This window comes from Pseudomonas sp. MWU12-3103b, from assembly GCF_023100615.1.
Classification (GTDB): domain Bacteria; phylum Pseudomonadota; class Gammaproteobacteria; order Pseudomonadales; family Pseudomonadaceae; genus Aquipseudomonas; species Aquipseudomonas putida_A.
This window is the reverse complement of record NZ_JALMEY010000013.1, coordinates 115344-168006: the sequence shown is the minus strand read 5'-3', so window position 1 is coordinate 168006 and position 52663 is coordinate 115344. Positions and strand designations below refer to the sequence as shown.

Annotated in this window: 67 protein-coding genes and 2 tRNA genes (1 of these 69 running past the window's edge); 43 read left to right on the top strand and 26 right to left on the bottom strand. The window is 58.9% G+C overall.

Features of this window, described 5'->3' with window-relative positions; genetic code table 11:
- Positions 1-39: 39 nt before the first annotated feature.
- From M0808_RS20325 to M0808_RS20270, 12 genes are all read right to left on the bottom strand, one after another.
- A tRNA-Asn gene (locus M0808_RS20325) sits at positions 40-115 on the bottom strand.
- 3 nt (positions 116-118) lie between these two features.
- Positions 119-194, bottom strand: a tRNA-Thr gene (locus M0808_RS20320).
- Between the two features lie 121 nt (positions 195-315).
- Positions 316-1011: a hypothetical protein gene (locus M0808_RS20315; RefSeq protein WP_247842253.1), complete on the bottom strand. Its 696-nt coding sequence runs from the start codon at positions 1009-1011 to the stop codon at positions 316-318.
- Positions 1008-1616, bottom strand: a complete 609-nt coding sequence (locus M0808_RS20310; RefSeq protein WP_247842252.1) for a recombination protein NinG — start codon at positions 1614-1616, stop codon at positions 1008-1010. Before M0808_RS20310 ends, M0808_RS20315 begins: the two co-directional genes overlap by 4 nt.
- The gene (locus M0808_RS20305) at positions 1616-2011 is read right to left on the bottom strand and encodes a hypothetical protein (protein ID WP_247842251.1); all 396 of its coding nucleotides are present in this window, start codon (positions 2009-2011) and stop codon (positions 1616-1618) included. Before M0808_RS20305 ends, M0808_RS20310 begins: the two co-directional genes overlap by 1 nt.
- On the bottom strand, positions 2008-2478 hold the full coding sequence (locus M0808_RS20300; RefSeq protein ID WP_247842250.1) for a hypothetical protein: 471 nt from the start codon (positions 2476-2478) through the stop codon (positions 2008-2010). The genes M0808_RS20305 and M0808_RS20300 overlap by 4 nt, the downstream gene beginning before the upstream one ends.
- On the bottom strand, positions 2471-2698 hold the full coding sequence (locus M0808_RS20295; RefSeq protein WP_247842249.1) for a hypothetical protein: 228 nt from the start codon (positions 2696-2698) through the stop codon (positions 2471-2473). Before M0808_RS20295 ends, M0808_RS20300 begins: the two co-directional genes overlap by 8 nt.
- Entirely contained in the window at positions 2695-3408 is a 714-nt protein-coding gene (locus M0808_RS20290) for a replication protein P (protein ID WP_247842248.1), read from the bottom strand. The genes M0808_RS20295 and M0808_RS20290 overlap by 4 nt, the downstream gene beginning before the upstream one ends.
- Complete coding sequence (locus M0808_RS20285; protein WP_247842247.1) at positions 3405-4139, bottom strand: DnaT-like ssDNA-binding domain-containing protein; 735 nt, start codon at positions 4137-4139, stop codon at positions 3405-3407. Before M0808_RS20285 ends, M0808_RS20290 begins: the two co-directional genes overlap by 4 nt.
- A complete protein-coding gene (locus M0808_RS20280) occupies positions 4139-4900 on the bottom strand; it encodes a phage antirepressor KilAC domain-containing protein (RefSeq protein ID WP_247842246.1) in 762 nt (253 codons plus the stop codon). The genes M0808_RS20285 and M0808_RS20280 overlap by 1 nt, the downstream gene beginning before the upstream one ends.
- 314 nt (positions 4901-5214) lie before the next feature.
- Positions 5215-5409, bottom strand: coding sequence for a hypothetical protein (locus M0808_RS20275; RefSeq protein ID WP_237143817.1), 195 nt, complete (start codon positions 5407-5409; stop codon positions 5215-5217).
- Positions 5410-5471: 62 nt separating this feature from the next.
- The gene (locus M0808_RS20270; RefSeq protein WP_009048019.1) at positions 5472-5648 is read right to left on the bottom strand and encodes a Cro/CI family transcriptional regulator; all 177 of its coding nucleotides are present in this window, start codon (positions 5646-5648) and stop codon (positions 5472-5474) included.
- 88 nt (positions 5649-5736) lie between these two features.
- On the opposite strand from M0808_RS20270, the gene M0808_RS20265 reads away from it, so the two are divergent.
- The 3 genes from M0808_RS20265 (at position 5737) to M0808_RS20255 (ending at position 7952) form a co-directional block, all read left to right on the top strand.
- A complete protein-coding gene (locus M0808_RS20265) occupies positions 5737-6591 on the top strand; it encodes a S24 family peptidase (protein ID WP_247842245.1) in 855 nt (284 codons plus the stop codon).
- Positions 6592-6669: 78 nt separating this feature from the next.
- Positions 6670-7512: a hypothetical protein gene (locus tag M0808_RS20260; protein WP_247842244.1), complete on the top strand. Its 843-nt coding sequence runs from the start codon at positions 6670-6672 to the stop codon at positions 7510-7512.
- Positions 7509-7952, top strand: a complete 444-nt coding sequence (locus M0808_RS20255; RefSeq protein WP_247842243.1) for a hypothetical protein — start codon at positions 7509-7511, stop codon at positions 7950-7952. The genes M0808_RS20260 and M0808_RS20255 overlap by 4 nt, the downstream gene beginning before the upstream one ends.
- 63 nt (positions 7953-8015) lie before the next feature.
- On the opposite strand, the gene M0808_RS20250 is transcribed toward M0808_RS20255, so the two are convergent.
- The gene (locus M0808_RS20250) at positions 8016-8339 is read right to left on the bottom strand and encodes a DUF1654 domain-containing protein (RefSeq protein ID WP_247842242.1); all 324 of its coding nucleotides are present in this window, start codon (positions 8337-8339) and stop codon (positions 8016-8018) included.
- A 406-nt stretch (positions 8340-8745) separates the two neighbouring features.
- Between M0808_RS20250 and M0808_RS20245 the strand changes: the two genes are divergently transcribed.
- The 12 genes from M0808_RS20245 to M0808_RS20195 all read left to right on the top strand — a co-directional run bounded on the left by M0808_RS20245 (position 8746) and on the right by M0808_RS20195 (position 14717).
- Positions 8746-8922 carry a hypothetical protein gene (locus tag M0808_RS20245; protein WP_247842241.1) on the top strand — a complete coding sequence of 59 codons (177 nt, stop codon included), beginning with the start codon at positions 8746-8748 and terminating at the stop codon, positions 8920-8922.
- A gap of 555 nt (positions 8923-9477) precedes the next feature.
- A complete protein-coding gene (locus M0808_RS20240) occupies positions 9478-9669 on the top strand; it encodes a hypothetical protein (RefSeq protein ID WP_247842240.1) in 192 nt (63 codons plus the stop codon).
- A 21-nt stretch (positions 9670-9690) separates the two neighbouring features.
- Positions 9691-9969 carry a hypothetical protein gene (locus M0808_RS20235; protein ID WP_247842239.1) on the top strand — a complete coding sequence of 93 codons (279 nt, stop codon included), beginning with the start codon at positions 9691-9693 and terminating at the stop codon, positions 9967-9969.
- Positions 9966-10403, top strand: a complete 438-nt coding sequence (locus M0808_RS20230; RefSeq protein ID WP_247842238.1) for a hypothetical protein — start codon at positions 9966-9968, stop codon at positions 10401-10403. The genes M0808_RS20235 and M0808_RS20230 overlap by 4 nt, the downstream gene beginning before the upstream one ends.
- Positions 10400-10594 carry a hypothetical protein gene (locus tag M0808_RS20225; protein WP_204895521.1) on the top strand — a complete coding sequence of 65 codons (195 nt, stop codon included), beginning with the start codon at positions 10400-10402 and terminating at the stop codon, positions 10592-10594. Before M0808_RS20230 ends, M0808_RS20225 begins: the two co-directional genes overlap by 4 nt.
- Positions 10591-10785 (top strand): hypothetical protein, encoded by a 195-nt coding sequence (locus tag M0808_RS20220; protein WP_103486728.1) that lies wholly within the window; start codon positions 10591-10593, stop codon positions 10783-10785. Before M0808_RS20225 ends, M0808_RS20220 begins: the two co-directional genes overlap by 4 nt.
- Complete coding sequence (locus M0808_RS28495) at positions 10782-10907, top strand: hypothetical protein (RefSeq protein WP_268989791.1); 126 nt, start codon at positions 10782-10784, stop codon at positions 10905-10907. The genes M0808_RS20220 and M0808_RS28495 overlap by 4 nt, the downstream gene beginning before the upstream one ends.
- Positions 10908-11063: 156 nt before the next feature.
- Positions 11064-11951: a recombinase RecT gene (recT, locus tag M0808_RS20215; RefSeq protein WP_247842237.1), complete on the top strand. Its 888-nt coding sequence runs from the start codon at positions 11064-11066 to the stop codon at positions 11949-11951.
- Positions 11948-13576, top strand: a complete 1629-nt coding sequence (locus tag M0808_RS20210) for a YqaJ viral recombinase family protein (protein WP_247842236.1) — start codon at positions 11948-11950, stop codon at positions 13574-13576. The genes recT and M0808_RS20210 overlap by 4 nt, the downstream gene beginning before the upstream one ends.
- Complete coding sequence (locus tag M0808_RS20205) at positions 13573-13815, top strand: hypothetical protein (RefSeq protein ID WP_247842235.1); 243 nt, start codon at positions 13573-13575, stop codon at positions 13813-13815. The genes M0808_RS20210 and M0808_RS20205 overlap by 4 nt, the downstream gene beginning before the upstream one ends.
- Positions 13812-14273, top strand: a complete 462-nt coding sequence (locus tag M0808_RS20200) for a hypothetical protein (protein WP_123587648.1) — start codon at positions 13812-13814, stop codon at positions 14271-14273. The genes M0808_RS20205 and M0808_RS20200 overlap by 4 nt, the downstream gene beginning before the upstream one ends.
- A 114-nt stretch (positions 14274-14387) precedes the next feature.
- Complete coding sequence (locus M0808_RS20195) at positions 14388-14717, top strand: hypothetical protein (protein ID WP_247842296.1); 330 nt, start codon at positions 14388-14390, stop codon at positions 14715-14717.
- A 5-nt stretch (positions 14718-14722) separates the two neighbouring features.
- Here the strand turns inward: M0808_RS20195 and M0808_RS20190 are convergent, their stop codons facing one another.
- On the bottom strand, positions 14723-14920 hold the full coding sequence (locus tag M0808_RS20190; RefSeq protein WP_247842234.1) for a hypothetical protein: 198 nt from the start codon (positions 14918-14920) through the stop codon (positions 14723-14725).
- Positions 14921-15004: 84 nt separating this feature from the next.
- Here M0808_RS20190 and M0808_RS20185 point away from each other — a divergent pair, with 84 nt between their 5' ends.
- The 3 genes from M0808_RS20185 to M0808_RS20175 are packed head-to-tail and all read left to right on the top strand — an operon-like array spanning position 15005 to position 18185.
- Entirely contained in the window at positions 15005-17050 is a 2046-nt protein-coding gene (locus M0808_RS20185; RefSeq protein ID WP_247842233.1) for a DNA cytosine methyltransferase, read from the top strand.
- A gap of 45 nt (positions 17051-17095) precedes the next feature.
- A complete protein-coding gene (locus tag M0808_RS20180; protein ID WP_247842232.1) occupies positions 17096-17680 on the top strand; it encodes a hypothetical protein in 585 nt (194 codons plus the stop codon).
- Between the two features lie 10 nt (positions 17681-17690).
- Positions 17691-18185, top strand: a complete 495-nt coding sequence (locus tag M0808_RS20175) for a hypothetical protein (protein WP_247842231.1) — start codon at positions 17691-17693, stop codon at positions 18183-18185.
- A gap of 49 nt (positions 18186-18234) precedes the next feature.
- Here M0808_RS20175 and M0808_RS20170 read toward each other — a convergent pair whose 3' ends face one another.
- The gene (locus M0808_RS20170; protein WP_247842230.1) at positions 18235-18510 is read right to left on the bottom strand and encodes a hypothetical protein; all 276 of its coding nucleotides are present in this window, start codon (positions 18508-18510) and stop codon (positions 18235-18237) included.
- 104 nt (positions 18511-18614) lie between these two features.
- Here M0808_RS20170 and M0808_RS20165 point away from each other — a divergent pair, with 104 nt between their 5' ends.
- The 7 genes from M0808_RS20165 to M0808_RS20135 all read left to right on the top strand — a co-directional run bounded on the left by M0808_RS20165 (position 18615) and on the right by M0808_RS20135 (position 25271).
- Entirely contained in the window at positions 18615-19202 is a 588-nt protein-coding gene (locus tag M0808_RS20165) for a hypothetical protein (protein ID WP_247842229.1), read from the top strand.
- 49 nt (positions 19203-19251) lie between these two features.
- Positions 19252-19881, top strand: a complete 630-nt coding sequence (locus tag M0808_RS20160; RefSeq protein WP_247842228.1) for a hypothetical protein — start codon at positions 19252-19254, stop codon at positions 19879-19881.
- Positions 19878-20195: a hypothetical protein gene (locus tag M0808_RS20155; RefSeq protein WP_247842227.1), complete on the top strand. Its 318-nt coding sequence runs from the start codon at positions 19878-19880 to the stop codon at positions 20193-20195. The genes M0808_RS20160 and M0808_RS20155 overlap by 4 nt, the downstream gene beginning before the upstream one ends.
- 51 nt (positions 20196-20246) lie before the next feature.
- The gene (locus tag M0808_RS20150; RefSeq protein WP_247842226.1) at positions 20247-20744 is read left to right on the top strand and encodes a hypothetical protein; all 498 of its coding nucleotides are present in this window, start codon (positions 20247-20249) and stop codon (positions 20742-20744) included.
- A gap of 255 nt (positions 20745-20999) precedes the next feature.
- Positions 21000-22202, top strand: a complete 1203-nt coding sequence (locus M0808_RS20145; RefSeq protein ID WP_247842225.1) for a tyrosine-type recombinase/integrase — start codon at positions 21000-21002, stop codon at positions 22200-22202.
- A 12-nt stretch (positions 22203-22214) separates the two neighbouring features.
- Entirely contained in the window at positions 22215-23801 is a 1587-nt protein-coding gene (locus tag M0808_RS20140) for an ABC-F family ATPase (protein ID WP_027612713.1), read from the top strand.
- Between the two features lie 282 nt (positions 23802-24083).
- Positions 24084-25271: an MFS transporter gene (locus M0808_RS20135; RefSeq protein ID WP_247842224.1), complete on the top strand. Its 1188-nt coding sequence runs from the start codon at positions 24084-24086 to the stop codon at positions 25269-25271.
- Between the two features lie 122 nt (positions 25272-25393).
- Here M0808_RS20135 and M0808_RS20130 read toward each other — a convergent pair whose 3' ends face one another.
- Together M0808_RS20130 and M0808_RS20125 are read right to left on the bottom strand one after the other, a co-directional pair.
- A complete protein-coding gene (locus M0808_RS20130; RefSeq protein WP_123586467.1) occupies positions 25394-26431 on the bottom strand; it encodes a dienelactone hydrolase in 1038 nt (345 codons plus the stop codon).
- 238 nt (positions 26432-26669) lie between these two features.
- Complete coding sequence (locus tag M0808_RS20125; RefSeq protein ID WP_064587669.1) at positions 26670-27281, bottom strand: FMN-dependent NADH-azoreductase; 612 nt, start codon at positions 27279-27281, stop codon at positions 26670-26672.
- A gap of 125 nt (positions 27282-27406) precedes the next feature.
- Here M0808_RS20125 and M0808_RS20120 point away from each other — a divergent pair, with 125 nt between their 5' ends.
- Both M0808_RS20120 and M0808_RS20115 read left to right on the top strand, forming a co-directional pair.
- Positions 27407-28315: a LysR substrate-binding domain-containing protein gene (locus M0808_RS20120; protein ID WP_007964611.1), complete on the top strand. Its 909-nt coding sequence runs from the start codon at positions 27407-27409 to the stop codon at positions 28313-28315.
- Positions 28312-28671 carry an MmcQ/YjbR family DNA-binding protein gene (locus tag M0808_RS20115; RefSeq protein WP_247842223.1) on the top strand — a complete coding sequence of 120 codons (360 nt, stop codon included), beginning with the start codon at positions 28312-28314 and terminating at the stop codon, positions 28669-28671. The genes M0808_RS20120 and M0808_RS20115 overlap by 4 nt, the downstream gene beginning before the upstream one ends.
- 119 nt (positions 28672-28790) lie before the next feature.
- Here M0808_RS20115 and M0808_RS20110 read toward each other — a convergent pair whose 3' ends face one another.
- Entirely contained in the window at positions 28791-29219 is a 429-nt protein-coding gene (locus tag M0808_RS20110; protein ID WP_247842222.1) for a DUF1294 domain-containing protein, read from the bottom strand.
- A complete protein-coding gene (locus tag M0808_RS20105; RefSeq protein WP_247842221.1) occupies positions 29216-30046 on the bottom strand; it encodes an undecaprenyl-diphosphate phosphatase in 831 nt (276 codons plus the stop codon). Before M0808_RS20105 ends, M0808_RS20110 begins: the two co-directional genes overlap by 4 nt.
- A 295-nt stretch (positions 30047-30341) precedes the next feature.
- Here M0808_RS20105 and M0808_RS20100 point away from each other — a divergent pair, with 295 nt between their 5' ends.
- The 9 genes from M0808_RS20100 to M0808_RS20060 all read left to right on the top strand — a co-directional run bounded on the left by M0808_RS20100 (position 30342) and on the right by M0808_RS20060 (position 38590).
- Positions 30342-31976: a methyl-accepting chemotaxis protein gene (locus tag M0808_RS20100; protein ID WP_247842220.1), complete on the top strand. Its 1635-nt coding sequence runs from the start codon at positions 30342-30344 to the stop codon at positions 31974-31976.
- Between the two features lie 195 nt (positions 31977-32171).
- Positions 32172-32735 (top strand): nicotinamide riboside transporter PnuC, encoded by a 564-nt coding sequence (pnuC, locus tag M0808_RS20095; protein ID WP_098964140.1) that lies wholly within the window; start codon positions 32172-32174, stop codon positions 32733-32735.
- On the top strand, positions 32732-33256 hold the full coding sequence (locus M0808_RS20090) for an AAA family ATPase (RefSeq protein ID WP_027612704.1): 525 nt from the start codon (positions 32732-32734) through the stop codon (positions 33254-33256). The genes pnuC and M0808_RS20090 overlap by 4 nt, the downstream gene beginning before the upstream one ends.
- A gap of 335 nt (positions 33257-33591) precedes the next feature.
- Positions 33592-34041, top strand: a complete 450-nt coding sequence (locus M0808_RS20085; protein ID WP_098964142.1) for a hypothetical protein — start codon at positions 33592-33594, stop codon at positions 34039-34041.
- Between the two features lies 1 nt (position 34042).
- Positions 34043-34615, top strand: a complete 573-nt coding sequence (locus M0808_RS20080; protein ID WP_098964143.1) for an adhesin — start codon at positions 34043-34045, stop codon at positions 34613-34615.
- Between the two features lie 73 nt (positions 34616-34688).
- Positions 34689-35687 (top strand): heme utilization protein, encoded by a 999-nt coding sequence (locus M0808_RS20075; RefSeq protein ID WP_098964144.1) that lies wholly within the window; start codon positions 34689-34691, stop codon positions 35685-35687.
- A gap of 63 nt (positions 35688-35750) precedes the next feature.
- Positions 35751-36431, top strand: a complete 681-nt coding sequence (locus M0808_RS20070) for a C39 family peptidase (RefSeq protein ID WP_007964629.1) — start codon at positions 35751-35753, stop codon at positions 36429-36431.
- Between the two features lie 44 nt (positions 36432-36475).
- A complete protein-coding gene (locus M0808_RS20065) occupies positions 36476-37222 on the top strand; it encodes a hypothetical protein (RefSeq protein ID WP_027612700.1) in 747 nt (248 codons plus the stop codon).
- 45 nt (positions 37223-37267) lie between these two features.
- Positions 37268-38590, top strand: coding sequence for a hypothetical protein (locus M0808_RS20060; protein WP_098964145.1), 1323 nt, complete (start codon positions 37268-37270; stop codon positions 38588-38590).
- Positions 38591-38676: 86 nt separating this feature from the next.
- On the opposite strand, the gene M0808_RS20055 is transcribed toward M0808_RS20060, so the two are convergent.
- A complete protein-coding gene (locus M0808_RS20055) occupies positions 38677-40002 on the bottom strand; it encodes a sigma-54 dependent transcriptional regulator (protein ID WP_098964146.1) in 1326 nt (441 codons plus the stop codon).
- Positions 40003-40348: 346 nt separating this feature from the next.
- Between M0808_RS20055 and M0808_RS20050 the strand changes: the two genes are divergently transcribed.
- The 3 genes from M0808_RS20050 to nhaB all read left to right on the top strand — a co-directional run bounded on the left by M0808_RS20050 (position 40349) and on the right by nhaB (position 43753).
- Positions 40349-40615 (top strand): hypothetical protein, encoded by a 267-nt coding sequence (locus M0808_RS20050; protein WP_003225374.1) that lies wholly within the window; start codon positions 40349-40351, stop codon positions 40613-40615.
- A 278-nt stretch (positions 40616-40893) separates the two neighbouring features.
- Positions 40894-42183 (top strand): hypothetical protein, encoded by a 1290-nt coding sequence (locus M0808_RS20045; RefSeq protein ID WP_247842219.1) that lies wholly within the window; start codon positions 40894-40896, stop codon positions 42181-42183.
- A gap of 67 nt (positions 42184-42250) precedes the next feature.
- A complete protein-coding gene (gene nhaB / locus M0808_RS20040) occupies positions 42251-43753 on the top strand; it encodes a sodium/proton antiporter NhaB (protein ID WP_096796548.1) in 1503 nt (500 codons plus the stop codon).
- A gap of 532 nt (positions 43754-44285) precedes the next feature.
- Here the strand turns inward: nhaB and M0808_RS20035 are convergent.
- From M0808_RS20035 to gnd, 3 genes are read right to left on the bottom strand one after another with little or no spacing between them, the layout of a single operon-like run.
- Positions 44286-45095 carry an HAD family hydrolase gene (locus tag M0808_RS20035; protein WP_096796547.1) on the bottom strand — a complete coding sequence of 270 codons (810 nt, stop codon included), beginning with the start codon at positions 45093-45095 and terminating at the stop codon, positions 44286-44288.
- Complete coding sequence (zwf, locus tag M0808_RS20030; RefSeq protein ID WP_047598529.1) at positions 45092-46615, bottom strand: glucose-6-phosphate dehydrogenase; 1524 nt, start codon at positions 46613-46615, stop codon at positions 45092-45094. The genes M0808_RS20035 and zwf overlap by 4 nt, the downstream gene beginning before the upstream one ends.
- Positions 46612-47592 (bottom strand): phosphogluconate dehydrogenase (NAD(+)-dependent, decarboxylating), encoded by a 981-nt coding sequence (gnd, locus tag M0808_RS20025; RefSeq protein ID WP_098964149.1) that lies wholly within the window; start codon positions 47590-47592, stop codon positions 46612-46614. The genes zwf and gnd overlap by 4 nt, the downstream gene beginning before the upstream one ends.
- Before the next feature lie 274 nt (positions 47593-47866).
- On the opposite strand from gnd, the gene M0808_RS20020 reads away from it, so the two are divergent.
- Both M0808_RS20020 and M0808_RS20015 read left to right on the top strand, forming a co-directional pair.
- Positions 47867-48049, top strand: coding sequence for a DUF6026 family protein (locus M0808_RS20020; RefSeq protein WP_007964649.1), 183 nt, complete (start codon positions 47867-47869; stop codon positions 48047-48049).
- A 199-nt stretch (positions 48050-48248) separates the two neighbouring features.
- The gene (locus tag M0808_RS20015) at positions 48249-49997 is read left to right on the top strand and encodes a phosphoethanolamine transferase CptA (protein ID WP_135295891.1); all 1749 of its coding nucleotides are present in this window, start codon (positions 48249-48251) and stop codon (positions 49995-49997) included.
- Between the two features lie 341 nt (positions 49998-50338).
- Here M0808_RS20015 and galU read toward each other — a convergent pair whose 3' ends face one another.
- Positions 50339-51178, bottom strand: coding sequence for a UTP--glucose-1-phosphate uridylyltransferase GalU (gene galU, locus M0808_RS20010; RefSeq protein WP_007912230.1), 840 nt, complete (start codon positions 51176-51178; stop codon positions 50339-50341).
- Positions 51179-51436: 258 nt separating this feature from the next.
- Between galU and M0808_RS20005 the strand changes: the two genes are divergently transcribed.
- On the top strand, positions 51437-51622 hold the full coding sequence (locus M0808_RS20005) for a hypothetical protein (RefSeq protein WP_007964653.1): 186 nt from the start codon (positions 51437-51439) through the stop codon (positions 51620-51622).
- Between the two features lie 151 nt (positions 51623-51773).
- Positions 51774-52061, top strand: coding sequence for a hypothetical protein (locus M0808_RS20000; RefSeq protein WP_007964655.1), 288 nt, complete (start codon positions 51774-51776; stop codon positions 52059-52061).
- Positions 52062-52064: 3 nt separating this feature from the next.
- On the opposite strand, the gene M0808_RS19995 is transcribed toward M0808_RS20000, so the two are convergent.
- Positions 52065-52295 carry a hypothetical protein gene (locus tag M0808_RS19995; protein ID WP_027612691.1) on the bottom strand — a complete coding sequence of 77 codons (231 nt, stop codon included), beginning with the start codon at positions 52293-52295 and terminating at the stop codon, positions 52065-52067.
- 72 nt (positions 52296-52367) lie between these two features.
- On the bottom strand, positions 52368-52663 hold the 3' portion of the coding sequence (locus tag M0808_RS19990) for a hypothetical protein (RefSeq protein WP_027612690.1). 61 nt of this gene lie beyond the right edge of the window; the window shows 296 of its 357 coding nt (coding positions 62-357); its start codon lies beyond the right edge, outside the window — the gene reads right to left on this strand; the stop codon is at positions 52368-52370.

Sequence of the window (52663 nt, the reverse complement as noted above, 5' to 3'; positions counted from 1 at the left end):
TCCAGGCCTTCCCGAAGGCTGTCCTGGCTACAGTGTTGCTGGCTGGCATTGGAGGACTCGAACCTCCGACCGGGCGGTTAACAGCCGCCTGCTCTACCGACTGAGCTACATGCCAATGTGGTGCCGCCACGAGGATTCGAACCCCGGGCCATTCGCTTACAAGGCGACTGCTCTACCACTGGAGCTATGGCGGCGAATTTCAGGCAATAAAAAACCCGGCGCGGTGGCCGGGTTTCGTTTATCACTCCTCGATACGCGCAGGAATGACAGGATGGGGTTAATTTCGCTCATCCGCTCACTGATGTCAACAGGCAATCATGCAGCTTGTTCAATCAGCAAACCTTCCACCTCCAGAATGTCGGCAGCGTGCGCCAGAGCCTCGTCGACCAAGACGTCAGCAGCCTTGCCGATATCCTGCCGCCACCGACGTCGAGTCGATTCCGGCGTCCCGTCGTTGTCCCAGGTGTTCATGTCGTAGAAGCTGTCCTTCAGCACGATCATGTCGGCCGATCGGGACTCGTCTCTCTTCGCCTTGGCCTGGCCTGCCGCCAGCGCAGCCCTCACCACTGCTTCGCGACGCCACTCCGGTGCATCGAGCGGGATCTCGACGGATACGGACGTGGCCACCTTCGGCCGCGCCCCCTTCAGCTGCGGGATAGCCCAGGCAGTGGTCGCCTTGAACAGAAACAGCTTCGGGGCCGGGGTGTTGATGAGGGTCTGCAACGCTGAGATCGCTTGCACCTTGCGTCCCTTGTGGGTGCTGTACTTCGCCACAAGCGCATCCCAGTGCTTCGGCTCGAGCGCACTGTGCAGCCGGGCAGACACCCAGCAGTCCACCTGCGTGCGGTCGATGGTGTCGGCGCCACGGGAACGGACCAGTGTCGCCAGATCGCCGCCCTCCTCTTCGTCGGCAGAGTTGTACAGCTTCTGCCATGCCTGTTTGCTGGTGTTGTCGATGGCCTCAGCCGCGAGGGCGGAGACAACTGCGTTCAGAACGCCTGGATAGATCATGCTACAGCCCTCTTCAGTTCGCGGGTCTTGGCTCGGTATTCGGCCTTGATGGTTTTGATTTCTTCGACGGTGAGCTTCTGGGGCTGATGAGGCCCTTCAATCCAGGCCACCTTGTCGGCGCCGATGCGCTGCACCAACCGGATGCGGTACTCGACCGCGTTGCCGGACAGGTTGCGGTTGCACTTCACGCACTGGCGGTGGATGTTCAGGGGTTCGAAGCGCAGCTCCGGACAGGCGCCGACGGATCGGTAATGGCCAGCGTCCCAGCGGCTGCCCGTCATCAGGTCACTGTCGTTCGGCATTGAGTCGCAGCTGATGCACGGCAGGTGCGCATCACGCAGGCGGACGTATTCGTTCACCGCGGCCTGGGCTTCGCGCAGGTGGTCAGCTCTGGTCTTCAGTTTCTCTTTGCGGACTTTGATCTCGCGGCGACCGAGTTGGGCGATGGCTTTGCTCGCTCTCTCGCTATTCGCCGGTGCCATTGCCAGAGCGCACTTCGGACTGCACACCGCCTGCCCCAAGCGCTGCGGCGGGAAGCTGATACCGCATGCAGGGTTTTTGCACTTCTTTGGCTTGGGCTTCTTGATAGGGGGTTCGGTTCTCATCAGAGAAAATCCTCCGAATTGACACGCTTCCCCGTGCGACGGAAGTACTCAGCGCTTTTTGCATTGGCCAGCAGCTTGCAGCGGTTGCAACATGAGCCCTTAGCTCCAGCCTTAATGGCCTTCGCCGTTCTCAGGACGTAGTAGCCGCATACACACTTACAAACCCACCGAGCCTTTGTTTCGGCCGATATGCCAAGCACGATCAGTCGACCGAACTTAACCCCTACGAGGTTCAAGAAACCTGGCAAGCACAGCTCAAGATCGGTCGGCTGCCGGATCGAAAGCGGAAGCTCCGAGTCGGCGTGCTTCTCATCTACGTGATAATCAAACGACTCACCGCGCGACACGACCCGCGCCGCCACGGAATTCACCGGGCGATCATTTCCATTTTTCATGCGGCCTCCTGGCTCAGAAGATCATCGAAGTACACGCCCTGCGGAGCGAAGCGCGCGACAATGCGGTCGGTGTACGCAACGCCTTGGGCGCGATTGAACAGGCTGGTCACCGGAAACCCGTCAGGACCAAAGAGCTTGCACTCCCCCATCAGGGCGAGCTTCGCCTCGTATGGCAGGTGCCGCATCACCCGATACCACTCAGCCTGAAAACCGGCGTCCTCGTTCAGCAGGATCTGCACCCCGATGTGCAGCTTGCAGTAGCACCTAGCGTCGGCGGCGTCGCCGATCTGGGTCATCTCGGAGATGCGTTTGTACATCGCGAACCACAGCCGGTTCTGGTCGAGCGTACGATCCTTGCCTGGGCGCAGCGAGACCACCACGAACTTCTTGTCGCGGAACATGGCGCTGAGCTTGGTGATCGCCTCGGAGAGCTTGGCCTGACAGTTGACACTGATCTTGTCAGTCATGACGGCCAACCTTGCTCGGGAGACCGTCGATCATCTCCCCGAGCTGCTTTGTCAGTCGGTCGTTCTCGGCCAGCAGATCCAGCGCCACCTCCTCCACGGTCTTATCCCCCAAGAATTCCTGTAGCGCATCGGTATTGCGCTTCCACTCCGCGCAGTCAGCCTTCCAGGCAGCGACCTCACTCCACAGCAGGGACTGGAGTTTCTGTTTGTCGATGGTCATGTCCGTTTCTCCGTGTCCTTTCTGCCGAACTTGGCCAGCAGTTGCGCCCGTGCGGCGGCGCCGGTGGTTGGGACGCCCTGAGTGGCCAGCAGTCGTGCTTGGCGCTGGCTGGCGAATTCCTCGGCCAGTTCCAATTCGCTTTTCTGGCTGTCGTGCCCGATGCCCGCGGCGATCTTCCCGTCCAGTGGCTGGTTGGTCTGTGCGCGGCGCAGGATCACCTCGTAGTTACGGTCGAATCTGGCCCGCAGGCCCTTGTCTTCCTGCTTTGCCGCTCGCAGGTCAAACAGTCCGGTGGCTTCCGCCGCGAGCTTCACCGCTTCGTGGCTGTAGGTGCCCATCAGCGCCTCAAGCCAAGCGTCGGCCGGTGTGGGCATGCCGAAGTCTTCAGGACCGGGCACGCACATGGCGATGAACTCACCAACGCTCGGCGCGAAAGGCTTCTTGAGCTTGCGGCACTTCTGGATGCCGAACTCGATCTGCTCCAGGGAGCGAATACCAGCGTCGGCGAACTCCTTGATCCATTCGGCCTTGGCGGCGTCGAGTGCTTCGGTGGATGGCCAGGCCTGGCGCCATGCCGGGAAGATCCCGCGCAGCCGGCGGAACAGGTCATTCACCACTTCTGCCGTCTGCGGAGTCACTTGCAGCGGCTGGACGTGCTTTGCAGGCGGCAGGTTGCCCATGGTCGCCATCAGTTGGTTGGCCGGCTTCATGGGACCACCACAAAGTCACGGGCCCAGTTGGTGCTGTCGAAGTCAGGCTCAGCACTTGGGCGAGTCGGGAACGGTTTCACATTCGAGGCCGCCGCGCGATTGCGGTCGTTCAGCACCCACTTCACCAGCATCTGCACCCATTCGGCCTGGGTATTCACTTGACCGCGCGGTTCGTAGTGGGCTGTGAATGCACGTCGCGCTTCTTCGGTGAACAGGTTCGGCGCTACACCTGAATGCACCGAGTAGGTTTTGAGAAGCTTTTGATCAGGATGCCAGTCCAAGGTCATTTCGCTGGGCATGCGAGGATCGACAGCCTCGTGCGTAGAGAGAGGTTCTTTACTCTTCTCTTCTTTAGGTAACGCAGGAGTAACGCTGCCAGCGTTACTTTTGGTTTTGTGATTCGACACCCTTTTTGCCGTCAAAGCCCTGTTTTTACCGGTCTTCCCGTTATGACGCTCGAAGTGAGGAAGGCTGATTACACCGTCACACTCATCCATCCAACCCACGGCTTTCATGTGATCGCAGAATCCGATAACGCCTACCGAACGATCGAGTAACTTTTTGCTAACGCTCGGAGCGTTACCTTTTTCGGTTTGCTGATCGAACCACGCCCACACACGCATGAGCTTTCCGACCACTGCATCCTGATCAATGTCTGCGAGGTCGGCGATCTGGCAAACCTCGGGCTTGTCCATGGTTGCGAGTTCGAACTTGATCCAGTCCCCGGCCATTACACGACCTCCCTCAATTGGTATTGCGCCCACAGACCGGCAATCCAGTTGACGCCCTTGGGAGTGAATTTGGATTGGTTGTAGGCGTGACCGCCGTCAGTGGTGCCTGCCTTTACCTCAAAGCGGCCAGCGTCGATGTGAGGCTGGTAGGCCTGCCACTCGCCGCCCATGCGGTACATGATCTTTTTGTCGAGCAGGAACTCGCGGAAGCGCGATTCGTTGGCCTTGAGCAGCTTCGCCACCTGGCGGAAGCCCTTGAGTCCGGTTGATTCGACGTAGCGCTCGACGAAGGCAATCTTCGGCGCGGCCTCAATCAGGGCCTGATTGGCCGCTTGCTGAAGTTCGAACTGCTCAGCCCACGCACGGGCAGCCGCTGCAGGATTGGAAAAGTCTGGAAGCGTGGCGATAACCCGAGGACCTTCCAGCTCCTTGAGTTTCTGGAGGACGGAACGGCGCACTGCTTTCGATTCGCGCATCCCTACCAGCATGCATTGGTCGAGAGTCAGCCCGTAAGTCGCCACCTGGTTACCGTGCAGAGGGGTGTAATATTTTTGCACCCCCTCCAGATCGTCGCCCAACTCGTCCTCAACCCGGGAAAGGAAATGGTCATTGCGGACCCTTGGCTCGCCTGCCTGCTGTCGCGCTTCGTTGATCATGTCGCGGAGGGCGATGGTTGAAACAATGCGCGACACGTTTTCACCGTTGCCAAATTGTGTCGCGACACTGGCCGGGGTATTGATCGTTTGGTTTGATTGGTGCATGATTTGCTCCACAAGCGTTTTAAGAGAGCCGGGTCACTACCCCGGCTTTTTTTCGTCTCGAATTTGGCAGAGGCCCTCTGGATTACCCTTAAGAGTCCCTGCCAGAGGCCCTCATTGGGGGCACCAACTTCAGCACCTTGGCTTTCTTTCGCCCCACTTCTGAGAGCGCACCGCATGCAATCGCGGTTTCCATCATTGCGTTGACGGCATGGCTGAAAGTCCAGCCGTTTACGCGCATCAATTCCTCCACTCGCTTTCGAGTCGGAGGAGGCAGCCTTTCCAGCTCTACGGTCATTTGGCCCTCCAAAGGGGCTTCAGCCCGCGATATCTTCTTGTTTGTCCTGCATCAGTTCCTCGATCACGCCATTGGCCACTGCCCACTCGATGATTTCGTAGAGGTAGGTGGCGTGCTGCATACGGGTTTTGGTCGCGGCCTTACGCAGAATCCGATCAAGCACTGGTTCGAATCGAACCTTCACCGGGATGGCGCGCTTTTGATTGGGGTCCATGTACATGCTTCGATGCTCCTGGTTTCAGAAATGGAAAAACGTCTATCGAACCAGAGGTATGACTACGCAGCAGCGTCTTGCTGGCTGGCTTTCAAGGCGCCCTTGGTAATTCGCTCGATCTGGTACTGGCGCAGCTCGGGCACCACCTCCCACTGACGGACTGCCTCATAGGTAACGCTGAGGGCCTTTGCCAGGGCGGAGATGGAGCCGAAATGCTTGATTGCTTGCGACTTGGTCATACCGACCTCCTTTGCTCTTCCTCATATTCAAGCATGCTTGTGTATTCAAAACAAGCATGCTTGACAAGCACTCTTGTAGATTGCAGCCATGAAAACGACTGAACGAATCACAAAACTTGTTCTTGCTCGAAAGCCGGACATTGGCGTGCGGAGTGTGAAGCGTGACATCGCGACCACCTGCGGCATCAGTTATGAGGCTGTGCGGCAGTGGTTCGCCGGCGATACCGAGAACATCAAAAACGAGAACCTGATCGCGCTTGCCGACGGCTATGACACGACGGTCGACTGGCTTTTGTCAGGAAAAGGCGAGCCGCCTCGGCGCAAGAACGGCGCCCAGGCTCAGGAGTTGACCGAGGCAAAATCATCCGCCGACCTGGTAAGCGCGATGCTGGCCAAGCACGGGAAAAACCTAAGCGATGAAGCTCGGACGAAAATTGCTGACGCGGTGAAAGATGCTGCCCTGCACGTAGTGCTAGGGGATTCGGCTGAGGTCGATTATTACCGTCCGGGCGCCGTGGGTGATGAGGTGTGGATCGCGCACTACGACGTTCGCGCTGCGATGGGTGGCGGCCAGATCCCGCACGACTATCCCGAGATGCTGCAGGATGTCCGAGTCAGCCCCCAGCACCTTCGCGAGATGGGTGTCGAATTCAAAGAGCATTTTCATCTGAAAATGGTGACCGGCTGGGGCCAATCGATGGCGCCGACGATCAAGCATCGCGATCCGCTCCTGGTCGACATCAGCATCCGGGAATTCGTGGGGGATGGGATCTACATGTTTTCCTGGGAAGGTCACCTCTACATCAAGCGTCTCCAGTGGGTCGGTGATGATCAGATCAAGATGATTTCAGATAACGAACGGCACCCACCGCAGACGATAAGAGCAGACGAAACCTTTATACAGGCTCGCGTACTCCTCGTTTGGAATGCCCAACTGGTGTAATGCTAAGCCTAACTATCAATTAAATTGGCACGCATAACCGCATGACAGGGAAGCGAAGGCCTCGACAGGAAGTTAACAATGTCAAAGACTCGTTTTAATCTCTTCAGGTATCAGCTACTTCCAAGAGATCGATATTTTCAAGGTGACCTATACGGCCCTAAATCAGTCGACGATTTGATAGAGCAGAAAAATCGGATATTTGCTGAAGCTTTAAAGCTGCCCACTGCATTCAAAAGCGAAAGAGCCGAAATAAATGTTCAAAGACTTTACGAAGATAAAGACTTCTTTCTATTTAGGGTGGCAGTAAATAGGTCAGTAAATCTCGAAACGAAGGACTTCAGCGTAAAATCCGTTGACAACTGGCCAAAAATATTAGTAGCCATCTGGAACGATCCAGAAATACAGCTCATTGCAGTGCAACACAGACTTCAAGCCTTTCAGCATTCGCGAGCTGTTGCAAAAATAATTATGAAGTCTATTGAAGAGCCATTAGCTCGACACCAGCTAATATCATCAGTAGAGCCTCTGATTGAAAAACGTGTTTTCTGGGATCTTGTCGAAAAACATCGCGGAAAAATCAAAAAGGTTGAGTTCGAGCTTGTTACTCCTAACATGGCGTCAATCTCAAAGGCCCTTCCCGAGGACCTGCGCTCATTTGCGAAGAAAACTAACGCCGTGAAAAGCACGCTTGCAATCGAAGCGGACCCAGGCGCCTCGCTAGTGCTCGATAAGGCCGACCCGACAGTAGACGGACTAGCATCTTACACGAGTGACGGCGGAGGCAGTGTTTCAATTACTTTAAGCGGCGTTAAGAAGAAAATAAATACTGCAAATGAAGTTAAGGAAATTGAGATAGGAGATGCTAAACTGGATGGATCGGCGGAGGATATCGCCAACATACTCAAGGAACTGATGAAATGATAAAGCAGGTACTGACAAATACGCTAATTGCACTAGGTATAGGATATCTATGCCAGCTGCTGCAATCGTTTTGTCAGAGCCAGTTCCTCATCACCTTCTTGAAAGGCAACCTAATCACTTTGTTGATCGCGCTACTCGCTATCAATTCGGGAACAATGGGCATTGTTCTGACTAAAATACGAGAGTTAATAGATAAAGCTGGCGCTGGGTCGGAAGCTTTTCAGGCGACAAAAAATGAGATGCTGCTATCGATCAAAGAACAAATCGCCCTAATTGTTATATCGGTGATTTTGCTTACTGTTGCCGACTCCGAGCTAGTCAAGCAGTCAAAAGAACTGGCCGCTGTATATCCGGTTTTGCTTTTTTCCTTATTCTCATACTCGATAATTAATTTATACGACACCGCAAAAAGCGTGCTTATAATTATCGACTACGACTGAATTACTAGATTTAGCTAACAATGAATTACAAAAGCCCGCAAATTAGCGGGCTTTTTCTGTCGATTAGAACGGTGCGGGCTCCTCCAGCGCCACTTCAAATAGATTTTCCACCTCGGCGCTCCTCTCCTCCTCGCCTTGAGGATCCCACCTGAGCGTCACTGAGTCGTCGTCATTGAATGTCATGTCTATGCACTCCGTCTCTGACAACAATCCCATCACCTCCTCCCACTCCCTCTCTCCATCCGTGTCCAGCCGATGGATCGTCACCCATCGCTGAATCTGCGCGACCGGGTGATTGATCATCGATGACACCCTGAGCGATAGCCGCTCCAGGCCGGTTAACACTTGGCGATCCTTCTGCGACCGGCTCTTTTCTTGGCTACTCATGCCCAACTCCTAACTACTGGATGCGCATACAGTATTAAAAATAAATACAAGTTTGCTTGCATTCAAAACACCAGCATGCTTTTATAAATGCAAGTCCACTTGCACTTGGACAGGGCCTCAAGAGACCCGCCGCTCTTTAACAGTCAGGAATCTTCGCGGATCGATCCCCGGAAACGGGCATAGCGCGAAACACAAACTTCGATCCCCATGCAGGCTCTGGAACCTGCCGGACTCCCCATATGGGAGGACGCCAAACCATGCAAGCCAGCCGGCGAAGAACACCGAACACGAAATGTGTGACGCCGGCCAGGTGGGGAAACCGCGGCGCCGCGCATGGAATGGAAAACAGATTTCACTGGCTGGCCTTGGCGACAGGGCCAGACGGGAAATCAACCGGAGAACCACGATGACTCGCAATGAACATGAAGAAGTCGAAAGCTACGCAATCGCAGCGATGATCGGCCTCATTTCTGCCAACGATGACCGCCCCGAGCTGATCGTGACCAAGGCCTTCGATATCGCCGAGGCATTCCAGCAAGAAAAGCTGAAGCGAATCGGCGAAAAGCCTCCATACGACTGCTGAACAACCAGCGCCACGACAGCCTGTCGTTAACTGCCCGATCCTCTCTATGAGAGCGCATCGGGGTGTGATCTGAGGCCAAGCCTCGGGCGGCGGATGTGCCAACAGGTAGTCTTCAGGGCTGCCCCATCCGCTCAATACCGGTTGAGTCCCGGTCAGATCCCACCCCGATGCGGACGAAACTGCGGCCTATAACCGCCCACCTGCATCACAACCAACTGCCGAAGGATGCTCGGCAGTTACCTTCAATCAGAGGAATGGCAGCCATGTAAAAGTGAGCGATTCACCTGCGCGGCGCGGCAAGCCTGAAGGCTGGCGCCCATCACTCATACAGGCAGCGGACAGTAGGCCGTCGATGTCACCGCGCATCGGCCGAATGAGGTAGGCCACCCCAGCGCACGAAGACAACTTGATGATGCAAACCCGGTCTGTCGCCAGCAGCGAGACCGGGCCACTTCTCCGACACCACCCGAATGCACTCCCCTCCGCGCCCAACGGCAACCAGCGGAGCGAACGAGTGCATCCGAGTTTTGTTGGATCAACCACATGGAGCAAATCATGGCCGAGCAACGAGCGCCGTATCCACGGTCGGCAGACAACGCTGATCAGATGAACCTGCCCGAGGGCAAGACCTGCGGCGACTGCGTGCACTGCAAGCGCTGCACCGCGATGTTCGGCCACATCCCTGCGGATGAGTCGTGCGACTGGAGCCCCTCGCGCTTTCGTGAAGCCATTCCGGCCACCGCCTAACCCCAAACACTGGAGGTCGTCATGCACAACTGCACCGACACACAAGCAGTTTGCCGAGGTTGCGGGCTGAAGCTGCGCGGCTCGCCATCGTGGAAAGGCGGCCTCGCCTATCACCCCGAGCCGAAAGGTGAAGTCCACCGCTGCCATTACGGCGGCTGGGTCTGCTCGCGCCGCTGCGATATCCGCGCCTGCGTCGAGCTGGAAGGAACCATGCCTGGCTGCGGCGGCGTGAACAGTTACCAGCAGCTGTCCATTTACGCAAAACAGAGCATTGAGCGCCATTGGCCGGAGGTCGCATGAACGCAGCACTGAAGATTTGTCAGGCCATGTACGACGCGCAATTGCCTCCGGCGGTGAGCGAGCCAGACGAACAGCGGGAATGGCTGGAAAGCGCCGCTGAACAGCTGGTGTGCGGCTCGGATGTGGAATGGAAGCGCCGGCTTGGCCCGGTGCGGAAGGTGACCTCAGCGGAGTACGCCGAACACCTGCAGCACCACCTGAATCAGCGACAGATCGACGGGTTCGATGATCGCGACTCGTTCGCCAACTTGGTGCTGGCCGTCGTGGTTGGCAGTCCGGCCGAGGCGCTGACGCACGCCAAACACCTGCTGGGCAGCAACAGCCCGGTCACACAGCTTGAGGCGATCGCCGCCAACTTCCTCCGCCCTCACGCCGCTGAAGCTGTTGCTGCTGAGCGCGAAGCGGCCGAGGACGATGTGGACAGCGACCTATGAGCGCTCACATCGCCATCGATAAGGCTCTGGAAGCTGCTGAACACGCCGGCGCCCGCCAGATCGACGAAACCCTGGCCGAGGGGCTGATCATCCAGCACTTCACAGCCAACGCCATAACCGCAGAAGAATTCAAACACTACAGCGCCCGCCTGCTGAAGATCAGTCGGCAGCGCAAGGAGCTGGCAGCATGACCACGCCAATCGTCACAACGCTGGTTGATGAGCAACTGGCAGATATCGAGCGCAAGATCGCCGTCCTCGGTTTCGGCCTCCCCTTCAACGAGGTCATCGGCCGCAAGCGCGAGGATCTGGTCGACAACCTCCCACAGCGACTGTCGGTGACCATGAAAGGCGGGCGCATCGCTGTGAGGGCTCGGCCATGAATCTCGTCTACTGGATTCTCGTCGTGGTTCTGGTGGTAGGCGCAGGCGCCCTCAAGGTCGTCAATAGCGAGCCTGGCACCTGCCAAGTTCCAAAATCGACCACCTACAAGGTGTTCCAGTGACCAGTCGCCAATGGGCGCGCCGCCTGATCATCTGGCGCGGCGCGTTCTCTTCCCTCGGCGTTTTCACCTTCCTGATGCTGCTCAGCGCCCTCGCCGACCGCATCACTCAATAAACCAAGCATTCAATCGCTGCGCACCGCGCGGCAAGGAACAGTCATGTCCGCTCAAAGCGTTGCGCCGGTGGCGCACGACCGAAACCTCCACGTCCTTCCGCACGCAGCAACCAGCACCAGCGCTTTGGTGCTGGACGGCGACAGCCTGGACAAGATGATGCGCCTGGCCGAAGTCATGGCCACCGGCCGCGCTACGCTGCCGAAGCACTTCAACGGCAACCCTGCGGATTGTCTGGCGGTCGTCATGCAGTCGATGCAGTGGAAGATGAACCCGTTCGCCGTGGCGCAGAAAACGCACTTGGTGAATGGCGTGCTGGGCTACGAAGCGCAGCTCGTAAACGCGGTGATCACTACCTGCGCACCGGTGCTGGATCGCCTGCACTACGAGTGGTACGGCGCTTGGGAAAAGGTGATCGGCAAATTCACCATCAAGAACGGCGACAAAGGTGAGTACCGCGTCCCGGGCTGGAAGCTTGAGGACGAGCAAGGGCTGGGCGTGAAGGTCTGGGCGACCTTTCGCGGCGAAGACGAGCCGCGCGTGCTTGAGCTGCTGCTGGCCCAAGCCCGCACCCGCAACAGCACGCTCTGGGCAGACGATCCTCGCCAGCAACTGGCATACCTCGCCACCAAACGTTGGTCGCGTCTCTACTGCCCGGACGTGATCCTCGGCGTGTACAGCCCGGATGAGCTGGAAGAAACCGCACCAACCATTCGCGACGTATCACCGGCGCGTGGCGCGGCACCAGCTGAACTTCCGCCCTACCCCGACGAGAAGCTCGCAGAGAACTTGCCTAAATGGCAAGTCGCTGTCGACGCCGGCCGCTCCGCCCCTGATCACCTGATCGCAACTGTCAGCAGCAAATTCACACTGAGCGAAGAGCAGATCGCCAAGATCAAAGCGCTCGCGCCGATTGAAGGAGACCACGAATGAAAATCCACAATGTCGCTCAGGGCTCCGAAGCCTGGCACGCGCTCCGCGCCAACTACTTCACGGCTTCAGAAGCGCCGGCAATGATGGGCGCCTCAAAGCAGATGAAGCGCACTGAACTGCTGCACGCGAAGAAGACCGGTCTCGATCGGGACGTGTCGTGGTGGGTGCAGAAAAATCTGTTCGACAAAGGGCACGAAGCGGAGGCGCTCGCTCGGCCGATTCTTGAGGGGCGAATTGGCGAGGACCTGTTTCCCGTCGTCGGCACCGAAGGTGATCTGCTCGCATCCCTCGATGGCTGCACCATCCTCGGCGACGTGTTGTTCGAACACAAAATGTGGAACGAGCAACTTGCTGCCGACGTTCGCGCGGGTACGCTGGATCCGCACTACTACTGGCAGCTCGAACAACAGCTGCTGGTGAGCGGCGCCGAGAAAGTAATTTTCGTCTGCTCCGACGGCACCGAGGAAAACTTCGTGTCGATGGAATACGCGCCGGTGCCCGGCCGCGCCGCAACGCTCGTCGCAGGCTGGAAACAGTTCCAAGCCGATTTGCAGGACTTCACTCCCGCCGAGGTGGTGCCGGAGGCTGTTGGTAAAACGCCGGAATCCTTGCCCGCTCTGCGCATCGAGGTTACTGGGATGGTCACGGCGAGCAACCTTGAGCAGTTCAAGGCTCACTCGCTGGCCGTTTTCGGTTCGATCAACACTGTGCTGGAAACCGATCAGCACTTCGCTGACGCCGAAAAAACGGTCAAGTGGTGTGGCGATGTCGAGGAGCGACTGGAAGCCGCCAAGCAGCACGCGCTGAGCCAAACCGAAAGCATTGACGCGCTGTTCCGCACCATTGACGAGATCAGCGCCGAGGCGCGCGCCAAGCGTCTGATGCTCGACAAACTGGTGAAGGCTCGCAAGCTCAGCATCCGTGAAGACATCGTCATGGATGCAGCCAAGGCGCTGCAGGTCCACATCGACCAGATCAATGCTTCACTGGGCGGCAAAGCGCGCATGCCGGCGGTGCCTGCTGATTTCGCCGGAGCCATCAAAGGCAAAAAGACGATCAGCAGCCTGCGCGACTCTGCCGATTCCGAGCTGGCCCGCGCAAAGATTGCCGCAAGCCAGGTCGGCGACAGCATCCGGAGCAACTTGGCCAGCCTGGGCGAGCTCGCAGCCGACTACATGTTCCTGTTCAACGACGTTCAGCAGCTGGTGATGAAGGCAAACGACGATCTGGTCGCACTGATCAAGGTGCGCATCTCTGAACATCAGAAGGCCGAGAAGCAGAAAGCCGAAGATCAGCGCGAGCAGATCCGTCAGGAGGAGCTGAAGCGAATCGAAGACGAGGCGAAAGCCAAGGCGCCGGTCGAACAGGTTCCAATTGCCAGCCCGGCACCAGTGAAAGCTGCGGCGCCGGTTCAGTCAGCCTCGAAACCATCGACTACAACCGCTGCGCCGGTGAACCTGCAGGCCGAAGTGTTCGATCTGGAGTCGCTGATCAAAGCTGTCGCCTACGGCCAAGCCCCTATTTCGGTGCTGACCGTGGACTGGGAGGCACTCGACGCAATGGTCGCCGCCCAGGGCGCTAAGTTCAGCATGGCCGGCGTCAAGCTGGTCAAGGTGGCGGCATGATCAGCAACCATCTCAACCTGATCGAGCAACAGCGGCAGAACGCGGAAGCCATCAATGACCAGGTCGCCCAGTACCTGGCCGCCGGCGGGCGGATCGACAAGCTGAAGAGCCCGCCGCGCAATCCGCTGCCGCCGCCCCGCTCAAACAAAATAGACCCTGAAACGGTACTCAAGCGGCGCCCGAAGCCGATATCGGCCGCTGACCGAAAGACTCTGCGCAAAATGGCGGACTCGATATGAGCAAGCGCAAACCATGCAATCGTCGGGTGCAGATCGAGCGCAGCATGCGCGCCCTGGTCAACACCCACCACGCAGCTGTGATCAACATCGATCCAAGCGGCCTTCAGGTCATGATCAACTGGAAGAACGGCAAGCAAATCCTGTCGAGAGCGGTTTCCGACGCACTCTGCGATGTCGCGCACCGCTGGACGATCTACATCGCGGGCATCTGCGTTCGTCAGGACGGCGCCCAATACATCAAGTCGATCGACATCAAGCCCGACGGCGTGCACCTGGTGGAAAGGCTCTCGGATGTCCTTGAGCATTTCTACGAAGAGGTGAAGGCCGATTGCAACCCCAATCACCGCGTCGGCATGGGCTGGCTGGCCGTGCCCGGTGACACGCCGGTGCCCGAAGCACGGTTATCGGCGCTGCTGGCATCGGTCGGCGCTTGGCATCAGGTGAAGGTTGCAGCGTGAGACGAACCATCAACCGGGCGGCCACGCGCCGCCGACAGACCTGGCTGGACTTGCCGGCCAGCGGAATTGAAGAGGTAGGCCATGGCTTAAGAACAGGAGCCGACGAAGGAAGCGATCAAGCAGAAGAAAAAGCGCGAGAAGGCAGCAGCGAAGGATGCTGCATTGGGCGTCGAGAAGTTTACGGTTGAGGTGGCCGGGGTGTTCAAGCCAGACCTCAAGCGGGTCATGGTCGCCCACGGCTTCAACAACCAGCAGGAGGTGTATCAGAACCTGCTGCGGAACCTGATCGCGGCTGACTTCGAAACACAAGCCAAGATGCTCAAGTGTGTCACGACACCTTTTGTTGTATTTGAAAAGGTGTCGCGAATTATTCAGGCTGCCGGCTTGAAGTCGCTCGTTGATGACCCGCCAGAGCCTGACGACGAAATCGTCAAGCCTAGGTAGATCTACTACTTCAACTGCAGCTTCAGGTGAGCCAAATAGTTAGCTGCATCGGTTTTTTGCTTTGTGCCTGGCGGGCCATCACTACCCATCAACGCGGCCTGGGCTTTTTCAAAAACCTTGCTCGACACCAGATTCATTTCTGGCGTGTTCAACAAAGCCATCAGTAGCTGTTCTACAGCATCGAGCTGATTTTGGTTTGCCATCTGCTTCTCCTATCTCCGGCTCCATGCCGGGCCGAACACAAATACCCCACTTCTACGAATCACGCCAGCCGGCGAGGATCCCCTATGTCCGCACAACAGAAGAAACACCCCTTCGATTTCAAAACTCAATACGGACTCGGCTTCAGCACTCAGGACGATGAGATCGTTGTCGACTTCTTCTGCGGTGGCGGCGGCGCCGGTACCGGGCTGGAGATGGGCCTGGGCCGCGCGGTGAATGTCGCGAAAAACCACAGCGCCGCGGCGATCAGCATGCACACCGTGAATCACCCGGGCGCCGTGCACTACACCACCGACGTGTTCGATGGTGATCCCGACACGGAATGTGGCGGCAAGGCCGTGGGCTGGTTCCACATGTCGCCGGATTGCACGCACCACAGCCAGGCCGCCGGCGGGCAGCCGCGCAAGCGCGAGATCAGGAACCTGTCGTGGATCGGGCTGAAGTGGGCCGGCAAGAAGAAGCCTCGCGTCATCAGCCTGGAGAACGTGAAACAGATCCTCCAGTGGGGGCCGCTGATAGCCAAGCGCTGCAAGACCACTGGCCGGGTTGTGAAACTCGGCGGCGGCGTTGCCGAGCCCGGCGAAGTGGTACCGGTCAGCCAGCAGTTCCTGGTACCGGATCCGGCACGCCGCGGGCAGACTTGGGCTGTGTTCGTCGCAGAGCTGCAGCGTCTGGGTTACGCAGTTGAATGGCGAGTGATCAAGGCCTGCGACTTCGGCGCACCTACCAGCCGCGAACGCCTGTTCATGATCGCCCGCTGCGATGGTCAGCCGATTGTATGGCCCGAGCCGACCCACGCGAAGCACCCGGCCAAGGGCCAAAAAAAGTGGCGCACCGCCGCCGAGTGCATCGACTGGACCATCCCGAGCAAAAGCATTTTCGACCGGGCCAAGCCGTTGGCACCGGCGACCCTTCGTCGAATCGCCAAGGGCATGAAGAAGTTCGTCATTGATGCCGCTGACCCATTCATCGTGCCGATCGCGAACTGGTCCGGTGATAGCGTGCAGTCTGCGCATGAACCGCTGCGCACCGTGACCTCCTGGCCGCGCGGCGGATCATTCGCAATGGCCAGCCCGATCATTGCGCCAGCCACGCACCAAGGCAGCGACCGAGTCAACAACCCCCACGACCCTCTCCCTACGGTCACCTGCGCAAATCGCGGCGAGCTGACATTGATCAGCCCAGTGCTGGTTGGTGCCGGTGGCCCGGCATATGCCGGAAACCCGGTAGCTGCGGATAAGCCTCTCGGCACCTTGATGACGCGTGGTCACCGCGCGCTCGCCGCGGCCCACCTGGTCAAGTTCAGGTTTGCGGACGAAGGCAAAGCGCTTGGCGAACCGCTGCCAACCATTACAAGTGGCGGCAACTACCAGCGCCCTGCCGGCGCAGCGCACGCCATGGGCATCTCAACCGTGTTCATGGCCCAGATGAGCGGCGGGTTCAACACCACCGACGCCAAGAGCGTCGACGATCCGATGACCACAGTGACCAACACCGGGAGCCAGCAGCAGCTGGTGACCGCGAACCTGGTGCACCTGCGCGGCAACTGCGATGCGCGGGACACCGCCGACCCACTGCACACCATCAGCGCCGGCGGTACTCACCACGGGCTGGTCACTGCCTTCATGGAGCGTCAGTTCGGCGCCAGCGTCGGCCAAGGCGTGGAAGAGCCAGCACCAACCATCACGGCCGGCGGTGGCGGCAAGAGTTCGTTGGTCGAACTGCAGCTCTCGCCGGAAGTTGAAGCCGGTGCGCTGCGGGTCGCGGCATTTCTGATCAGCTACTACGGCACCGAGAACATGAGCGCCGCAGACGCGCCAGCGCCAACCATCACCACCAAGGATCGGCTGGGCCTGGTTACGGTCACCATCAAGGGCACGCCCTACGTGATCATCGACATCTGCCTGCGGATGCTGCAACCGGCCGAGCTGTACAAGGCTCAGGGCTTCCCTGCCGACTACATCATCAGCCACGGCGCCGACGGCAAGCCGTTCACCAAGACCCAGCAAGTGCATATGTGCGGCAACAGCGTCAGCCCGCCGCCGATGGCTGCACTGGCACGGGCCAACGATCCGTGGCGCGCCGCCGAACGCCAAGCCGAAGCCGCATAACCCACCCTCCACCGCCCGGGCATGCCCCGGCATAGGACACCATCCATGCTGAACATCTTCTGGCGAATCATCGCCAAGGTACTCGCGCGCCCAGCAATCGCCGACTGGCTCATCGCCCGCGCCAAGCTCACCCCCTACCAGCACATCATGTCCGCCGACGGCACCGAGATGTACATGGGCCGCTGGTGGCTATTCAACCCGTACAGCAGGGAGACGCACAAGGCGAGGTTCTGGTGGTGCCCGTGGTCGTTCCGCATTCACCACATCATGCGCGAGGACGCCGATCGGGATCTGCACGACCACCCATGGAACGCTCGGACGATCATCCTGCGCGGCTGGTACACGGAGCAGCGACTGCTTCGACCTGATGATCCGGCACTTCACCAGTTACTGATGAAAGCCTCCGAGCTGCGCCAGTCATTCGACGCTGCCTTCCAGGCCACTGAGTACATCGACCGGCGCCCGGGCGACACCGCACAGCTGTTGCACGGCGAATACCACCGCATCGACCAGGTATCCCCCTGCGGCGTCATCACTCTCTTCATCACCAGCAAGTGGCGCGGTGACTGGGGATGCCTCGTAAACGGCGTGAAGGTGCCTTGGCGCACCTACACCAATTCAGACAACTGATGGAGCGTGCATGATGAGCGAAATAACAAGGACAGCGATTCAGGCACCGATCGCGGTCGCCATGGCGAGTGCGATGTCTCGAAGCCAGTTCCATGCCGTGGCGCAAGACCTGTTGCGCGACTTCGACCGGGTAACCGCCGAGCGTGACGCCCTGCAGCTGCGCCTGAACGCAGCGGATCAGCGGATTGATGATCAGGCAGGGTTGCTGCGGCGCTGTGTGATGGCCGTCCGAGAGCAGCATTGTGATCCGGACGAAGCGGAGTTCGACCTTCCTGCGGAGCTTATGGCTGATATCGATGCCCAGCTTTCCGCCAGCACCGAGTCGGGACAGGATGATGATTGGCACATGAACCCGTGCAAGCAAGGTCACCGCGATGTCGGCGCCTCGGGCGGTGTGGCGGCGTGCAATCAGTGCAACGAGAAGATTGAAGCAGCCACCACCCAAGAAGCCTTCGAGCGCTGGAACGCGACACACCCAGCCACCGAATCAGCCGGATCCCGATAAGAGTACATCTGTACTCCGCCCGCAAAAATTACTCCCACCCCCTTCAAAGTCAGCCAAATATCAGGAAGCGAACATTCAGCCCGACGATAAGTAAAGCAGTCCAGGGAGCGGGTGTGCGCATGACGCCGAACAGGAGAAAAATAAAAGGGTTCATCATGCCACCCACAACAAAAATGAGAGACACGCCTTTTGGCTTACTTGGATCAAATAGCTGCCAGACTGCTAACCCCATCCAAACTGCCCAAAAGAAGTACATCGCCACGCCGTCGACGCGGAAGAACGCACGCTTGAACGTCTGTCCAACCTTATCTGTCTCGTTGAGCATCTGGGCCACCGCAATAACTGACTCATATCGATAGTAGCCGTAGCTTCAAAAACCTCTACTCCCTCCCCTTCAAAGTCAGCCGCTATAGCGGCAAGGACGAAGTCATGTCTGCAAAAAAGCCAATCATCATGTACGACGCCCCGGAAGCGGCCAGCCTCAAAACGGTAACCGGTTGGGTTTCCGCTGACGGTCGCTTTTTCGGCGCCGACGAAAACCTTGCCCGCTACTGCGGCGCAACTCATCGCCGCTGCGACGTGAATCCTGAACATCCGATCTATGAGGTGAGCAGTTCTTGCAATGAATGCCGCCACGCCCGGCTCCAAGCAAAATTTGCGGCTATGCCGATCAAGGACTGGGCCGGCGAGCCGCTGGTTATCTTTGATGGTGACCGGTACTTCTTCGATGAAGACGATCTGCGCGACTACCTGGTCGACAGCGATATCGACCTGGCCGACCTGCAGCTCTGCATCTGTGAGCCGAACTATCCAAGTGAAATCGACCCGGCAGACCATTTCTGCGACGACCTGCCGGAAGACGGCGAGATCAACGATGACCAGTTGCTTGCGGCGTTCGAGCTGCTGAACGAGATGATTCGCCAGTCTCAACCGCTGTCCTGGTCAGAAGGAGCATTCGCAGCACGGCTCCCACAATCGCTAATCGATGAGGTTATCGCAGCGAGGGTCGCGCCATGATCTTCGCCCCGCTCTACATGGCCTACCTGATCTATCGAGGTCCATGGCGATGAATAAATTGGTTTGTGGATGGGGCATAAACGATGCCGATTACGAAATTCAGGCGAACAGGTCGTGCCTGGATAACGGAATAAAAAAATACATCACCGAGTTCGATTGCCCTTATTACCGGCGCTGGTCACACATGCTAACGCGGTGTTACAGCGATAAATTCAAACCCAGAAATCCAACCTACAGAAACACCACTGTTTGTGATGAGTGGAGGCGTTTTTCGAACTTCAAAGCCTGGATGGAAACAATGCCATGGCATGGTAATGAGCTGGACAAAGACATCCTTGGCGATGGCTCTCATTACTCACCGAGCACCTGCTGCTTCGTCCCGAAAAGCGTGAACGTATTCTGGACGAAGTGTGACGAAAAAGGCTCGAGCCTCGTTGGTGCGAGCTTTCACAAGGCCTCCGGGAGATATCGGGCTCAGTGCAATGTAGGAAAGCATCGCAAGGCATTGGGTTACTTCGATTCGGAGTTAGAGGCCCACGCAGCATGGGTCAAAGCGAAGGCTGAGTCGCTTACCATTTTGCTGGGATCGGTGGATCTTGAGGAAAGGGTTGTCCGTGGAATGAGGCGCAAGCTCAGTTTTTTTGAAGAGCGCTTGAAAGTCGGAGATCTCAAGTCGTGAGCCGCCTGGTCAGCGTCCGCACCGAGGAACTGACCGGCCCTGCGCTGGACTGGGTAATCAACGCAATCGAGGGTGACCAGCAGCCCGTCGCGGGCCAGCTGGATCTCTTCGCCCTGCCCGACGCCGAGCAACTGATCACGAAGTACGGCGTCTGGGTCGAGCGTGGCCACCAGTCACCCTGGCTGGCCGATACGGCCCGGGATCCGTTCAACCGCCAGCCCGGCGAAACCCGAACTGTCGCCGTGTTCCGCGCAGTGGTATTCGCCAAACACGGCGGCACGGTCGACGTCCCCGCCGAACTGATCCAGCAGTAACCCCTCCCCCAACTCAACAGCCTGCCGGTGTACGGCGGGCGAGGAATTCGTATGTCCGATCAAAAACACCACCTGCGCGAAGCCGTTATCGAAGCGATCATGGATATGGCCCAGCACCTGCCGCTCGACTGCCAGATGTTCGTCATCACCTGCCGGCCAGGCAAGGCCGACTTTGACCTGGTGCTGCCGTCGCCCGAGGCGAATTTGAATAACGCACTCGACGCGCTGCGCCGCCAAGGCCTGAGCATTGATGGTGACAACGCCTACAAGCGCGACCTGCTGGACTCTGTAGTCGGTGCATTGGCGCTCGGCGCGCAGAACAGCAACCCACCACCGACCGGACACTGGGGCCAGCGCTTCTGGGATATCGGCCGCGAGGAACGCGGACTGCACGAAGAGCTCGTCGCCGCGCTGAAGCTCACCCGCGAGAACCTGCGCGCCTGTCAGGCGACCATCCACTTGGCCGGCTACTTCGATCCCGCCTACGTGAACGACGCTCAAGCCGCAATGGCAGTTGCCGACGCAGCTCTGGCCAAGGCCGGCGCATAACCCATCACCACCTTCTGCCGCCACGCGCGGCATGGAGCAATTACGCCCGCCCCGGGCAGAGGACACCGCTATGCCTGGAGAGCTGCAAGTTCTACAAGCACCAGACCCCGACAAAATCACCGAAAAGCAGATGGCCGAACGCCTCGGCACAACCATGAAGGCCCTGCAGACCCGACGCAGCAGAAACCAGATCCCCGAAGGGGTATGGAACAAGTTCGGGCACAACATCATGTACAGCATCAGGAGATACGACGAATGGCTCGAAAGCCTTTGGGTTTGCCCGCCGGGCTGGAAATCAGGGGCGACACCATCCGGATCCGTTTTAGTTGGGACGGTAAGCGTCGATCCGAAACACTCGCGCTTCCCACCACGAAAGCGGGCATCAAGGCTGCCACCAGTCTTAGAGATCAAGTAGTCGGCCTGATCAAGCATGGCCTGCTCAACGAAGCGAAATACGCAGAACTGTTCCCCGGGTCGGCATTGTCCGGGGGCAAGGAGGTTTTGTTCGGGGAGTATGCGCAGGCCTGGCTGAGCGGAAGGGAAATTGAGGAAGGGACGCACCTGAACTACAAAAGCGCGCTGAACCTGTACTGGATGCCATACCTGGCACTCACTCGCTTGACGGCGATCAGCACGATGCTGCTGCGAAAAATCGTAGGGGAGATTGAGTGGTCGTCGCCAGGCGTGAAACGTAACGCCATCGTCCGACTGAGCACCATTCTGGATGATGCTGTGCGAGAAGAGCTCATCGGGAAGAACCCGGCCGAGCTATTAGACGCGCCGAAGCGCAAGAAGGGTGAGCCTGATCCGTTCACGCTGGAAGAGGCTAACAAGATAATCGCGGAGCTTTACAGCACAGAGCATTGGCCAAGTTCGATTTACGCGGCCTTCTTCGAGTTCGCTTTCTTCACCGGCATGCGGCCGCAGGAGATCATCGCCCTCCGCTGGGATGCTGTGGACAGGGTGAAGCGCCAAGCTCACGTCTGTCGCGCGATCGCCCAGGGCGTGATCAAGGAGCGCACCAAGACGAAGAAAAATCGGTATGTGCTGCTCAATGATCGCGCACTGCACGCTCTGGCGTTTGCAGAGCAGTACGCGGAGCGCCGGAAGGCTGGCACCGGGGCGATCAAGGATTTTCCCTACGTGTTCCCCCCTTCCAAGATGAGCCAGCACGTCAGACAGACCTCGGACCTGCACAAACAATGGGGGCCGGCACTGGAAAGGCTGAAGGTTCGTTATCGGCCGCCGTACAACTGCCGTCATACTTATGCGACAATATGCATAATGTCTGGCATGAATCCCGCCTTTATTGCCCAACAGCTTGGACACAGCGTCCAAATGCTGCTCTCGACCTATGCCCGCTGGCTGAATTCCAGCGGTGACTGGGGCGAGATGGAAAAGCTCCAAAATGCCCCAGGAATGGCCCAAGCGCCAAATGTGCGGCTCGCAACCCATTGATAGGTAAAGTAATTGATCTCCACAGCAAATATCACGATGCAGTTCGGCGCCAAGCCGCTCTTCGAAAACGTTTCGGTCAAATTCGGTGCGGGCAACCGCTACGGCCTGATCGGCGCCAACGGTTGCGGCAAGTCGACCTTCATGAAAATCCTCGGCGGCGACCTCGATCCGTCCGGCGGTCAGGTCATGCTCGAGCCGAACGTCCGTCTGGGTAAATTGCGCCAGGACCAGTTCGCCTACGAAGAATTCACCGTGATCGATACTGTGATCATGGGTCACGAAGAGCTGTGGAAGGTCAAGGCCGAGCGCGATCGCATCTACTCGCTGGCGGAAATGAGCGAAGAAGACGGCATGGCCGTGGCCGAGCTGGAAACCGAGTTCGCCGAGATGGACGGCTACACCGCAGAATCCCGCGCCGGTGAACTGCTGCTGGGTCTGGGTATTCCGCTGGAACAGCATTTCGGCCCGATGAGCGAAGTCTCGCCAGGCTGGAAACTGCGCGTATTGCTGGCGCAGGCGCTGTTCTCCGATCCGGAAGTGCTGTTGCTCGACGAACCGACCAACCACCTGGACATCAACACCATTCGCTGGCTGGAAAACGTTCTGACCCAGCGTAACAGCCTGATGATCATCATCTCTCACGACCGTCACTTCCTGAACAGCGTGTGCACGCACATGGCTGACCTGGATTACGGCGAGCTGCGCCTGTTCCCGGGCAACTACGACGAGTACATGACCGTGGCGACCCAGTCCCGCGAGCAACTGCTGTCGGACAACGCCAAGAAGAAAGCGCAGATTTCCGAGCTGCAATCGTTCGTCAGCCGCTTCTCGGCCAACGCCTCGAAAGCCAAACAGGCCACTTCCCGCGCCAAGGCGATCGACAAGATCCAGCTGGCCGAGGTCAAGCCGTCCAGCCGCGTCAGCCCGTTCATACGCTTCGAGCAGAACAAAAAGCTGCACCGTCAGGCGGTCATGGTCGAAAAAATGGCCAAAGGCTTCGACGGCAAGCCACTGTTCAAAGACTTCAGCTTCCAGGTTGAAGCGGGCGAGCGCGTAGCGATCATCGGCCCGAACGGTATCGGCAAAACCACCCTGCTGCGTACCCTGGTCAACGAACTGACCCCGGATGCCGGTAGCGTCAAGTGGACCGACGCCGCGGAACTGGGCTACTACGCTCAGGACCATGCGCACGACTTCGAAGACGACGTGACGCTGTTCGACTGGATGGGTCAGTGGACTCAGGGCGAGCAGATGATTCGCGGCACTCTGGGCCGCATGCTGTTCTCCAACGACGAGATCCTCAAGTCGGTCAAAGTGATTTCCGGTGGTGAGCAAGGTCGCATGCTGTTCGGCAAGCTGATCCTGCAAAAGCCGAACGTGCTGATCATGGACGAACCGACCAACCACTTGGACATGGAATCGATCGAGGCGCTGAACCTGGCGCTGGAAAACTACCCGGGCACGCTGATCTTTGTCAGCCACGACCGTGAGTTCGTATCGTCCCTGGCGACGCGCATCATCGAGCTGAGCGCCAACGGCGTGACTGACTTCAGCGGCACTTACGATGACTACCTGCGTAGTCAGGGTGTGGTGTTCTAAGAGCAGCTTCGAGCCTCCAGCTTCAAGCTTCAAGCGAAAGCCCTGTCGGTGTGACAGGGCTTTTTGCATTTCGGAGCCAATATTTATGCGGGCACCAACACCATCGCGAGCAGGCTCACTCCTACATTTGAAATGCGCCCCCTCCTGTAGGAGTGAGCCAGCTCGCGATGAGGACACCAGCAACAATCGGAATAGCCAGGAAAAATAGTTAGCCTGCTTCCTTTTATTCCAGCACCCAGCCATGATGCCCACTCTCCCACCGCCGCCCGCGAACGAGTCCACATGTCTGCGCAGCAACCGCCTCCGCAAAGCTCCCTGGCGATCACCCTGCAGATCGTCTCCATCGTGTTTTATACCTTTGTCGCCTTCCTGTGCATCGGCCTGCCGATCGCGGTGCTGCCCGGTTATGTGCATGAGCAGCTGGGTTTCAGCGCCATTATTGCGGGGCTGGTCATCGGCTCGCAGTATCTGGCCACCCTGCTCAGTCGGCCGATGGCCGGACGCATGTCGGATACGCTGGGTACCAAACGGGCGATTGTTTTTGGCTTGTCGGGGATTGTGCTCAGCGGGCTGCTGACGCTGATCTCAACGCTGTTGCAGGACTTCCCGATGCCGAGCCTGATCATTCTGATCGTCGGGCGCCTGCTTCTCGGCGTCGCACAGGGCTTGATCGGCGTCGGCACCATCAGTTGGTGCATGGGCCAGGTCGGCGTCGAACACACAGCGAGGTCGATCGGCTGGAACGGCATTGCCTCCTATGGCGCGATTGCCATTGGCGCGCCACTGGGCGTGGTCATGGTCGCCGATTACGGCTTTGCCAGCCTGGGCATCGCTCTGTCGATATTGGCCGCCGGGGCCTTGGTGTTGATCCGCAATAAACCTTCGGTGCCGGTGGTGCGCGGCGAACGGCTGCCTTTTTGGGCGGTGTTCGGGCGGATTGCACCGTATGGGGCCAGTTTGACTCTGGCGTCGATCGGCTACGGCACGCTGACCACCTTCATCACCCTTTATTACCTCAACCGTGGCTGGAGCGGCGCGGCGTATTGCCTGACGGTGTTCGGCGTATGTTTCATCCTGTCGCGGCTGCTGTTCATTTCGGCGATCAGCCGTTTTGGTGGCTTCAATTCGGCGATTGCCTGCATGAGCATCGAAACCGTCGGACTGGTGTTGCTATGGCTCGCGCCCTCTACCGCGTTCGCCCTGATCGGCGCGGGACTGGCCGGGTTTGGCTTGTCGCTGGTGTATCCGGCGCTAGGGGTCGAGGCGATCAAGCAGGTGCCCAGTTCCAGCCGTGGCTCGGGGTTGGGGGCTTACGCGGTGTTCTTTGATCTGGCGCTGGCGATTGCCGGGCCGTTGATGGGCGCAGTGGCGTTGAACCTGGGGTATGCGTGGATTTTCTTCAGTGCGGCGCTGTTGTCGGTGATCGGGCTGGGGTTGACCTTGCTGCTCAAGCGCCACTCGACATCCTGAAATTTCGTACAAATCACTGTGGGAGCGGGTTTGCTCGCGAAGGCGGTGGGTCAGTCAAAATATAGAGTGACTGATCTATCGCATTCGCGAGCAAGCCCGCTCTCACAGGGGGATTGAGTCGTTTATTGATCCGCAGTCTGCATCCCCGCCCGGCTCGGCTTGCCCAGCGTGCGCGAGAAGAACTGCCCAGCCTCGGAGATCAGGTTGCGGTGAATGTCTTCGCGATCCACGCCGTCGGCGTCGGTGCACAACGCCGGCATGGCGCGGATCTGCTCTTCGTTGCACGGCGCCATGAATACGAAGTGCCCTGCCCCGGCCAGTAATTTGAAGTCCGGTGCGGTTGGCAGTTTGCGCGCCAGAGCAGCAGCGTTTTTGTCGAAGGCCACCAGCTTGTCGCCATCGCCGCTGTACAGCAGCACCGGCACATGCACATCCGCCAGGGTGCTACGGCCGAATTTCAGGCTTAGCGGTGCCATCAACAGCAGCGCATGCACACGCGGATCGGCCACTGGCTGCAAATCGTCGCGGTCGACGATCAGTTCACCCTGGGTGTTGCAGGCATCATGGTCGTCCGGGCGTTCCTGGCAGTAGCGGCGCAGGCGATCCAGATCCGGCTGCGCGCCGGAGAGAATCAACGCGGTTTCGCCACCGGCAGAATAACCAATGACCCCGACCTGATCAGCGTTGACGAACGGCGAGAGCATCGGGTCGCCGAGGGTCGCGGTGATTGCTTCGGAAATCTGGATCGGCCGCCCATACAGATTGCTCAGGGTGCCGAGGCGGCTGTGGTCTTTGGAGTTGTCGCCGGGATGAATCACCGCGACCACCACAAAGCCCTTGCGGGCCAGCGAGGTGGCGAGGTCATGCAGTGCCAGCGGCGTGCCGGTGTTGCCGTGAGACAGCATCAGCATCGGAAAACGACCGATGGCAACCTTGGTGTCGGCGCCGGCCTCGACGGTGTAACCCTCAAGCAGGCTGCTGTGTTCGCGGTCGCTGGAAGGATAGAAGGCGATGGCGCGCATCGGTTGCAGATCCAGCGGATCGAGGAATGTCATTTCGTGGTAACCGACACTCCAGACAGGGTGTCGCCCGGGCGCGGCATGCACTGAACCGAGGCTGCCGAGCAGGCAAATCAGTAACGTTGCACAAAGACGCATCATGGGATGGCCCACCCTGTGTTACTCAATCGAAAGATCCTTTGTGTTCCGACACGCCCCAAACCCTGAGGTTCGGAGATCCGGCGCAACGGTGCACTCAGACGTTGATCGTTTGACTGCATAACCCGGGCCAGATTATGCAACAGTCAGAAACAAAAAACTCCGCATCTGGCCCTTGCAGAACCAGAATACAGAGTTTTTTGAGGGGCTACCTGAACGGCAGCTGGTCTTTACGCAATGCTTACGCGGCGGCGAACAACTGCTCGCTGATCTTCGCCTGAGCAGCGCTCATCGCGTTGTTGCGCACTTCTTCACCGTAGGCCAGACCTTCGGCACGGACGATTTCGATGTCGGTGATGCCGAGGAAGCCCAGTACCAGCTTCAGATATTCTTCGTGAGCGATGCCGCTCGCCTGACCGGCATGGATGCCGCCGGAGGTGGAGACGATCACCACTTTCTTGCCACCGCACAGGCCTTCAGGGCCGGCTTCGGTGTAGCGGAAAGTCTGGCCGGCAACGGCGACGCGGTCGATCCAGGCCTTGAGCTGGGTCGGCACGGTGAAGTTGTACATCGGCGCGGCAATGACGATGGCGTCGGCAGCGATGAATTCGGCCAGGGTCGAGGCGCTCAGTTCGGCTTCGTGCTGTTGTGCGGCGTCGCGCAGCTCAGCAGTGGTACCGGCAGCCACCAGGGTGGTCGACGAGAAGTGACTGATGGCGTCGGCGGCCAGGTCACGGTAGGTGACCACGGCGGTTGGCTCGGCGGCTTGCCAGGCTTTGACGACTTGGCTGCTCAACTGACGGGAAGCGGAGTTGTCGCCCAGAATGCTCGAATCGATGTGCAGCAGTTTCATGTGGAATCTCCTGTAAAGAATCGCCGGCGGCGACGGAATGGAGACAATCCTACGGAAGAAACCAATAGCTGATTAGCCGCCGACAATGCGATAGTTCGTCCCACTGATAGAACGGTGGACTTTTCATGCAGGATCTCAACGATCTCTACTATTTCGCCAAGGTGGTCGAGGCCGGTGGCTTCGCCGCAGCCGGGCGTTTGCTGGGCATTCCCAAGTCTCGACTGTCACGACGCATTGCCGAACTCGAAGAGCGCCTCGGCGCCCGTCTGCTGCAACGCACCACGCGCCAGTTGAACCTGACCGCGGTTGGCGAGCGCTACTTGCGTCACTGTCAGGCGATGTTGCTGGAAGCGGAGATGGCCGACGAAGCGGTCGCCAGCATGTCCAGCGAGCCACGTGGCCGCCTGCGCGTATCCTGTCCTACCGGTCTGGCGCGGGAAATGTTGCCGTGGGTGATCAGCGAATTCCTCGGCAAATTCCCTCAGGTGCAACTGGAGGTGGTGCTGCTCAATCGCCGGGTGGATCTGGTCGCCGAAGGCTTCGATGTGGCCCTGCGTGTACGCGAGTTGGGCGATGAAGACCCCTTGCTGGTCACCCGGCGTCTGCGCCAGGCACAAATGGTCGTGGTGGCCAGCCCGGCTTTTGTCGAGGGCAAAACCATCACTCATCCGCAGGACTTGAAGAACCTGCCGGTGCTCGGCGCGCTGGAGGCCGATCGCATGGTGCATGTGCGCTTGCTGGATGAGCAAGGCAACAGCGTCGAACTGAACATGGAGGCGCGGTTGGGCATCGATGACTTCATCGTGCGCAAGGCCTGTGTGCTCGCCGGCCAGGGTTTTACCCTGCTGCCGATGATGTATTGCGAAGCCGACCTTGAGAGCGGCGCGCTGGTGCAACTGTTGCCCGAGTGGTCGTTGCCCGGCGGCTGGTTGCAGGCGGTGTATCCGCATCGACGCGGGGTGATGCCGGCGGTGCGGGCATGGATCGATCATCTGGTCGAATCGTTCAATGCGTGTGGGGAGCGGTTGTTATGAACAAGGGAAAAATGAACGAAGCGGATGTCGCCGCCTTCTGCCTGGCCTTGCCGGGTGCGCGGGAGGATTACAAATGGGGCGGCGTGCGGGTGTTCTCGATTGCCGACAACAAGATGTTTGCCCTGCAAGGGCTGCGCGGGGATTCATTGGCGTTCAAGGTCGACAAGGACCTGTTTCTCGGCCATTGCGACCGCCCGGGCATTCACCCTGCGCCTTATCTGGCGCGGGCGCAGTGGATCATCATGCACCCGCCCTACCCGCTGGGTGCCGAGGAACTGCAGGGATTGCTGCAGCGTTCGCATCAGTTGGTGGTGGGCAAGTTGCCGAAGAAGACCCAGATCGGATTACTGCTCTAGCTTTTTGATTTTGGTGGGAGCGGGCTTGCTCGCGAAAGCGGTGTGTCAGACAACATATTCGTCCATTGGCACACCGCTTTCGCGAGCAAGCCCGCTCCCACATGGGTCATGTGTGAAGCTTAAAAAAGTGACAGCAGGTTCGAACCGAGAAACAACTGATCGATCCAGAACACCTGATGCAGCGCCACAATCACCCAGAACAGAATCTGAAACGACACCTTGCGCGTCTTGTGCCGGAATACCTGTTGGGCGATCAGCGCGCCGGGCCAGCCGCCGGCCAGTTCCAGCGCATGCAGGATGTTCTCCGGTGTGCGCCAGGCATCGGCGCGGGCCTTGCGCTTGTCTGCCCAGTACATGAAAAACGCCAGCACGCTGACCACGCCATAAGCGGTCAACGGCACCAGCGAGATGTCGCGCAGCCACATCGACAGCGAGCCGAACAGCGGCAGCGCGCAGACGATCAGCAGCACCGCCAGTTTCAGTTTCAGATGCTGAATGCCGCCACCGGACGGTCGTCCATCCGGGCGGCGCGCGCGGGAATCACTCATGGTTTCGCCGCCGACCAATCCACCCAGCCGAACTGCCAGGTCCCCAGAATCACCAGACCGAAAACAATCCGGTACCAGGCGAATGCCGCGTAACTGTGGCTGGCGATGAACTTGAGCAGACCGCGCACGGCGATCATGGCGAAGATGAACGCGGTGATGAAACCAATGGCGAACACCGGGAAGTCCGCCGGCACAAACAGATGGCGATACTTGTAACCGGAGTACACCGCCGCACCGACCATGGTTGGCATCGCCAGGAAGAACGAGAACTCGGTCGCAGTCTTGCGCGACAGGCCAAACAGCAGGCCGCCGATGATCGTCGAGCCCGAACGCGAGGTACCGGGGATCATCGCCAGACACTGCGCGAAACCGACTTTCAGCGCGTCCTTCCAGGTGATCTCGTCCACGGTTTCGGCGTGCACTTCATGTTGGCGACGCTCGGCCCACAGCATGATCACACCGCCCACCACCAGCGCGGTCGCGACAGTGATCGGATTGAACAGGTATTGGTGAATCAGGTCAGCAAAAATCACCCCCAGCACCACCGCTGGCAGAAACGCGATCAGCAGGTTGGCGGTAAAACGCCGCGCACTCGGCTGGGTCGGCAAGCCGATCACCACGTCGAGAATCTTGCGACGAAACTCCCAGACCACCGCGAGGATCGCGCCGAGCTGAATAATGATGTTGAACGCCATGGCCCGTTCGCCGCCGAACTCGAGCAGGTCGGCAACAATGATCTGGTGTCCAGTACTGGAAATGGGCAAAAACTCCGTCAGCCCCTCTACAACTCCAAGAATCAGTGCCTGCAAGGCGGTCCAAAGATCCATCAATCCCCCAAAGAGCGATGCACGCGGGCATGCCCCGATAATATTTTTCTAACGTTCACTGCGTTCAGCGTAGCTGTACCGATTCCGCGCGCACAGGATCCACACGAAACGGTCAAAATTCCGTGAAATATCAATTTGGATTCAGGTTTTCACGCGCGGGGCCGAAATCCTAACAGACAAGCCTTAATAGTGCTGCGGCGTTATTCGACTTGGGTCGCGTATGCCTGACCACCCAAACGTGGTTGGATGCTGGCGTTGATTTATTACAAGAAAAAGAAATCGGAGTGACAGCGTTATGAACAGCTTGCGCAGTGTGTCGATCAGCCGACGCTTGTGGCTCATTTTGATTGTGGCGGTGGTCATGTTGTTGACCTTGGGCGTGTTGATGCTCAAGCAGATCCACGATGACCTGTACCACGCCAAAGCGCAGAAAACCCAGCATGTGGTGCAGACCGCCAGCGGCCTGCTGACCTATTACCACGACCTGGAAACCGCTGGCACCCTCACCCGCGACGCCGCACAGAAGCAAGCGCTGACCGCCATTCGCGGCCTGCGCTACGACCAGAGCGATTACTTCTGGATCAACGACCTCACCCCCGTGATGGTCATGCACCCGACCAACCCCAAACTCGAAGGCCAGAACCTCTCGTCGATCCGCGACCCGGACGGTTTCGCGGTGTTCAATGAAATGGTCGCGATCGCCAAAAGCAAAGGCGCCGGCATGGTCGATTACCGCTGGCCCAAGCCCGGTGCCAGCGAACCGGTGGCGAAAACCTCCTATGTAAAATTGTTCGAGCCGTGGGGCTGGGTGCTCGGTTCGGGCGTTTACGTCGATGATGTGCAGAGCGAGTTCCGGGGGCAGTTAATCAAGGCTTCGGTGATTGGTTTGGTGATCGCCGTGATCATGGCCCTGCTGGTGATTTTGATTGCCCGCAGCATCGTCCGTCCGTTACAGGAAACCGTGAACGCCATGGCCAACATCGCCAGCGGCGAGAGCGACCTGACCCGTAGCCTCGACACCCACGGTCAGGACGAAGTCACGCAACTGGCGCATCACTTCAACGCCTTCACCGCCAAGTTGCGCCGGGTCATCGGTGACCTGCAGGTTTCGGCCAGTGCGCTGGGTCAGTCGTCCAGCGAACTGGGCAACGATGCGACTCAGGCCCAGCAGCGCAGCCAACAGCAATCGCAGCAGATGGAACTGGTCGCAACCGCAATCAACGAAGTGACCTACGGCGTGCAGGATGTGGCGAAGAACGCCGAACATGCTGCCGCTGAAATGCGCGATGCCGAAGCTCAGGCGCAGCAGGGCCAGATCAACATCGACGGCAGTCTGCAACAGATCGACAAGTTGTCCGGAACCATTGACCAAGCGGTCGAAGTGATTCGCACCCTGGCGGCCGAAAGTACGCAGATCGGCAGTGTGCTGGAAGTGATCCGCTCGATTGCCGAGCAAACCAACCTGCTGGCGCTCAACGCGGCCATCGAAGCGGCCCGCGCCGGGGAACAGGGCCGGGGCTTTGCGGTGGTGGCTGATGAAGTACGGTTGCTGGCGCAGCGCACGCAAAAGTCGACCGCGGAAATTCAAAGCATGATCGAACGCCTGCAGAATCATTCCGAAGCAGCGGTGAAAGTCATTGGCGACAGCAGCAAGGCCTCGCAACTGACCATCGAACAGGCGGGATTGGCCGGCGCGAGCTTGAATGCCATCGGCCAGGCCCTGCGCAATCTCAATGGCCTGAACGCCTCGATTGCCAGCGCCACGCTGCAACAGGCGCATGTGGTCGAGGACATCAATCAGAACGTCACGCAGGCCGCCGGTCTGTCGCACAGTACGGCGCTGGCGGCGGAGCAGTCGAGTGCGGCGAGCGTGAAGTTGGGGCAATTGAGTGAACAGCTGAACCAGCTTCTGCGCCAGTTCCGCGTCTGACCTAACCCCCTCTGTGGGAGCGAGCTTGCTCGCGAAGGCTTGGTGTCAGTCGATAGAGTCGTTACTGATAAAACGCTTTCGCGAGCAAGCTCGCTCCCACAGGTGGACCAGGTGCCCCGTCAAAATCGGCAAGGCTCGCTCCCACAGGTTTTTGGGTACAATCCGCTCCCTCGTCAATTCCCCCAAGGAACCCCCATGTCCGGGCTTGAACTGTTTGCCGCCGCCCTCGGTGTGATCGCCGTCTGGCTGACGGTCAAACAGAATCCGTGGTGCTGGCCGATCGGCCTGGTCATGGTGTTGCTGTACAGCTGGATTTTCTATGACGTGAAGCTGTACTCGGACATGTTGCTGCAAGTGATTTACGCCGCGCTGCAAGTCTACGGCTGGTGGCAGTGGACCCGCGCCGGGACGATGCATGACGGCCGTGAAGTCACGCGCCTGGATCAGCGCTCGATACTGCTCGGCCTGAGCGTAGGCGCCCTCGGCAGCCTGCTGCTGGGTGCGGCCATGGCGCACTGGACCGACGCGGCGCAGCCGTGGCTCGATGCCGCGCTGACGGCGTTCAGCCTGGTTGCGCAATTGTGGATGGCGCAGAAACGCCTGCAATGCTGGGCGCTGTGGTTCGTGCTGGATGTGATTTTCGTCGGTCTGTTCCTGTACAAGGGTCTGTACCTCACCGCCGCGCTGTATGCCCTGTTCACCCTGATTGCTGTGCAAGGCTGGCGCGAATGGCGCGCCGATCCGGCGTTGCAGCGATGAAGGTAGTTGTCCTCACCGGCCCGGAATCCACCGGCAAGAGCTGGCTGGCCGCTGGCCTTCAGGCGCGCTTCGGCGGCCTGCGGGTGGACGAATACGTGCGCTGGTTCATCGAGCAGAATCCACGCGATACCTGCCTCAACGACATCCCCGCTATTGCCCGTGGGCAGTTGCAATGGGAGGATCAGGCACGGGCGCAGCAACCGCAATTGCTGATTCTCGATACCCATTTGCTGAGCAACATCCTCTGGAGCCAGACCCTGTTTGGCGACTGCCCGGCGTGGCTGGAACCCGAGCTGCTGGCCCGGCATTACGACCTGCATCTGCTGTTGTCGCCGGAGCAGATCGACTGGACCGACGACGGCCAACGCTGCCAGCCGCAACTCAGCGAACGCATGGCGTTCTTTCAGGCCACTCGCGACTGGCTGGAACAACAACGGCAACCGCTGCAGATCATTCAGGGCGATTGGGATGAGCGGCGGTCTCAGGCTTTCGAAGCCGTGGCGCGTTTAATGGCTGATTGACCTGGCAAACAGCTCCTTTCGGAGCCCAAGTGTCCATTCTTGAAACACCCACCCCCGCGCAAAGCAGCCGTTTAAATGGCCTTCATCATTCTGTCAGGGTATCTGTTACGCCGGTGAAACAGTCCCCGGCAAACCCTTGTTCCAGAGCTTTGCACCGCCCATGCCCCCGCCGCTGTCGACATGACTGTTTCAGCGCTGAAACAGGTTATGTATCAAGATTGCGTGCCGCAGCGCCAACCCGTTGAAAACAATAGACAACTCAAAAGCGGCACAGCTTTCGCTCTCTCCTTCCCAACGCTGACAAGAGCCAGCCCACTGAAGAAGGAATTGCCGCCGTGGGGAATATCAATAAAGGCCTGACCTGCCTTCTGCTGATTGGATCAGCCGCCAGCACATTCATCAGTTTCAACGTTCAGGCCGAAGGCAATGGCGTGATCGTTCTCAACCGCGACGTCCAGCCTATTGCAATCGGGCGCAGCGGTGGCAAAGACCCGTATCCAACCACGGTCAACGCCAACCCTTCCGATCGAATCCATCAAGCGATGACCAGCACCGAACTCAGTGATGGCGACTTTGCCAGTGTCGCCAGCGGCGCTTCGATCCGCAGCAACATGATCACGCCGAACTCGGACATGCCCGGCATGAATGTGTTGACCAACCCCAACGGCCTGCCTGGCATGAGTGCCGGTCACGGCGGCGGCGGTGGCGGCACGATCTCCAACACGATCAATCGCTCGCTGAGCACCGGTCTGGCGCCGCTGACTCGCATGGCTGGAGGTCAATGAGATGAATCGTTCCCTTCTGCTGCTTGCCCTCTTCAGCTGTGCCAGCGTCATGGCCGATCCGAGTTCCGTGAACAACGCAGACATCCAGGATACCGGTGTGCAGTACCGCGGCAACTTCAATGTCAACCAGGCCGCCGGCGACCAGATGCAACAGACCAACACCAAAGCGATCGCCATTGGCACCAATGCCAGTGCCACCACCATCGTCAGGCAAAAGCTGGATACCCCTGCCAACCCGTCGATGAACGCCAGCGCCACCATTGGCGGCACCTCTTTCAGTAATGGCAACGGGATCCTGGGCGTGAACCAGGGCGCCGGTGCCAACAACCAGATGGCCAACGTGACGCGCGTCAGCATCAGTGCTGCCCCGCAAAGCGTTGACGACAGCGCCCTGTCGCAACAGAACGTGGCGCTTTTACCGAGCTCAGGAGCAACTGGCACCTCACCCGGCAGTCGCCAGGTCACGACAAGTGATCAGGCCTTCACCGGCAGCCGAGGGGTGATTCAGGTGAACCAGAGTGCCGGGGTGGGGAACCGTATGGCTAACACCCTGAGCATCCGGGTCGCTGACTGACCCAAACAACAAAAGCAGTGCAATTAGAAAGTACCAACACTTAACCAACTAATAAGCACGATGGAGAAACACCATGAAAACTACAATGGCTCTCAAACCACTGGTTTTCGCACTTGCAGCAGTAATGGCAATGGCGGCTCAAGCAGGCGGCAATGATCATGGTAACAACGGTGGTCACGGTCACAACCCTCCTCCACCAAAAGGCCCTACCCTGGAAGAACTGCTGCAAATCGGCGCAGGTGCCGGTGCTGCAGTGCTCGACGTGCAAAACAACGGCGGTAACACCGTCCTGAACCAGGGCACCCAGAACAACGCCGGCATCAGTGGCTCGCTTAACGGCGCCAACGGCAACATCGGGGCCAACAACGTGGCCGGTGACGGCAACCAGCAAGACAACGCCGCGGCTCTGGCCACCGCTGACGAAAGCTTCATCTTCGGCTCTGCGGTGTCCGCTTCCAGCGCCACTCAAGTCAACAGCAACAACACCGTTGGCAACTACTCCAGCACCAACAACGCCGGCATGAACAACGTCGGCAACAGTGGCTCGGGTAACATTGGCGTGAACAACGCTGCCGGCAACTTCAACCAACAGAAAAACAACCTGGCAATCGCGGTGTCCGGTGGTCGTGTAGCGCAAGCCGCTGCTGCTGCCAACCAAAGCACTACCGGTCTGCAAGTCGGCAACAACGGCACTCAGACCTACAAAAAAGACACCCTCACTGGCACTGTCGCCGCCGTCGGCGTATTCGGCGCCGTGGGCGAAGCTACCATCAAAGGTGATAGCCACGGCGGTGGCGGTTATGGCAACGACGACAAAGGCCATGGCGGCAATGGCGGCAGCAAAGATCAGAAAGCCACCTTCGAAGCTGTGGGTGCCTTCGGTCTTGCTGGTGTAACCACGCAACAAGTGCTGACCCCAGACGGCTGGAAAAACCCAGTTACCAACAACGCCAGCATGACCAACGTAGGCAACAACTGGTCGGGTAACGGTGGCTTCAACAACGCTGCCGGTGTTGGCAACCAACAAAGCAACTCGCTGTCCATCGCTGCAGGTTGCAAAGCCTGCATGTAATCGCGATCGAAACGAAAGCCCCGGAAACGGGGCTTTTCCTCAGTCCGCAAAGGCGTATCGATCATGCGTAAGACTGCCTTTATCGCCCTGCTTTGCCTGTCCGGCCTGACCCAGGCTGCCCAGATGCCCGTCGCTGCCCTGCCCGGCGGCGTACTCGTCTACAAGAACGTGCAAAGCATTCGTGAACGCAAGTTTGCCGACATCGTCGAACAAAAAACCGATTTCAGCTGCGGCGCCGCCGCACTGGCCACGGTACTGCGCCAGGCTTATTGGCTCGACGTCGATGAAGAGCACATCATCAAAGGCATGCTGGTCAACGCTGACCAGGACCTTGTGCGTACTCAAGGTTTCTCCATGCTGGACATGAAACGCTACATAGAAAGCATCGGCATGCGCGCCAGGGGCTACAAGATTCCACCGGAAAAACTCGACGACGTAACAATCCCGGTGGTGGTACTGATGGAAATTCGCGGCTACAAGCATTTCGTGGTGCTGCAGCGTTCGGACAAGGATTGGGTTTATATCGGAGATCCAGTCTTAGGCCATAAACGCTACGCCCATGATGACTTTGTCAAAGGTTGGAACGGCATCGTCTTCGCCATCGTCGGCCCCGGTTATGACAAAACCAATGCATTGCGCATGCCGCCGACCCCGCTGACCGCGAAGAACAAGCTGGATAACTTCAACCCTGTCAGAGATGCCGAATTGATGGACTTCGGGTTCATACAGAGCGACTTCTTTTAATCGCCGATTATAAAGAATGGGGCTGGATGTCCCGGGAGCAGCAGATGAAAACCTCATACTGGCTGGCCGCCGCCTGCCTGGCAGCGAGCGCGTCAGGCTATGCCAATGCAGGATTCAAACCCATCGAAGTTCAGGATCAGGAGCTGTCCCAGCTTCGCGGTCGTTATGTCATGCCGGGGCGGATCATCAGCTTCGGCATTGTCATGAGCAGTACCTGGCGCAACGCCAGCGGTGATCTGATCGGCGCTGCGACGTCGATGCAAATCCAGGCCGCCACGATCAAACCGGAATTCTATGTCTCGACCATCAAGGAACAGGGCAACGGCAGCACCCCGACTCCGGGCACTGGCAATGTCATTGGTGGCGCGGCACTCAACAGCAGCCAGGGCGTGACCCAAAGCGTACGCGCCGCCGGCGACGGCAACACCGCCAGCAACAATGTGGCCATCAATGTAAAAGAAGCCAACACCCCTCCGCCGCTGGCACCCGCACAAGGCCAGGCCCTGATGGCCGGGCAGACTATCGGGGCCAGCAATGCCGCTGGCAGTGTCGCCGTTTCCGCCACCAACAGTGGCGTGCAAATGGCCATTCAGGCCTCGGGCAATCAAGGCACCGCCCTGCAACAAGTGGCCCAGGGTGGCCTGCTGCAGAACACCCGCCTGCTCGGCAGCGCCAACGTGGTCAACAACATGACCCAACTCAATGTTGTGCTTAACAATAACGGCATCAGCCCCGGCGCACTGGACTGCAACCTGACTCAACTCAGGGCACTACGCAATATCGGATATTGAACTACGCTGAGTCTCGATCATTGGGCTTAAAGGGACGGCTTATTCATGTATCGATCAGTATCACTGCGTGCCGCTGTATGTCTGAGTACTCTTCTACCCGCGGCGATGCTGCAAGCAGCACCCGACGCAGATGTGGAGACCCTGAAACAGGAACTTCTGGAGCTGAAGCAACGATACGAAGTGCAACAAAAGGCCCTGGCGGTGCTCGAACAACGGGTCCGTCAGGTCGAAGATCAACCGGCAGCCCCGCAACCCAAACGGCTGGCCAAGTCGCCGTCTGACATGAAAGGCAATCCAAAAGTCGCGACCGGTACCGGGGCTCCCGGAGTTGGCGCGGCAGCAGCGTCGGGGGGCGCCGCCGGGGGCAGTGGCGCTTCTTACGGCCAGTCGCTGGCCGACGATTCGCAACCGGCACAGAGTGTGTCCAACCTCTACGACGAAGCCAGCGGCTTCTTCGGCGGCGGTAAATTCAGCTTTGAAACCGGCGTGACCTACTCGCGTTACGACACCCGACAGCTGATCCTCAACGGCTTCCTCGCGCTGGACTCGATCTTTCTGGGCAACATCAACCTCGACCGGATCAAGGCCGACACCTGGACGCTGGACCTGACCGGGCGCTACAACTTCGACAACCGTTGGCAGTTCGACGTGAACGTGCCGGTGGTTTACCGCGAATCGACCTACCAGTCCGGTGGCGGCAACGGTGGTGCGTCCAACGTCACGACGGAACAGGATGTTTCGCGTGATCCGACCATCGGCGACGTCAACTTCGGCATCGCGTACAAGTTCCTCGACGAGTCGGTCAACACGCCGGACGCCGTGGTCACCCTGCGGGTCAAGGCGCCAACCGGCAAGGATCCGTTCGGCATCAAACTGCGCCAGACCGACGCCAACTCCAACCTGTTCGTGCCTGACACACTGCCAACCGGTAACGGTGTCTGGTCGATCACACCCGGGGTTTCGCTGGTCAAGACGTTCGACCCGGCAGTGCTGTTCGGCAGCTTGTCCTACACCCACAACCTGGAGGAGTCGTTCGACGACATCAGCTCGACCGTCAACCAGAAAACCCCGGGCAAGGTCAGCATTGGCGACAGCTTCCAGATCGGCGCCGGTATTGCGTTTGCACTGAACGAAAAGATGAGTATGTCGTTTTCGATGTCTGATCTGGTGCAACGCAGGAGCAAACTCAAACCCGATGGCGGGGATTGGCAATCGGTGGTGTCCAGTGACGCCAACGCAGGCTACTTCAACGTCGGCATGACCATTGCCGCCACGGACAACCTGACTATCGTGCCCAACCTGTCGATCGGCATGACCCCGGATGCCCCCGACTTTTCCTTCAGCCTGAAATTCCCGTACTACTTCTAAAGCAAAAGATCGCGGCCTGCGGCATCTCCTACAGGGTTAATCCCTGTAAGAGTTGCCGCAGGCTGCGATCTTTTGGGCTTTGGTCTCTAGCGAATCTGGTGTTTGTGCAGCAGGCGATAAAACGTCGGCCGCGACACGCCCAGTACTTTCGCCGCCACACTAAGGTTGTCGCTGTGGCGGTTCAACACATCGCACAGCGCCTGGCGTTCGGCGCGCGTCTTGTAGTCTTCCAGCGTACCCATCGGCGTCGAAATCGTGTGCTGACTGAGCAATCCCAGGTCCCGGGCTTCGATCTGTCGGCCTTCCGCCAGAACCAGACCCCGTCGCACTCGGTTGGCCAGTTCTCGAACGTTGCCTGGCCAGTCGTGCTTGCCCATGGCGATCAACGCATCCTCACTGAAGCTGCGCGGGCGGCGGCCGGTTTCGTGGCTGTAGAAATGCGAGAAATGGTTGGCCAGCATCGACAGATCACCGTGGCGCTCGCGCAATGGCGCGGTCACCACTTGCAGCACATTGAGGCGGTAATACAGGTCTTCGCGAAAACGCTTTTTCTCGATCGCCGCTTCGAGGTCGACGTGGGTGGCCGCCAGCACGCGCACATCAACCGGGATCGGCTGACTGCCACCCACGCGCTCGATGTGTTTCTCCTGCAGAAAACGCAGCAGATTGGCCTGCAATTCCAGCGGCAGATCGCCGATTTCATCAAGAAACAGCGTGCCACCATTCGCGGCCTCGATGCGCCCGACCTTGCGCTGATGCGCACCGGTGAAAGCGCCTTTTTCGTGGCCGAACAGTTCGGACTGAATCAAGTGTTCGGGAATCGCCCCGCAATTGATCGCCACAAACGGCTTGCTGTGGCGCTGGGACTGGCGGTGCAGCGTGCGCGCCACCAGTTCTTTACCGGTGCCGCTTTCACCGCGGATCAGTACCGGGGATTCGGTCGGTGCCAGTTTGCTCAATAATTTGCGCAGTTCGCGGATCGGCTTGCTGTCGCCGAGTAACTCGTGTTCAGGCTGGTCGACGTGAATCGTGCCTTGCCCGCGCAAACGCGCCATGCCGAACGCGCGGCCCAGGGTCACCTGAACCCGTGAGACATCGAACGGCAAGGTGTGGAAATCGAAAAACCATTCGCAGACGAAGTCACCGACGTTCTGCAACCGCAGGACTTCCTGGTTCAACACTGCGATCCACTCTGTGCCGCTACGGCTGATCAGTTCCTTGACCGCTTCGGGACGTTCAAGGTGAAAAGGTTGCAGTCGCAGCAGCCCGACATCGCATGTCCGATCGGCGGCATTTTCCAGGGTACAACTGTCGACATCCCAGCCCACCGCGCGCAATCCGGGTAACAGGCGATGGCAGTCGTCACAAGGGTCGACTACCAATAAACGTCGTAACGCTGGCGCTTCGATCATGACTGTTCCTTGGCGCCAAATTTAAGGAAATTATTGTAAAAACAGTCATTTGGCAGACCCGACTGTAACATTAGCAAGAAATTGACAGGGCCTTGTATCGATTGCTTATAGGTGTACAAGCTAACGAGTTATAAGAAGCAAGTTTATTAGTCAGCTATCGAGTTGCTATCTTTCACCAGGCTTTCAAAAACGTTCGGAATGTTGAGCCTGAGCAATTAAGTTGAAATTTCTTTGTTTCGTGTGTGACCTGCCACGGGGTTGCGTGCATCAGTACAAGTAACCAGCCGAACGGTAAGCCCAACCGACGGCACATCACTTGATTGGGCACGACAGAGAGAAGACCCCAATGACCGCCCCGCTCCGTATCAACGAAGCTCTTTTGATTGCCAACCACGCGTTCAAACCCTTTCAGTGCGTGGCCTGGGCCCCTCAAGACGGCAATGGCGAACTGAACCTGACCGTCATTGATCGTACCAACTCGCACATCGGTCGCCAGCAGATTCCGAGCAGCGCCTACTCCGATCCAGCGCAACTGGAACTGCTGTTGCAACAGGCCCGCGCCGAATTGAGCAAAGAAGGTTACCTGCTGCAATCGTGGTCGATGCCACATTGATCAGAGGCTGATGCGGATGACTTTCACGTCATCCGCTCTTTTCTTTGTTAGTTATCCGCTGCTGTTTATCTTCAATACTTCTGTACAACTTTCTTCAACCTGCCAGGCGCCACTGCTTGGCAGGCTTTCGTTTGGTTCAAAAAGACACTGTTATGGCACAGTGCGACCCTCCACCTGTTAGTTCTGTCAGTTGAACTTGCGTGTATTCAGGGATTGAATGTTCCGCTCATGCAGTTACCGCCCATTCGGGCCTGGTCAACTTGCAAGGAGAGGCATGCATGTCACCCGAGAACGCCTTTGCGCGCCCGGCACTACTCAACAGTTCCGGGCAACTCGACAAACAATTTGCCAATACTGGCGTTGCCCAAGTGTATTTCGCCGGCAGTGTTTCCAGCATGACTCAGGGTGTCGCACTGGATCGACAGGGGCGCGTGCTGGTCGCCGCCAAGGTCGGCACTGCTCAAGGCAGTCGTTTCGGTCTGGCACGCCTACTCGCGGACGGTTCGGCCGACCTCGCTTTCGGCCAGCATGGCAGCGTGATTGGCGAGTTCGAACGCGGTTTTGAGGCCACCGGTGGCAAGGTCCAGGTATTGCCCGACGGACGAATCCTGCTGGCCGGGCTGCATTATCAAAATGCCCATCGCACCCTGCCCGCCCTTGCCCTGTTCAGCACCGAGGGTATCCCCGACCTGAGCTTTGGTGAAAATGGCTGCAAAGTAGTGCGCCTGCCCGGCGACCTGTCCATCGGTTCCCGCGATTGCTGGCTGCCTCCCGGCGTACCGGGTGCTGAAGCCTGTGACATCGCCGTGCAGGAAGACGGGCATATTCTGCTGATCGCCAATCACCATTTCGAACTCGCCGACCATGCCGGAATGCTGATCCGCCTGACGCCAGACGGGACGCTCGATGCAAGCTTCAATGGCCGCGGTTTCGTGATGATTCGACATTTGCTGCTCAACACGTGGCTCAGCAGCCTCGTATTGCAGAAGGACGGGCGGATCCTTGTCGCCGGCTCAATTGATTTTCCCCAGGAGGGGCTGGTGGCGCGCTACCTGCCTGACGGGCGTCTTGATGAGCGCTTCGCGGTGGATGGCTTCCTGGCTTTCAAAGCCAACGGCAAAAGCGCGATGGTCTGTCAGGTCATCGAGTCAAAGGAACATCTGCACTGTTTTGGCAGCAGTCGCGATCCGATCCGCTGCCTGGCGCTGAGCCTGCACCCTAATGGCCGCCCGGACTGGCGCAACGACACTGGCCACCCGCATCTGCTGGAAATCGGTCCCAGTGGTTGCCAGTGGAGCGCCGCGCAACGCATGGCGGACGGTCGGATCATGGCGGTGGGTGCAACGATCGGCGGCGTCGAGGCCGACTTCATCGTTGCTCGCTATAAAGCTGATGGCCATCTCGACCGAAGCTTCGGCAACGGCCACGGCTGGTTGCGCACGCGCCTGGGCCGCAGCCTGGATACCGCCAATTCTCTCGCGATCCAGCCAGACCGGAAAATTCTTGTCGGCGGCTACTCGCTCGACGGCAACTACCGTGCCATGGTCGCGCGCTATCTGAATCAATAACTCTCCAGACTTGAACTTGCCAGGCACTTGCGGCAACTTGCGCGCTTCTTAATACAAGGAGCAACCGATGTCCGGTTCACTGGCCCAGGCGTTCGCGCATAATTTTCTCGGGCACTCGCCCCGCTGGTACAAGGCGTGCATCGTAGGGTTCCTGATCCTCAACGCCGTGGTGCTGTTCACTGTCGGCCCGGTCGCCGCCGGCTGGCTGCTGGTGATCGAATTCATTTTCACCCTGGCCATGGCCCTCAAGTGCTATCCATTGATGCCCGGTGGTTTGTTGCTGATCGAAGCCCTGCTGCTGAAGATGACCTCACCACAGGCCCTGTACGATGAACTGGTGCACAACTTCCCGGTGATCCTGCTGCTGATGTTCATGGTCGCGGGCATCTACTTCATGAAGGATCTGCTGCTGTTTCTGTTCTCACGGTTGCTGCTGGGCGTGCGCTCCAAGGCGCTGCTGGCGCTGATGTTCTGCTTTCTCTCAGCTTTTTTGTCGGCGTTTCTCGATGCCTTGACCGTAACCGCGGTGATCATCAGCGCGGCGGTCGGCTTCTATTCGGTCTACCACCGCGTGGCCTCGGGCAATGATCCGCGTCAGGACAGCGAATTCAGCGACGACCGCCATCTGCCGGCCCTGCACCATGAAGACCTGGAGCAATTCCGCGCATTCCTGCGCAGCCTGCTGATGCACGGCGCGGTCGGCACCGCACTCGGCGGTGTCTGCACCCTGGTGGGTGAGCCGCAGAATCTGCTGATCGGTCATGAAATGGGCTGGCACTTCGCAGAGTTTTTCCAGAAAGTCGCGCCGGTTTCGTTGCCGGTGCTGGCGGCGGGTCTGGTGACCTGCGTGCTGCTGGAAAAACTGCGCTGGTTTGGCTACGGCACCCTGCTGCCGGACAACGTCCGCGCCGTGCTGGCCAATTACGCCGCCGAAGACAACGCCGAACGCACCCCGCGTCAGCGTGCCGCCCTGCTGGTGCAAGGCGCTGCCGCATTGATCCTGATTGGTTGCCTGGCGTTTCACGTCGCGGAGGTCGGGCTGATCGGCCTGATGGTGATCGTGCTGATCACCGCGTTCACCGGCATCACCGACGAGCATCGTCTGGGCAGCGCGTTCAAGGACGCCATGCCGTTCACTGCATTGCTGGTGGTGTTTTTCGCCGTGGTCGCGGTGATTCACGATCAACAACTGTTCGCGCCGCTGATCCAGTGGGTGCTGGCGCTGCCGGCGGAGCAACAGCCGGGCATGCTGTTCATTGCCAACGGCCTGCTCTCGGCGATCAGCGATAACGTGTTCGTCGCCACGATCTACATCACCGAAGTGAAACAGGCTTTCCTGTCCGGGCACATGAGCCGCGAGCATTTCGAGACCCTGGCGATCGCGATCAACACCGGTACCAATCTGCCAAGCGTGGCGACGCCCAATGGTCAGGCGGCGTTCCTGTTCCTGCTGACCTCGGCGATTGCGCCGCTGGTGCGCCTGTCGTACGGGCGGATGGTGTGGATGGCGTTGCCGTACACCGTAGTGATGGGGTTGCTCGGCTGGTATGCGGTAAGTTACTGGCTCTGACAACATGCGATTAAAACTGTGGGAGCGGGCTTGCTCGCGAATGCTGAGTGTCAGGCACTTGATGTATTGACTGATGCACCGCATTCGCGAGCAAGCTCGCTCCCACATTGTCAGGGCGGTGAGCCAATGGCGCTGGCAACTCTCGATCAACCGGTATGAGCAGGCTCACTCCCACATTGGCAGGCGCTCAGCCAATGGCTCTGACTACACGCGATTAAAACTGTGGGGGCGGGCTTGCTCGCGAATGCTGAGTGTCAGGCACTTGATGTGTTGACTGATGCACCGCATTCGCGAGCAAGCTCGCTCCCACATTGTCAGGGCGGTGAGCCAATGGCGCTGGCAACTCTCGATCAACCGGTATGAGCAGGCTCACTCCCACATTGGCAGGCGCTCAGCCAATAGCTCTGACTACACGCGATTAAAACTGTGGGAGCGGGCTTGCTCGCGAATGCTGAGTATCAGGCACTTGATGTGTTGACTGATGCACCGCATTCGCGAGCAAGCTCGCTCCCACAGTTTGTTTCCGGGTGAATCAGCGACCGAGGATGTACTTCTCGATCGCCTGCGCCACGCCGTCGTCGGTGTTTGGCGCGGTGACCACGTCAGCCTGGCGCTTCACCGCCTCTTCCGCCTGCCCCATGGCAATCGACAATCCCGCGCAATGGAACATCGCCGGGTCGTTGCCGCCATCGCCAATCGCGGCGGTCTGCGCCAGCGGGATATCGAGGTGCGCGGCAATGGTTGCCAGTGCGGTGCCCTTGTTGGCCTCCAGCGCCGTCACGTCCAGGTACACCGGTTGCGAACGCGAAACCTGAGCCATGCCGCTGACTTTGGCTAACAGGCGCGCCTCAAGCTCGATCAGCAGATCGGTGTTGTTACTGGTGGCGACGATTTTGTCGATGCGCTCCAGGTACGGCTCGAAACTCTCGACCACCACCGGCGGATAACCGAGGCCGTGCTGTTCGCGCGGCACCATCGGCCCGTGCGGATCCTTGAGCAACCAGTCGCCACCGCTGAACACCCAGATCTCCACATCCGGTTGGTCAGCGAACAACGCCAGAGCAATCAGCGCGGTCGGCACCGGCAGGTAATGCGCCACCAACAGACTGCCATCCGGATTGACGATGGTGCCGCCATTAAAGGCGGCGGTCGGCAGATCGACACCCAAGGCTTCGATCTGCTGCAACATGGCCTTGGGCGGGCGTCCGGTCGCCAGACTGAACAACACGCCGGCCTCGCGCAGCGAACGAACGGCGTCAATGGTGCGCTGGCTCAGACTGTGATCGGGCAGCAGCAGCGTGCCGTCCATGTCACTCAATAAAAAGCGGATCGATTCACTCATCCCAGACCATGCCAGACGCGACCATCGCGAGTCAGCAGATCATTGGCGGCTTGCGGGCCGTCTTCCCCGGCAGCGTAAGTCTGCACACTCGCATCCTGTTGCCAGGCATCGAGGAAGGGCTGCACCGCGCGCCAGCCGTTCTCGATGTTGTCGGCGCGCTGGAACAGCGTCTGGTCGCCGGTCAGGCAGTCGTAGATCAGCGTTTCGTAGCCGGTGGACGGCTGCATCTCGAAGAAATCCTTGTAGGCAAAACCCAGCTCGATGTTGGCCATGTTCAACGCCGGCCCCGGCCGTTTGGCCAGCAGGTCGAACCACATGCCTTCGTTAGGCTGGATCTGAATACGCAGATAGGTCGGCTGCAACTCGTCGACCTCGGTATCCCGGAACTGCGCGTACGGCGCCGGTTTGAAGCAGATGACGATCTCGGTATCGCGCACGCTCATGCGCTTGCCGGTACGCAGGTAGAACGGCACGCCGACCCAGCGCCAGTTGTCGATCATGACTTTCAGCGCGACGTAGGTTTCGGTGTTGCTGTCAGGCGCCACGTTGGCTTCCTGGCGATAGCCATTCAACGCTTTACCATCGACTTCACCGGCGCGGTATTGACCGCGTACCGAGTTGGCTCGCGCCTCTTCAACGCTCCATGGACGGATCGCGCCGACCACTTTGGCCTTCTCGCCGCGCACCGCATCAGCGCCGAACGCGGCCGGCGGTTCCATGGCGACCATTGCCAGCAGCTGGAACAGGTGATTGGGCACCATGTCACGCAGCGCACCGGTGTGCTCGTAAAAACTGCCACGGGTTTCGACGCCGACGGTTTCCGCCGCGGTGATTTGCACGTGGTCGATGTAATGGTTGTTCCAGAATGCTTCGAACAGGCTGTTGGAGAACCGGCTGACCAGAATGTTCTGCACGGTTTCCTTGCCCAGGTAATGGTCGATCCGATAGATCTGTTTCTCGGACATGACCTTGAGCAGGCAGGCGTTCAACGCTTCGGCAGTTTGCAGATCGGAGCCGAACGGCTTCTCGATGACCACCCTTCTGAATGCTTCCGGGGTTTCCTCCAACAACTTGGCGGCGCCGAGACGGCGTACCACTTCACTGAAGAAACGTGGCGCGGTGGCCAGGTAGAACACCGCATTGCCAGTGCCGCTGTCGGCAATTTTTGCCGCCAGCGCGGAATAAGTGCTGTCGTCCAGGAAGTCGCCCTGGACGTAGCTGATGCCTTTGGCGAGCTTGGCCCACAAGGCCGGATCAAGCATCTGATCGCCCTTGCCGACTTTCGCCGCCACTTCGGTACGGATGAAGTCTTCGAGTTTTTGCGCGAAGGCTTCATCGGTAATGGCGTTGTGATCAACGCCGACGATCCGCAGATTTTCGTCCAGCAAGCCGTCGCGACTGAGGTTGTACAGCGCCGGCATCAGCAAGCGCTTGACCAGGTCGCCGTGGGCACCGAACAAAAACAGCGTGGTCGGTGGTGCGGGTTCTGCCTTGGATTTTCTGCGGATCGTATGGGTCATTTCTTCGGTGTCTCCACGTGGCCGCCGAAGCCGAAGCGCTGGGCCGAGAGAATCTTGTCGCCAAAAGTGCCCTGACCGCGCGAGCGGTAGCGCGAGAACAGCGAGTTGGACAGCACCGGAACCGGCACCGCCTGCTCCATGGCCGCTTCGATGGTCCATTGACCTTCGCCGCTGTCAGCCACCGAACCGGAGAAGCCGTCGAGTTTCGGATCGCTGGCCAGTGCGTCGGCGGTCAGGTCGAGCAGCCAGGACGAGACCACGCTGCCACGACGCCAGACTTCGGCGATGTCGGCCACGTTCAGGTCGAAACGCTGATCTTCCGGCAGACGCTCGCTGGACTTGGTCTTGAGGATGTCGAAGCCTTCGGCGAACGCGGCCATCATGCCGTACTCGATGCCGTTGTGAATCATCTTCACGAAGTGCCCGGCACCGGCAGGACCGGCGTGGATGTAGCCGTGCTCGGCGCGGTGATCCTCGGATTTGCGATCCCTGGTGCGCGGAATGTTGCCCATGCCCGGCGCCAGCGCTGCGAACAGTGGGTCCAGACGGTTCACGGTCTCGGCGTCGCCGCCGATCATCATGCAGTAGCCGCGCTCCAGGCCCCAGACGCCGCCGGAGGTACCGACGTCGATGTAGTGCAGGCCCTTCTCGGCCAGGGTTTTCGCCCGACGAATGTCATCCTTATAGTTGGTGTTGCCGCCATCGATGATGGTGTCACCGGCTTCCAGCAAGTCGCTCAGAGTGTTGATGGTGTCTTCGGTCGGCGCGCCGGCCGGCAACATGACCCATACGGCACGTGGCTTGGCCAGGCCTGCCACCAGAGCGGGCAGGTCGGCAACGCCGGTGGAGCCCTCGGCGACCAGGTTATCGATGAAAGCGGTATTGCGGTCGTAAACAACGGTGGTGTGACCGTTGAGCATCAGACGTCGCGCAATATTGCCGCCCATGCGGCCCAGTCCAATAATCCCGAGTTGCATGTGCTGATGCTCCTTACTACAAATAAATGTGTGTCATTGGTTATAGCCCAACGCGACTGATGGAGGTTAGTCCAGAGCGTTGCGATGAAGTTTCCGGGCATTGTGCCCGATCCAGAGTGATAACGCCCCGAATCCTGCCGAAGACACACCGACCATGAAAAATAAAAAAGTTCCATTCACGGGCAAAAGAAATCAAAATTGGCGCCGATAGCAAGTCAGTAGCCCCGACGCGGGGACGATTTGCAGTTGAGACACGCCATTTGCGAGGTGAGCAATGGGCACAGTACACACAGCAATGCCGCCACAAACCCTGTACGTCACGATCCGTCGCGATGAATTGCGCCAGTTGAAAGACGAGCGCGACCAGTTGAAGCAGGAGCTGGCGCAGCTGCGCTCGCTGACCCAGGGCGCTCAGCCCAAACCTCTGCCGGTGGTCCAGCGCCATCCGCACGCCTGACCTGCCCCGCCAGCTTCGGGAACGGCGCCTGTCGTTCCCGACATGATGCTCCCCTGCCCCTGATCGGCAACTAACGAAGTTTTCACACTGCCTTGGTGATACTCCGGCCCATTCTGGCCGTGCGTTTGCGCGCGGCTTCCGTTCGTCGGTTTGATGTAGCGCTCCGACGGTGGTTTGTGACGATGAGCTGGAGTGCTGAATGGCATTGTTCAAACGCAGCAAAACGACTGCGACAGGTTTCGACTGGGCCGGGGTTCTCTGGCTGTTCGCTTTCTTCTGGTATTTCTCGGGCATCACCCAACTGTTGATTCAGCTGACCGGCACCTCCGGTTTCAGCGGTTTCCGTCAGGCCTTCGTGATGAGCGCGCTGTGGCTCGCCCCGATGCTGGCGTTTCCCAAACGCACCAAACTGCTGGCCGCGCTGATCGGTATCGTCCTGTGGGCCTGCTCAATGGCCAGCCTGGGTTATTTCTTCATCTATCAGCAGGAATTCTCGCAAAGCGTCATCTTCATCATGTTCGAGTCGAACATCTCTGAAGCCGGCGAATACATGACCCAGTACTTTGCCTGGTGGATGATCCCGGCGTTCCTCGCCCATACCGCTTTCGCCTATTTCCTGTGGACCCGCCTGCGCCCGGTGTACATGCCCCGAGGCCGCGCGTTCGTGGCTGCGATCGCGATCGTTTTCGCCGTAGTCGGCTACCCGCTGATCAAACAGACCCAACGTACCGGCAGTTTCGCCGGCGGTTTCGAGAAGTTCGAAGACCGCATCGAGCCAGCCGTGCCTTGGCAGATGGCGGTGGCTTACCACCGTTACCTCGACACCCTGGCCGGCATGCAGGACATGCTGCACAGCACCAGCAAAGTGCCGCCGCTGCATAACCTCAAGGTGACCGATGCCGATAAACCATCGACACTGGTGCTGGTGATCGGCGAGTCGACCAACCGTCAGCGCATGAGCCTGTACGGCTATGGACGCAAGACCACGCCGGAACTGGACAAGCTCAAGGATCAGCTCGCGGTGTTCGACAACGTCATCACCCCGCGCCCTTACACCATTGAAGCGCTGCAGCAGGTCCTGACCTTCGCCGACGAAGAGAACCCTGATCTGTACCTGTCCACGCCGTCGCTGGTCAGCATGATGAAACAGGCCGGTTACAAGACCTTCTGGATCACCAACCAGCAGACCATGACCAAGCGCAACACCATGCTCACGACCTTCTCCGAGCAGGCCGACGAGCAGGTGTACCTGAACAACAACCGCAACCAGAACGCCGCGCAGTACGACGGTGACGTGATCGAGCCGTTCAACAAGGCGCTGACCGACCCGGCGCAGCGCAAGCTGATCGTCGTGCACTTGCTCGGTACTCACATGAGCTACCAGTACCGCTATCCGCCGACCTTCGACAAGTTCCAGGACCGTACCGGCGTGCCGGCCGGCGTACGTGACGATCAGGTGCCGACCTACAACAGCTACGACAACGCCGTGCTGTACAACGATTTCGTGGTGTCCAGCCTGATCAAGGACTACGCCAAGTCCGATCCGAACGGTTTCTTGCTGTACCTCTCCGACCACGGTGAAGACGTGTTCGACTCCGCCGGCCACAACACCCTCGGCCGTAACGAGAACAAACCGACCGCGCCGATGTACACCATTCCGTTCATGGCCTGGGCGTCGCCGAAATGGCGCGAGAACCACGACTGGAACTTCGCCGCCGACCTGGGCCGGCCGTACAGCAGCTCGCACCTGATCCACACCTGGGCGGACATGGCCGGTTTGAGTTTCGATGAACTGGACCGCAGCAAGAGTCTGGTCAGCGACAGCTTCAAACCGCGTCCGCTGATGATCGGCAACCCGTACGAACGCGAGCAGCGCGCCTTGATCGACTTCAGCCTGATGAAGCCGAAAAAGGTCGACCCTGCCGCAGCGAATGTCGTGCAGCAGTAACCGCTCGGAAGGCATCGGTTTCGAGAGATCGCAACCGGTGTAACGCATAAAGAAAAAGCTCCGTATCGCAAGATACGGAGCTTTTTTCGTTTTGGGCGGTCAGGTAGCCCGCTTTATGGGGCTCTACTGTACCGCCTGAGGGAAATCGGAGCAGCCAGCATGCTCGCACGTACCCTCCTCCCTGCAAGAGCAGCCAGCGCGCTCACAGGGCGCCAGTAAATTGCACCACCAGAATCAAGGATTGTACCAGCACAAAAACAAACGCCCCGAACAAGTCGGGGCGTTTGTGGATGCGTTCACTTGGGTGCTTTCACACCCTTCGCGATGCAGGTCCGGCGCTATCAGTAAGCCTTGCCGGTCTTGTAGAAGTTCTCGAAGCAGAAGTTGGTGGCTTCGATGTAGCCTTCGGCGCCACCGCAGTCAAAACGCTTGCCCTTGAACTTGTAGGCCATGACGCAGCCGTTCTGGGCCTGCTTCATCAGGGCGTCGGTGATCTGGATTTCACCACCCTTGCCTGGCTCGGTCTGTTCGATCAGGTCGAAGATGTCCGGAGTCAGGATGTAACGACCGATGATTGCCAGGTTCGACGGCGCGTCTTCCGGCTTAGGCTTCTCGACCATGCTGTGTACGCGGTAGATGTCGTCGCGGATCATCTCGCCGGCGATCACGCCGTACTTGCTGGTTTCCTGCGGATCGACTTCCTGAATGGCGATGATCGAGCAGCGGAACTGCTTGTACAGCTTGACCATCTGGGTCAGTACGCCGTCGCCTTCGAGGTTGACGCACAGGTCGTCCGCCAGTACCACGGCGAACGGTTCGTCACCGATCAGCGGGCGACCGGTGAGGATCGCGTGGCCCAGACCTTTCATTTCGGTCTGACGGGTGTAGGAGAACGAGCACTCGTCGAGCAGCTTGCGGATGCCGACCAGGTATTTCTCCTTGTCGGTGCCTTTGATCTGGTTTTCCAGCTCATAGCTGATGTCGAAGTGGTCTTCCAGAGCGCGCTTGCCACGACCGGTCACGATCGAGATTTCAGTCAGGCCAGCGTCCAGAGCTTCTTCAACGCCGTACTGGATCAGTGGCTTGTTTACCACCGGCAGCATTTCTTTGGGCATGGCTTTAGTCGCTGGCAGGAAGCGAGTACCGTAACCGGCTGCTGGGAACAAGCATTTCTTGATCATATAAGTCCTTGAAAGGGCTGTGTGTACGAGTTTCGGCGCAGTCTAATCAGGCGGCGTGCACCTTACAATGCCCCGCACTGGCTAACCGATGCCAACATAGAGAAATATTCTCGCCGATAGTTCCGTTGGCGACTTCGACCCGCGAAAACAGAGTAGCTCAAACACGCAAATGCGCTGCATCACCATACGCTCATCATCCCCCAATGTGAGGATTTGTCGGTATCATGGCGCCTTTGAACCAGCGAACGAGACAGATAGATGGCCGCGGTAAAAATCATCAACGGGTATGTGATCGACAAGAAAGACGGCAAGTGGAACCTGACCACGACCAATGGCGAACACATCGCCGGTCCTTTCGACAGCGAGCAGCTGGCGACTGATGTAGCGTCGGTATTCACCGACACCCCTGCGTCGTCCAAACGCCGTGGCAAAGATCAGGACTGATCTGTTGCGACATGCGCCGAGCCCTGCCCTTGTGCAGGGCTTTTTTGTGGCCGCGCGCAGCCTGATGAAAACAAGTGGCCAATCGCTATAACCTTTTCATGCTGGCGCTGTCAGAGCGTTTAGCCCCTCCCTCGCTGAAGACGACACACTTATGAACATGAACAGAATGCTGCCGCTGATCGCGGTATTGGCCCTCGGTGGCTGTGCCACCTCGGAAACCACCTACCTGAACAACGGCGAACAGGGCTTGAGCATCGACTGCTCCGGGGAAGCCAACTCCTGGGCCACCTGCTACGAGAAGGCTGACGCCTCCTGCGCGGGCACCGGCTATCGCATCGTCGGTACCGACGGCACACCGGCGCCCAAGGAAAGCGACAAGACCCTGGGAGTCGATGTCGGCAACTACAAGAACCGCAGTGTGGTGGTGGTCTGCAAATAGACCTTACATGTGGATCTCGGCGAACTTGATCCCGAGCCCGCGCACGATCTCGATCAGGTCGTCGAGCCGGGCAAAGGATTCGACTTCGTCGTTATCGTCCACCAGAAAATAGCTGCGACCGGCGCTCTTCTTGAAAAACACGATCCACTCGCCCGAGTTCGCCGGATTTTGAATCACATGCGTGGCAGAGATAAGGCCCTCTGCATGCCGTTCCCGTACTTGCTCTCGCTTCATGCGCGACTCCAGAAATGAAAATGCCGCCACAGCAAGACTGTGACGGCATCGGTGCTGATGGACGCTATTCTATCAGCCGGAAATACAGGCATTGGCGGCGTTTTGCACGTCACGGGGACGAACCGGCACATTGGACATCCGCTCATGCAGCTTGATGCTGCTGCCGCCGGAACGGTCTTCGATATCAAACACCGCAGCCGCGCCGGTGGAAAATTTCCCGGGAACAATCACTCGCACGCCATCCTTGTGCGGCTGCATCTGCAGCGCGCCTCGGCTGTTGGCAAGCTTGTCGGCCAGGCACTGAGCATACTCATGGGGTTTCTTGCCGGAAATCACGCTCATGGTGGGCAAGGTTTCGTTGATTTCGG

Bases quoted from the DNA above. Each gene is read 5' to 3' on its own strand.
- M0808_RS20150 (WP_247842226.1), top strand. From the start codon at position 20,247: ATGTCCGATCAAAAACACCACCTGCGCGAAGCCGTTATCGAAGCGATC.
- M0808_RS20090 (WP_027612704.1), top strand. From the start codon at position 32,732: ATGAAGGTAGTTGTCCTCACCGGCCCGGAATCCACCGGCAAGAGCTGG.
- M0808_RS20285 (WP_247842247.1), bottom strand. From the start codon at position 4,139: ATGGCCGGGGACTGGATCAAGTTCGAACTCGCAACCATGGACAAGCCC.
- M0808_RS20295 (WP_247842249.1), bottom strand. From the start codon at position 2,698: ATGACCATCGACAAACAGAAACTCCAGTCCCTGCTGTGGAGTGAGGTC.
- M0808_RS20225 (WP_204895521.1), top strand. From the start codon at position 10,400: ATGAGCGCTCACATCGCCATCGATAAGGCTCTGGAAGCTGCTGAACAC.
- M0808_RS20235 (WP_247842239.1), top strand. From the start codon at position 9,691: ATGCACAACTGCACCGACACACAAGCAGTTTGCCGAGGTTGCGGGCTG.
- M0808_RS20130 (WP_123586467.1), bottom strand. From the start codon at position 26,431: ATGATGCGTCTTTGTGCAACGTTACTGATTTGCCTGCTCGGCAGCCTC.
- M0808_RS20005 (WP_007964653.1), top strand. From the start codon at position 51,437: ATGGCCGCGGTAAAAATCATCAACGGGTATGTGATCGACAAGAAAGAC.
- M0808_RS20050 (WP_003225374.1), top strand. From the start codon at position 40,349: ATGACCGCCCCGCTCCGTATCAACGAAGCTCTTTTGATTGCCAACCAC.
- M0808_RS20305 (WP_247842251.1), bottom strand. From the start codon at position 2,011: ATGAAAAATGGAAATGATCGCCCGGTGAATTCCGTGGCGGCGCGGGTC.
- M0808_RS20060 (WP_098964145.1), top strand. From the start codon at position 37,268: ATGTATCGATCAGTATCACTGCGTGCCGCTGTATGTCTGAGTACTCTT.
- M0808_RS20260 (WP_247842244.1), top strand. From the start codon at position 6,670: ATGTCAAAGACTCGTTTTAATCTCTTCAGGTATCAGCTACTTCCAAGA.
- pnuC (WP_098964140.1), top strand. From the start codon at position 32,172: ATGTCCGGGCTTGAACTGTTTGCCGCCGCCCTCGGTGTGATCGCCGTC.
- M0808_RS20065 (WP_027612700.1), top strand. From the start codon at position 36,476: ATGAAAACCTCATACTGGCTGGCCGCCGCCTGCCTGGCAGCGAGCGCG.
- M0808_RS20000 (WP_007964655.1), top strand. From the start codon at position 51,774: ATGAACATGAACAGAATGCTGCCGCTGATCGCGGTATTGGCCCTCGGT.
- M0808_RS20290 (WP_247842248.1), bottom strand. From the start codon at position 3,408: ATGAAGCCGGCCAACCAACTGATGGCGACCATGGGCAACCTGCCGCCT.
- M0808_RS20255 (WP_247842243.1), top strand. From the start codon at position 7,509: ATGATAAAGCAGGTACTGACAAATACGCTAATTGCACTAGGTATAGGA.
- M0808_RS20075 (WP_098964144.1), top strand. From the start codon at position 34,689: ATGAAAACTACAATGGCTCTCAAACCACTGGTTTTCGCACTTGCAGCA.
- M0808_RS20110 (WP_247842222.1), bottom strand. From the start codon at position 29,219: ATGAGTGATTCCCGCGCGCGCCGCCCGGATGGACGACCGTCCGGTGGC.
- M0808_RS20120 (WP_007964611.1), top strand. From the start codon at position 27,407: ATGCAGGATCTCAACGATCTCTACTATTTCGCCAAGGTGGTCGAGGCC.
- M0808_RS20020 (WP_007964649.1), top strand. From the start codon at position 47,867: ATGGGCACAGTACACACAGCAATGCCGCCACAAACCCTGTACGTCACG.
- M0808_RS20045 (WP_247842219.1), top strand. From the start codon at position 40,894: ATGTCACCCGAGAACGCCTTTGCGCGCCCGGCACTACTCAACAGTTCC.
- zwf (WP_047598529.1), bottom strand. From the start codon at position 46,615: ATGACCCATACGATCCGCAGAAAATCCAAGGCAGAACCCGCACCACCG.
- M0808_RS20165 (WP_247842229.1), top strand. From the start codon at position 18,615: ATGTCTGCAAAAAAGCCAATCATCATGTACGACGCCCCGGAAGCGGCC.
- M0808_RS20190 (WP_247842234.1), bottom strand. From the start codon at position 14,920: ATGGCAAACCAAAATCAGCTCGATGCTGTAGAACAGCTACTGATGGCT.
- M0808_RS20160 (WP_247842228.1), top strand. From the start codon at position 19,252: ATGAATAAATTGGTTTGTGGATGGGGCATAAACGATGCCGATTACGAA.
- M0808_RS20070 (WP_007964629.1), top strand. From the start codon at position 35,751: ATGCGTAAGACTGCCTTTATCGCCCTGCTTTGCCTGTCCGGCCTGACC.
- M0808_RS20250 (WP_247842242.1), bottom strand. From the start codon at position 8,339: ATGAGTAGCCAAGAAAAGAGCCGGTCGCAGAAGGATCGCCAAGTGTTA.
- recT (WP_247842237.1), top strand. From the start codon at position 11,064: ATGTCCGCTCAAAGCGTTGCGCCGGTGGCGCACGACCGAAACCTCCAC.
- M0808_RS20280 (WP_247842246.1), bottom strand. From the start codon at position 4,900: ATGCACCAATCAAACCAAACGATCAATACCCCGGCCAGTGTCGCGACA.
- gnd (WP_098964149.1), bottom strand. From the start codon at position 47,592: ATGCAACTCGGGATTATTGGACTGGGCCGCATGGGCGGCAATATTGCG.
- M0808_RS20185 (WP_247842233.1), top strand. From the start codon at position 15,005: ATGTCCGCACAACAGAAGAAACACCCCTTCGATTTCAAAACTCAATAC.
- M0808_RS20055 (WP_098964146.1), bottom strand. From the start codon at position 40,002: ATGATCGAAGCGCCAGCGTTACGACGTTTATTGGTAGTCGACCCTTGT.
- M0808_RS20125 (WP_064587669.1), bottom strand. From the start codon at position 27,281: ATGAAACTGCTGCACATCGATTCGAGCATTCTGGGCGACAACTCCGCT.
- M0808_RS28495 (WP_268989791.1), top strand. From the start codon at position 10,782: ATGAATCTCGTCTACTGGATTCTCGTCGTGGTTCTGGTGGTAGGCGCA.
- M0808_RS20310 (WP_247842252.1), bottom strand. From the start codon at position 1,616: ATGAGAACCGAACCCCCTATCAAGAAGCCCAAGCCAAAGAAGTGCAAA.
- M0808_RS20230 (WP_247842238.1), top strand. From the start codon at position 9,966: ATGAACGCAGCACTGAAGATTTGTCAGGCCATGTACGACGCGCAATTG.
- M0808_RS20270 (WP_009048019.1), bottom strand. From the start codon at position 5,648: ATGACCAAGTCGCAAGCAATCAAGCATTTCGGCTCCATCTCCGCCCTG.
- nhaB (WP_096796548.1), top strand. From the start codon at position 42,251: ATGTCCGGTTCACTGGCCCAGGCGTTCGCGCATAATTTTCTCGGGCAC.
- M0808_RS20035 (WP_096796547.1), bottom strand. From the start codon at position 45,095: ATGAGTGAATCGATCCGCTTTTTATTGAGTGACATGGACGGCACGCTG.
- M0808_RS20245 (WP_247842241.1), top strand. From the start codon at position 8,746: ATGACTCGCAATGAACATGAAGAAGTCGAAAGCTACGCAATCGCAGCG.
- M0808_RS20275 (WP_237143817.1), bottom strand. From the start codon at position 5,409: ATGGACCCCAATCAAAAGCGCGCCATCCCGGTGAAGGTTCGATTCGAA.
- M0808_RS20135 (WP_247842224.1), top strand. From the start codon at position 24,084: ATGTCTGCGCAGCAACCGCCTCCGCAAAGCTCCCTGGCGATCACCCTG.
- M0808_RS20200 (WP_123587648.1), top strand. From the start codon at position 13,812: ATGAGCAAGCGCAAACCATGCAATCGTCGGGTGCAGATCGAGCGCAGC.
- M0808_RS20240 (WP_247842240.1), top strand. From the start codon at position 9,478: ATGGCCGAGCAACGAGCGCCGTATCCACGGTCGGCAGACAACGCTGAT.
- M0808_RS20300 (WP_247842250.1), bottom strand. From the start codon at position 2,478: ATGACTGACAAGATCAGTGTCAACTGTCAGGCCAAGCTCTCCGAGGCG.
- M0808_RS20205 (WP_247842235.1), top strand. From the start codon at position 13,573: ATGATCAGCAACCATCTCAACCTGATCGAGCAACAGCGGCAGAACGCG.
- M0808_RS20180 (WP_247842232.1), top strand. From the start codon at position 17,096: ATGCTGAACATCTTCTGGCGAATCATCGCCAAGGTACTCGCGCGCCCA.
- M0808_RS20015 (WP_135295891.1), top strand. From the start codon at position 48,249: ATGGCATTGTTCAAACGCAGCAAAACGACTGCGACAGGTTTCGACTGG.
- M0808_RS20170 (WP_247842230.1), bottom strand. From the start codon at position 18,510: ATGCTCAACGAGACAGATAAGGTTGGACAGACGTTCAAGCGTGCGTTC.
- M0808_RS20115 (WP_247842223.1), top strand. From the start codon at position 28,312: ATGAACAAGGGAAAAATGAACGAAGCGGATGTCGCCGCCTTCTGCCTG.
- M0808_RS20220 (WP_103486728.1), top strand. From the start codon at position 10,591: ATGACCACGCCAATCGTCACAACGCTGGTTGATGAGCAACTGGCAGAT.
- M0808_RS19995 (WP_027612691.1), bottom strand. From the start codon at position 52,295: ATGAAGCGAGAGCAAGTACGGGAACGGCATGCAGAGGGCCTTATCTCT.
- M0808_RS20315 (WP_247842253.1), bottom strand. From the start codon at position 1,011: ATGATCTATCCAGGCGTTCTGAACGCAGTTGTCTCCGCCCTCGCGGCT.
- M0808_RS20265 (WP_247842245.1), top strand. From the start codon at position 5,737: ATGAAAACGACTGAACGAATCACAAAACTTGTTCTTGCTCGAAAGCCG.
- M0808_RS20105 (WP_247842221.1), bottom strand. From the start codon at position 30,046: ATGGATCTTTGGACCGCCTTGCAGGCACTGATTCTTGGAGTTGTAGAG.
- M0808_RS20100 (WP_247842220.1), top strand. From the start codon at position 30,342: ATGAACAGCTTGCGCAGTGTGTCGATCAGCCGACGCTTGTGGCTCATT.
- M0808_RS20175 (WP_247842231.1), top strand. From the start codon at position 17,691: ATGATGAGCGAAATAACAAGGACAGCGATTCAGGCACCGATCGCGGTC.
- M0808_RS20145 (WP_247842225.1), top strand. From the start codon at position 21,000: ATGGCTCGAAAGCCTTTGGGTTTGCCCGCCGGGCTGGAAATCAGGGGC.
- galU (WP_007912230.1), bottom strand. From the start codon at position 51,178: ATGATCAAGAAATGCTTGTTCCCAGCAGCCGGTTACGGTACTCGCTTC.
- M0808_RS20210 (WP_247842236.1), top strand. From the start codon at position 11,948: ATGAAAATCCACAATGTCGCTCAGGGCTCCGAAGCCTGGCACGCGCTC.
- M0808_RS20080 (WP_098964143.1), top strand. From the start codon at position 34,043: ATGAATCGTTCCCTTCTGCTGCTTGCCCTCTTCAGCTGTGCCAGCGTC.